We start from the raw sequence: 44614 nt of genomic DNA, 5'->3' as shown, positions 1-44614 counted from the left end.
GGAGGGGCCCGCCGAACCGGCGGGCCCCTCCTCCGTGGGCGGCGACGGGATCAGACCTGGCCGGCCTTCTCCAGCGCGGTGCAGCAGGTGTCGACGATCAGCCGTGTGACGACGTACGGGTCGACGTTGGCGTTGGGGCGGCGGTCCTCGATGTAGCCCTTCCGGTCCTGCTCGACCTGCCACGGGATGCGGACCGAGGCGCCGCGGTCGGAGACGCCGTAGCTGTACTCGTTCCACGGGGCGGTCTCGTGCAGGCCGGTGAGCCGGTCGTCGATGCCCGCGCCGTAGTTCTTCACGTGGTCCATCGGCTTGGAGCCCTCGCCCAGCGACTCGCACGCGGTGATGATCGCGTCGTAGCCCTCGCGCATCGCCCCGGTGGAGAAGTTGGTGTGCGCGCCCGCGCCGTTCCAGTCGCCCTTGACCGGCTTCGGGTCCAGGGTGGCGGAGACGTTGAAGTCCTCGGCGGTGCGGTAGAGCAGCCAACGGGCCACCCACAGCTGGTCGGAGACCTCCAGCGGGGGCAGTGGACCCACCTGGAACTCCCACTGGCCGGGCATGACCTCGGCGTTGATGCCGGAGATGCCGAGCCCCGCCGCCAGGCAGTTGTCGAGGTGCTTCTCCACGATGTCGCGGCCGAAGATCTCGTCCGCGCCGACACCGCAGTAGTAGCCGCCCTGCGCGGCCGGGAAGCCGCCCTCGGGGAAGCCGAGCGGCCGGTGGCCGTCGAAGAAGGTGTACTCCTGCTCGATGCCGAAGATCGGGGCCTGGCCCGCGAACTGTTCGGCGAGCGGACGCAGTTCGGCACGGGTGTTGGACTCGTGCGGCGTCATGTCGATGGTGAGGACCTCGCACAGGACGAGGATGTCGTCCCCGCCGCGGATCGGGTCCGGACAGGTGAAGACGGGCTTCAGTACCCGGTCGGACGCGTGGCCCTCGGCCTGGTTGGTGCTGGAGCCGTCGAATCCCCAGAGGGGAAGATCCGCCAGGTCCCCCGACGGCGCGCCGTCCATGATCTTCGTCTTGGAACGAAGCTTGGCGGTCGGCTCGGTGCCGTCGATCCAGATGTACTCGGCCTTGAACGTCACGGACGCCATCCTTCGCGGGTGCAGCGGTCTTTGCGGCGCAGTCTGGCAAGCCGCGTTTTCCCGTCCGTTGCCCGGACGTGAACCCCGTGTTACCGGGGCTTGCCGCGTCGGGGGCGGCGGGGAAGCCGTCCTGCCGTGTGGTCCTCTCTGCCCGGTGTGCCCGGGTGCGGAACCTGGGGTGTGCAGGTCCCGCAGGTCCGGCAGGGTGACCGCCGTTCGATCGCGCGGATGCCTGCTGCCGGGGTACGGCCATGTCGTCGGCTCGGCGGGACTCGCCGAGACTCGGCGATGCATCGAAGTGTCAATGGGGAACGGCAAACTGCAAACGTTTCGGCAGGCCCCCGAGACGGGCGTGGTGGCTGATCGTGCGTGCGCCGCGTGACGAATCGGGCCGGGCGAGGTGGCGGGTGAGCCTGCCATCAAGGTCGCTGACGGGTACTCACGGCTGTGAGTGGGGCGCGGGGCAGGCGGGCCGCCCGCCCTTTCCGCCCCCCCCATATCCCCAGGTCAACACGGACACATGTCCATATGTGTCAGGAATCCGGGCTGTGCGTGTGATCTGGAGGACGCCTCATTTTGATCAAGTTCCTGTTACGAAACGATCATTGAGTGAGTCGGAACGGCCTCGGCATACTTGGGGAATCCGGGGCGTACACGTATCTGAATACGCCCCCGCACGGGCCGGGCCCCCGCCCGCCCGATTCACTCCTGAGCAGGGGGAGTTTTGCGCAAACCAGTAAAGAAGGCGTACGCGGCCGCTGTCGCCGCCGCCGCAGCCGTAGCCCTGACGGCGGGCATGACCAGCCCGGTGTCGGCACAGGGCGCAGGCCGGGACACGGCGTCCCCGACCGGCGTCAAGAACGCCGGGACGAGTGGCAAGGCCGTCCACACCGTCGTCCTGATCACCGGCGACCGGGTCCTCGTGGACTCCAAGGGCCGGGTCGCCGGCATCGAACGGGCCAAGGGCCGGGAGGACATCGCCTTCTTCACCCAGGTCCACGAAGGACGTACCTATGTGATGCCGCGTGACGCCCGGCGGCTGGTCGCCGACGGCACGCTCGACCGGCGGCTGTTCGACGTCACCGGACTCGCCGAGCCGGAGAGCCGCAAGGCCTACCGGGACGGGCTCAAGGTGATCGTCGGCTACAAGGGGGCGGCGGCCGAGTCCGTCCGTAGCAAGGTGCGGGCCTCCGACGGCACCACCGTCAGCCGGACCCTGTCGTCCCTCGGCGCCGATGCCCTCACCAGCGCCACCGACAGCACGGACGCGCTGTGGGACGCCCTGACCCGCCCCCAGGGTGACGGCTCGGCGGCCAGGACCTCCGGCATCGCGAAGATCTGGCTGGACGGTGTGCGGAAGGCCTCGCTCGACCGCTCCACCGGTCAGATAGGCGCCCCGGCGGCCTGGGGCCGCTCGCTCGACGGCACCGGTACCAAGATCGCGGTCCTGGACACCGGTATCGACGACACCCACCCGGACCTGACCGGCCGGGTGACGGCGGCACGTAACTTCAGCCGCTCCCCGGACACCGTGGACCGAGTCGGGCACGGTACGCACGTCGCCTCCATCGCGGCCGGTACGGGAGCGAAGGACAGCCGCTTCAAAGGTGTGGCCCCCGGGGCGCAGCTGATCAGCGCCAAGGTGCTGGACGACAGGGGCTTCGGCAGCGACTCCGAGTCCATCGCCGGGATCGACTGGGCCGTGGCCCAGGGCGCCGATGTCGTCAACATGAGCCTCGGTAGCCCCGACCGCCCCGGGATCGACCCGCTGGAAGCCCACGTCAACAAGGTTTCCACGGAGAAGGGCGTCCTGTTCGCCATCGCCGCGGGCAACCTCAGGGATCAGCGCCCGGGCACACTCAACTCGCCGGGCACCGCCGTCGCGGCCCTGACCGTCGGTGCCGTCGACGACAACGACCAGCTCGCCCCCTTCTCCGCGCTCGGCCCCCGCAAGGAGGACCACGCGGTCAAGCCCGACATCAGCGCTCCCGGAGTGGGGATCGCCGCCGCCGCCGCGGCCGGCACCCCGGAGCAGAACCCGCCGGGATACGTCGGCCTGGACGGCACGTCGATGGCGACCCCGCATGCCGCGGGCGCCGCGGCGATCCTCAAGCAGAAGAACCCCACCTGGACGGGCGCACAGCTCAAGGCGGCCCTGACCGGCTCGGCCAAGGGGGGCACCCACTCGGTCTTCGAGCAGGGCGCGGGGCGGCTCTCCGTCGACCGGGCGATCGAGCAGACGGTCTTCTCCGAAGACGGCCCGGTCCACCTGGGCCGCCAGCAGTGGCCCCACAACGACGACACACCGACCACCAAGAAGGTCACCTACCGGAACAGCGGCACCGCCGATGTGACGCTCGACCTGTCACTGGCGGCACCCACGGGCGGCGACGGGCAGCCCGCGCCCGCCGACTTCTTCACCCTCGGGGCGCAGCGGATCACGGTCCCGGCGGGCGGCACCACCTCGGTGGACCTGACGGCCGACACGCGTATCGGCGGCACGGTCAACGGCGCCTACTCGGCCACGATCGTCGCGTCCGGGAGCGGTCAGACCGTGCGCACCCCGGCCACGGTGGACCGTGAGGTCGAGTCGTACGACGTCACCTTCAACACCGTGGGACGGGCCGACGCGCCCGGCGCCGCCTGGGGGGCCGAACTGTTCGGCCACCAGGGTCCCGCCGACGGTCTGCAGTTCCTCCCGGACCTGTCGTCCGGTTCCGCCACGGTCCGGCTGCCGAGCGGTACCTACAACCTCCAGGCCGATATGCAGGTCGACCCGGCGAACCCGCAGAAGGGCCTGGATCTGATCCACAACCCGCGGTTCTCGGTGACCGGCCCCACCACCGTCACCCTCGACGCCCGGACCACCCGGCCGGTGACGGTCAAGGTGCCGGACGCGGCGGCCAAGCAGACGCGCGCGGGTATGCACTACTCGTTGACCGACTCGGGGTTCGCGGTTGGCTTGGAGGTGAAGAGCTTCGACAACGTCCGTGTCGCGCGGCACGGCTCGGGGACGGACGCTTCCCTCACCCAGCAGTGGTCGGCCCGCTGGGAGCGGGGCACCAGCGTGTACCAGACCCTCGCGGGTGGTGCGGTCCAGGAGCTGGCCACCGGCTACAACAAGGTCTACACGGCCAAGGACCTGGCCGTGGTCAAGGTGGGCTTCGGGGCGTCCGCGCCCGGTCTCGCCGGAGGTATCTACGCGGATGGCTCGCTGCCGGACGCGGGCGGCTTCCTGGACCGCTACCCCGCCCACCCGGCACCGGGCACCCAGAAGCTGTACGTGAGCACGGGCGACGGGGTCAGCTGGTTCTTCACCGGGAACGCGCTGGGCGAGGCGGACGCCGACGGCGGCCGGTCCGTCGAGGTGGAGTACCGCCTCGGCATCGAGCCGCAGCTGAAGCCGGGGACGACGTACAGCAGGAACGTCAACGTCGGTGTGCTGGGGCCGCGGATGGAGGCGGGCGAGGGTATCGTCCGCGACGGCGACGACATCCACGGTGCGTTCACGATGGTCAGTGACGGGGCGGGCCACTACGGGACCGCCCGGTACGCCAGTGCGACCACCACCGTCCACCGCAACGGTGTGCTGTACGCGCAGAAAGACGGCGCCGCCGACCGGGAGAGCTTCACGCTGACGCCGGATTCAGCGAAGTACACGGTGGCGACCACGGTCAACCGCAACCCGAAGCACAGCCGCACCGGGACGCGGATCGACGCCTCGTGGACCTTCACCTCGGCCCGTGGTACCACCGGCCCGGTGGAGCTGCCGGTCTCGACGGTCCGCTTCCAGCCGAACCTCGCGCTGGACTCCAGCGCTCCGGAGGGCGTCAAGCAGACCTTCCCCGTCGTGGTGCAGGGCGCGGCTGCCGGCGCCAACCTGAAGACGCTGCGGGTCCAGGTCTCGTACGACGGCCAGAACTGGCAGTCCGTCCCGGTCAGCGCGGGCAAGATCACCGTACGCGCGCCGGAGAAGGACAAGGCGCTCTCCCTGAAGGCCGTCGTCACCGACAAGCAGGACAACCAGTCGATGGTCACGGTCCACAACGCCTTCCTCGGCAGGTGAGACACCACTGAGCCGGACCGGCTGACGGCCCGTGACCGGGCAGGACACGATCAGGCGCGTCATGGCTCGGGCGGCCCGCCGGAACCTCGGTTCCGGCGGGCCTTCCGTGCTCTGCCGGGGCGGGTGCGCGGCATCGATGTGAACGCCCCACGTCCAGGAGAGACGGATACCCCGCGGTGGCACCCGCGCCTCACGCCCCCCGGAAGGCGGGGGCCACTACCTCCCTCAGGCGCCGCTTCAGCCCCTCCGCGTGCGGCGGGTGTACGGGGGCGGGGGCGGCGTCGATCCGGACGCCGGTGTCGGCGAGGAGGTACAGACTCCTGAGCGTGCGCATGGCGTTGGAGGTGTGCGCGGCCACGGTGGGGACGCCGCGCAGGCCGGCGGCGAAGTCCGTCTCGATCGCGTCCAGCCAGCCGACTGCCTCGGCCTCGGAGAGTTCCGGCCGGGTCAGTGTGCGGGCGATGCCCTGGGCGAGGCGGTCGTCTTCCTTCTGGGCGAAGAGCTCGTCGGTCGGGGCCACGAGCCGTTCCGCCGCCAGGTCGAGCATCTCCTTCGGATCGACCTCTGGATGGAGTCCGAAGGTGCCCAGAAGATCGGCGCCGTGCGCGACGGCGTGGAGCCAGCCGAGTTCGGGGTCGTAACCGCGCAGGTCCGTCTCGGCCGGGAACCAGCGTCGGAAGGCTGTGAGCCACATCGGGTCGAAGTCGCCGCGGGTGACGATCATGTCGAGCACGAGCGGGGCGAAGGTACGCGCCTGGACCTCGGGGTCGTCGAACCGGTCGGCCATCACAGCGCCCAGCCGGCTGCGCATCGGCCTGTCGATGACGTCCCGCTGGATCCAGGTGCGGAGCACCACGTAGGGGGCGCCGTCGCGGATGTTCGGGTCCGGGTGGCGGAGGGCCTCGGTCAGTTCGGCGGCGAGGGCCGGCAGTTCGGCCGCCACCGGGGCGGGGCAGTCGTTCTCGCAGAGATACATCCAGCGGGCCGCGTCGATGGGCGGCCGGTCATCGGTCTTGGTCACTGCCTCACCTTTGGGGAGCGTCTGTGACAAGGCAACTGATTATCGGACGGATGCGGGCCTCCGTTTGAGTCCGCTGCTCGTTTCCGGTGGCCGGGATGGCGCGGCCCGGCGGCCGGGGTCCACCCCACTGGTTGATCGCCACGATGTGCCGGTGGTTCGTTCTGCCCGGCGCCGTCGCGGCGGGCGCCGGCCGCGTGCTGATGGGTCCGGCAGGCGGTGGAGTCGACGTCGACCTCCCCGTCGATCAGCCCGGCCGCATCCGCCCTCGCCTACAACAACGTCAGCAGCCGGGCCCACACGCCCTGGCACCGCCACCTGCGGAACAGCCCGTAAACGGTTCCCGCATCAGCCGCACTCCGCCACCGCATACGGGCCCTGCCCGCGCACCGGGCACACTGGCCACCATGACAACAGCCACCACCGCCCCCCTGCGCATCGGCCTCTTCGGCACCGGCCCCTGGGCACGCCACACCCAGGCCCCCGCCCTGGCCGCCCATCCCGGCGTCGAACTGAGCGGGGTGTGGGGGCGCGGGGCCGAGGCGGCGGACGCTCTCGCCGCAGCCCACGGGAGCCGCGCGTACACCGGCGACGAGGGCATCGAGGCGCTCCTGGAGAGAAGCGACGCGGTGGCCTTCGCCCTGCCGCCGGACGTCCAGGCCCCGCTCGCGGTCCGCGCCGCGGAGGCGGGCTGCCACCTCCTGATGGACAAGCCGGTCGCCACGACGGTGGAGGGGGCCCGTGCGGTCGCCGGGGCCGCGGCGAAGGCGGGGGTGGCCTCCATCGTCTTCTGCACGCTCCGGTTCGCGCCCGAGACCTCCGCGTGGATCGCCGAACAGACTGCGGTGGGCGGCTGGTTCACGGCTCGTGCCCAGTGGCTGGGATCGCTCTACGCGGCGGGTTCGACCAGCGAGTTCGCGGACTCCCCGTGGCGGCGCGAGAAGGGCGGCCTGTGGGACGTCGGCCCGCACGCGCTCTCCGTGCTGATCCCGGTCCTGGGCGACGTGGAGCACCTGACCGCCGCCCGTGGGCCCGCCGACACCACACACCTGATCCTGCGCCACACGTCCGGCGCGTCCAGCACGGTGACCCTCGGGCTGAGCGCGCCGCCCGGCGCGGCGGGCGTCGAGATCGAGTTCCGGGGTGAGCGGGGCACGGCGTCGGCCCCCGACTGGGACGGCGCGGAGACCGCGTTCCGGGGCGCGGTGGACGCCCTGGCCGAAGCGGTACGCACGGGGGTGCCGCACGCCTGCGACGCGCGCTTCGGCCTCCGCCTCACGGAGCTGCTGGTGGCTGCGCAGACGCAGGCGCAGGCGGGCTGACCGGCGGGAGCGAGCGGCACAGGGCGTCCAGCGCGTCCGAGGCGTCCAGCGTGTCCGACGTCTCCAAGGCCTCCAAGGCCTCCAAGGCCTCCAAGGCCTCCGGGCAGGAGAGCCGGCGGGCCCCGCGCCTCCCCCCGCCCGCTCACCCCGGCGGCAGGGCCCGGCACAGGGCCTCCAGCGCCTCCGCATAGGCGGGCTCGGCGGGCGTCGCGTACCCGACGACGAGACCGTCCCGGGCACAGTCGCCGGGGGCGGTGTCGGGGACGGCGGGGCCACCCCGGGCGCCGCCCTCCGCCCCCGGGTGCAGGTAGTCGGCGAGGCCCTCGACCGCCAGCCCCTGCCAGGCCGCCGCCCGCACCGCCGAACGCTCGGTGCCGGGCGGCAGTTCCAGCACCGCGTGCAGGCCGGCCGCGATCCCGGTGACCCGGATGTGCGGGGCCCGCCGCTCCAGGGCCGCCACCAGCTGGCCCCGGCGGCGGCGGTGGCGCTGCCGCATCCGGCGGACCTGCCGGTCGTACGCGCCCGACTCGACGAAGTCCGCGAGCGTCAGCTGCTCGGTGGCGCTGGAGAACTGCTCCCGCTCGCCCTTCGCCGTGACGACGGGGCCCACGAGCCGCTGGGGCAGCACCATCCACCCGATCCGCAGGGTGGGGGAGAGACTCTTGCTCACCGACCCCAGCAGCACCACATGCTCGGGATCGAGCCCTTGAACGGCACCCACGGGCTGCCGGTCGTAGCGGAACTCCCCGTCGTAGTCGTCCTCGACGACGAGCCCGCCGGTGGCCCGGGCCCAGTCGACGACGGCCGCCCGCCGCGCTGGGTGCAGCGGCCCGCCGGTGGGGAACTGGTGGGCGGGCGTGAGGAGTACGGCACGGTCGCGGCGGGTGAGCTCGTCGACCCGGGCGCCGTCCGCGTCCACGCCGAGCGGCCGGGTGCCGACCCCGTGGGAGGCGAGGAGCGTGCGGTGGAAGGGCAGGCCGTACTCCTCCGCCGCCCAAGGGCCGCCCACCACCTCCGCCAACAGCCGCAGCCCGTGCGCGGCCCCCGAGCACAGCACGATCCGCTCCGGCGCGGCCCGCACCCCGCGCACCCGGGCCAGATAGCCGGCCAGGGCCCGCCGCAGCTCGGGCCGCCCGTGCGGATCGCCGGGCCCGAACGCGTCGTCGGGGGCGGTGGCGAGCGCACGCCGCGCCGAGGCCAGCCAGGCGGTGCGCGGGAAGACCGAGGGGTCCGGCTGCCCCTGGACCAGGTCATGGACCGGGCGAGCGGCGCGCTCGGGGGTGCGCGGCCGGTGAACGGGGGTGACCGGGAGCGCCCGCTCGGCGACTCGCGTCCCCGAACCCTGCCGGGCGGCCAGCCACCCCTCCGCGACCAGCTCGGCGTACGCGTCGGCGACGGTGTTACGGGCGAGGCCGAGATCGGCGGCGAGGGAACGGTAGGGCGGCAGCCGGGTACCGGGGGCGAGCCGCCCGCTGCGCACGGCCTCGCGCAGCGCGTCCATCAACAGGGCCCGGCGGTTGCCGGTGCCGACAAGCTCCAGGGGCAGGTCGCTGCCCAGGATCTCCGCCGAATTGACCCATGAATCCATCATAGAAATGCACCCCACACCCAGTCGCCCGTCGCCCTAGATTCGTACCCATGACAACGACGGAGATCAACACGAACGACCGCATCACCACCCCCGCCACCACCGTCCGGAGCAACAAGGACACGGTCCGGCTCGACTTCGCGAAGAGCGCCCCGAAGGTCTTCCGGGCCGTGATCGGCCTGGACGCGGCGGCCCGCGCCGGCCTGGACCCGACGCTGGTCGAACTGGTCCAGATCCGCGCCTCGCACCTGAACCGCTGCGCGTACTGCCTGCACATGCACACCACGGACGCGCGGAAGGCGGGCGAGAGCGAGGGGCGCCTGCACATGATCGCGGTGTGGCAGGAGGCGGAAGACTTCTTCACCGAGCGGGAACAGGCCGCCCTGGCCCTCACGGACGCGGTCACCCGGATCGGGGACGCCGGGGTGCCGGACACGGTCTACGACCGGGCGGCGGCCCACTTCGACGAGGAGGAGCTGGCCCATCTGCTGGCCCTGATCCTCACGATCAACACCTGGAACCGCATAGCCCTGTCCACCGCCAAGCGCGCGGGCACGGATGAACGCTGACCGCCCTGGCCCGGTCCTGCCGGACCCGCCCCGGCCCGCTGAACCACAGGGTCAGGCACGGCGCCCCAACGCGTCCCGTACCGCTTCCTCGCTACGGGCCACCACGGCCGTACCGTCCTCGGCGGTGATGATGGGCCGCTGGATCAGCTTCGGGTGCTCGGACAGCGCGGCGATCCACCGTTCCCGCGAACCGGCCTCCCGGGGCCACTCCTTCAGCCCCAGCTCCTTCGCCGCCGCCTCCTGCGTCCGCGTGATGTCCCACGGCTCCAGACCGAGCCTGTCCAGCACGGCCCGGATCTCCTCGGGCGAGGGCACGTCCTCCAGGTAGCGGCGGACGGTGTAGTCGGCCCCTTCGGCGTCCAGCAGCGTCACCGCGCCACGGCACTTGGAACAGGCGGGATTGATCCAGATCTCCATGGGGCCAAGGTTACGCGAGGGGCAGCCGAAATAGGCTCTGGCCAGGGGCGATTGTCAGTGGGGGGCAGTAAAATGGAGGGAGTTCGTGAGGGTTCCACCACGCTGCCAGGAGGATGCCGAATGGCTGTTGCCACAGTCACCACCGAGCCGCTCGACCGACAGCTCCCGATGCCCTTCCACCCGCCGCTTCCCACCCCGCCGCCGAAGAAGCGACTGCCCGCGGGCCGCCCCCGCGAGTGGTACGTCTCCCACAACCGCCGACTGAAGGCCATGCGCCTGGCCATCGCCCTGCTCGACAGCGGGGTCTACCAGCCCTCCAGTGCCGGCAACCACCGGATACGGATCACCGCCGAGCGCCTGGGCATCCACCCGCCGTCCGACACCACCTGCCGCATGGTCCGCGCCCTGATCCGCTACGGACGCTGACCAGGCCCCACCCGCCGACCACCGGTGCCCCCGGCCGGGGGGCACCGGTGTACCGGTACGCCCCCGGCCGCCCGGCGCCGAGGGCCGGCGCATTCCCCGTGACCGCCCCCGGACCTGGTCCGGGGGCGGTCACAGCCGCTTGAGCCCGACGTACTGGAGGGCTGCGAAGCCGCCGACCGTCAGGCTCTGCAGCACGATCCAGACCGTGCCGACGCCGGTCGGAGACAGCGCACCGGAGATCACCACCACCAGGCTGAGAGCAACCCACAAAAGGTTCGCCACGATGACCGCCGTCAGCCCCGCGCGGTTGATCTCCTTCCGCGTCCCGACGGCGAGCACCCCCAGGGAGTAGAGGAGCAGGAACGCCCCGACCGGGTACTGGACTGCCGTCGTGACGCCGAAGAAGGAGTCGAGGACCGTGGCGAGTGCCAGGTACGCGATGCCGTTGAGGCCGGTGACCACCGCGTCCAGCTTCAGCGCCAGCCTCGCGAAACCGTCGGATCCCGTCGCCCTCGCGTATGAGGTAACCCCGTCGTACTGCGTCGAAGCCATGGTCGTCTTCCTCTCGTGCACCAGGGAGTTACCCGGATACGGAGGCGGCCCCTCCGCGGGGTCGCCGAACAACGCTGAAGGTAGGCGGCCCCGAGGAAGGGCATCAATTACCTCCGAAGTAATCAGCCCGTCGCATGTGGCGGACCGCGCTCGGAGTGAAGCTCCCCCGAAGTTCCCTCTTCGGCCACCCGGCCCCAGCCGGGCGGCCACGCCGGAAAACGCGTCGATCGCCGTACGGGAGACCTCTACGGTGACCGGGTGACAACCCAGGTGATCGTGCTGAACGGCGGGTCCAGCTCCGGCAAGTCCGGCATCGTCCGCTGCCTCCAGGCGGAGCTGCCACACCCGTGGCTCGCCGCCGCGATCGACGCCTTCGTCGACGCGCTGCCCGCGTCCCTGCGCACGTCGGACGCGGGCATCGAGTTCGCCGAGGACGGCGGCGTGACCGTCGGCCCGGAGTTCCGGAAGCTGGAGGCCGCCTGGCGTGAGGGCGTCGCCGCGATGGTCCGGGCCGGCGCCCGGGTCATCGTCGACGATGTGTTCCTCGGCGGACCGGCCTCCCAGGAGCCGTGGCGGAAGGCGCTGGCCGGACTGGACGTGCTGTGGGTCGGCGTCCGGTGCGAGAGCGCGGTCGCCGAGGCCCGCGAGATCGCCCGGGGGGACCGCCCGAGAGGCATGGCCGCCGCACAGGCGGAGGCCGTCCACCGGGGCGTGGTGTACGACCTGGAGGTGGACACCACACACGAGGAGTCCCTGTCCTGCGCCAGGACGATCACGTCCCAGGTAGCCTGACCGACCCGACCCGACCTGCCCCCTGCACACCTGGCTGGAGCGAGATGACCGACCTGTGGACCGGTGAGAGGATACGCCTGCGGGGCATCGAACCGCAGGACTGGGAGGGCTTCCGGGCCCTGGCCCTGCACACCGTGGACGCCCGGAACGCCGACGTGGTCGACCCCCCGCGCTCGGACGAGAGCTTCCGAGCCTGGGCCACCGAACGCGCCGGCCGCACCCCGAACCCGGCCTCGTACCAACTGGTCGTCGAGACCCGCTTCGAGCACGCCTTCGTCGGCGCGGTGTCGGTGGGCGAGACGGACGCCCGGGCGGGCCGCTTCCGCACCGGCATCGAGGTCACCCGGGAACACCGCCGCCAGGGCTACGCGGCCGAGGCCACCGAACTGGTCCTCACCTACATGTTCGCCGAACAGCGCTGCCACAAGTGCGAGGTGGAGGTCTACGCCTTCAACGACGCCTCCCTGGCGCTCTACCGCAAGCTCGGCTTCGTGGAGGAGGGCCGCCTGCGCCAGCACGAGTTCTTCGCGGGCACCTACCACGACGTGGTCCTGCTGGGCATGACGGCGGACGAGTACTGGGCGGGCCGGGCGCGGCCCTCGCTGCGGTGAGCTGAGCTTCTCGCGCGACACGGTGCCGAACCGTTCGGAAGCGCTGTGGACGACGATCACCGGTCCGGCCGCCGGGCGCAAGACGCTGCCCGAGTGTCGCCCTGGTGGGGAGGACCGGAGGACGGCACGGCTCCGAACGACGGTGCGACGCCGCGGCCCTCGTTCTCCGGCGTGGCCTGCGGGGCAGTGACGAGCGGACCCGCCACACCCGAGTGCGGGCCATTGATGTGTCGGGCCTTCTGGGCATGCTGATACTCGCTCCACCCCGGCCGGCCCTTCAGGTCACCTACCGAGTGAGCCCACGCATGATGGCGACGGAGCTGGGCGAACCACGCCCACGTTGCCGCCCCGACGTGCCCGGGCGGCGACCGGGTGGTGGTACCCCGGCCGCCGCCGCTGTCAGCCGCGTCGCCGACAGGCGACGATCGGGCTCAGAAGGAGAGCTTCCAGCTGTTGATGTAACCGAAGTCGCCTTCGTAACGGTCCTGTGCCCTCAGCTTCCAGGTGCCGTTGGCCGCCTCCGCGGAGGCGTCCACCATGAGCTTCAACGGCCTCACGGGACTGCGGTTGCCCCGGAGAGGGTACGCGGTGCCGTCCGGCGCGACCAGTTCGAGGGTCAGCTCGGGGATATCGAAGTGCTGTATGTCGAACTCCACCTGGAGCAGAGCGGGAGCGTTGCCGGCGACGCCGGTGACCGTGATGGGGGAGGAGACCACGGCCCCGTGGCTTCCGTCGGGTTTGCCGTCCGGGATCGGGACGTCGGTGGTGTTCTCGAACGCGGGGCCGGGGGTGGTCGGCGGGTTCGGACTGCCCGAGCGGGTACCGACGTTGACGGCCCCCCAGGCCTCCCTGACGTTCTTGTAGGTGGCCGAGCCCGCGCCGTAGAGGTCGGCGGCCGCGGAGAGAGTGGCCGTACGGGCTCCGGCGTAACCGGTGGCGGAGGTCATGTAGAGGGTGAGCGCGCGGTACCAGATCTGTGCGGCGGCATCCCGGCCGATCGGGGTGACCGGCAGCCCGTCGACGGTGGGACTGTCGTAGCTCACGCCGTTGACCGTCTTGGGGCCGCTGCCCTCGGAGAGCAGGTAGAACCAGTGGTTGGCCGGACCGGAGGAGTAGTGCCCGTCGAACTCGCTGATGCCCTGGAACCAGTAGTTGACCTGGGCCCCGACCTTGGCGGGCCGGTCCATGACCCGCAGCGGTTTGCCGTCACCCAGGAGGTTCACTTTCTCGGCGAACAGGTAGTCACCCGGGTCGGCGGTGTTCCCGGCGCGGAACTCGGCCGCCGCGGCGAAGATGTCACTGGTCGCCTCGGAGAGGCCGCCCGCCTCACCGACGTAGATCAGTTTGGCCGTGTTGGAGGTGAGGCCGTGCGTCAGTTCGTGGACCGTCATGTCGAGCGAGGTGAGCGGCGTCTGGGTGGCGGATCCGGCGCCGAAGGTGGCACAGAAACAGTCGTCCGACCAGTCCGCCCGGCGGTCGGTGTAGGTCGTCGGGGCGATGACGCGGGCCTTCGCGCCGTCGCCGTCGTTGCGGACACCGTAACGCTGGTGCACCTCGGCGAAGTAGTCCCAGGCGACCCGGGCCCCGTAGGCGACATCGGCGGCGGTGGTCTGGGCGTCGCCGACGATCCCGTTGCCCCAGACGTCGTCGTCGTCGGTGGCGAGCGAGCCGTGGGCGTACTGGTCCCGGGCGATGTAGGTCTTGTGGCTGCCGCGCGCGGTGTCGGTGAGGGTGTAGCGGCCGCCGACCGGCGTGGAGCCGAGGGCGACCTGTCCGCTGTAGTGCGTGTTGCCGGTGCCCCTCTTGACCGTGTCGTAGTGGTGGAGCTCCTTGCCCGTGGCGGCGTCGGAGATCACATGGAGTGAGCTGGGGGTACGGTCGGGCTGAACACCCTTGATCACGGATTCCCAGGCGAGAACAGGTCGACCGGTCGCGGCCCAGACCACTGCGCGCGGTGGATCGGCCGCCCTGCCTCCGCTCGTCCCGGCCTTTGCGGCCCTCGCGAGCGCGGCCGACTCGGCCACGGCTGCGCCGCGGGCCGGGGTGGTGGTGGGTAACGAGATCGTGGCGCGGGTCGCGCGGGTGACGCGCTTCGCGGCCCCGTCGGGCGGGGTATGGACGACCAGGTCTCCGCCGAGCACCGGCAGCCCCCGGTAGGTGCGCTCGTAGCGGATGTGCACCGTCCCGTCAGCATCCTTGAGGACACTGTCCGGCACCAGCTTCTCCTCGGCGCCCAGACCGATGGCCTTGGCGGTCGCCGCTCGGTCCTCGGCGGCGTCGGCGAGCAGTCGCGTCTGCTGGGCGGGGCTGAGTGCGACGGGCAGCGCTCCGGCCCGGGGCGCCGGGGGCACGGACCCGGTTCCGGTGCCCTGGGCCGATGGCGTGGCGGCGGTCAGGGCGAGGGCGGCGGCGAGCGCGCCGATGACTGACGTCTTGACGGTTGGTCTTCTCACGAAGGACTCCTTCTACGGCGGCCGTGGATGACGGCCGGAACAGGACCTCGGTGTGCGAGGGCCGGACGGACCGGGACCCTTGCTTTCGCGTGCGGATGCGGACGGGTGTCCGCCGGGGCGGACGGGATGCCCACGGTGTGGGTGTTGGGTGTTGCTCCACCGCGGCCGACGGTCCGGTGGAGGCGCGAAGAGCGTGGCACCGAACGGCAGGGGGACAAAGAGTGATCGCGACGGGCTGGCCGTAAAAGACAGTCGGTGGTCGGTGCCGCCCGGCCGGTGAACCTCACGGTCCAGGAGGCGGCTCCAGGTGGGTGACATGACGCCCGACCACGTCGAACGGGGCCCGGCGGTAGCTCGGCGCGGCTCCGGGGCGGAGAGGACGCCGGGCGTGGGCGGTTGCGGGTCTGTCCCACATGAGCGGACCGCCGGAGCCGGTCTCGGCTCGTTTCCGCTGCCCGTCAGCGGAGGCCGGAGCGAGAGGCGTCCGACGGCGCGGACGCGCAGCCGTTCGTCAAGGTGGGCCACCGATGCGCCGAATCCCGGCCGCACCGGCCCACCTCGCCCTGACGGGAAAGCCGGCGGGCGCTTGTCAGCAGCCCTCGGGAGCCCTCCGGCGTCTTTCCTTCTCGGGACTTCCGGGTGTTCCGGACGGTGTGTGGGAGATCGCGGAGCCGCTGATCCCCACCGTCCGGGGTGCGGTCGCGGAGTGGGGGGGGGCAGGACACGTCTGATGAGACGCTGTTCGCAGCGATCATCCGCCCACACAGCCTACGACGTTTCCCACCTGCGTAAATGGCTGTGGAGCAAGCACATCGGCGTGCGTATCGCCCGCAAGGGAGCCGAGTCCAGCGAGCGATTGGGCGCAGTGAGTTGGAGCCCGGAGCGGCAGCGGTGGACGTCTTGGCCGACATGACGGGAGTGGCAGGGAGAGGGTGTCTGCGCCGTCGTCCGGGTGATCGTGGGCCCCGGGGTCTTCTGTCGCGGGGCCTTCGTGCGACGGCCTGAGCGGAAACGAGTGTTGGCTCCCCCGCGCGGGAGAGCCAACACTCAGTACCTGCTGTATTCGAGCTTGACCTTTTAGATGTCGAAGTACAGCTCGAACTCGTGCGGGTGCGGCCGCAGCTGGATCGGGGCGATCTCGTGCGTGCGCTTGTAGTCGATCCACGTCTCGATCAGGTCGGACGTGAAGACGCCGCCCGCCTGGAGGTACTCGTTGTCCGCCTCCAGGGCGTCGAGCACGGCCGGGAGGGACGTCGGGACCTGCTGGACGTTGGCGTGCTCCTCGGGAGCCAGCTCGTAGAGGTCCTTGTCGATCGGCTCGGCCGGCTCGATCTTGTTCTTCACGCCGTCCAGGCCCGCCATCAGCAGTGCCGAGAACGCGAGGTACGGGTTCGACGACGGGTCCGGGGCACGGAACTCGACGCGCTTGGCCTTCGGGTTCGAGCCGGTGATCGGGATGCGCATCGCGGCGGAGCGGTTGCGCTGCGAGTACACCATGTTGACCGGGGCCTCGAAGCCGGGGACCAGGCGGTGGTAGGAGTTCACCGTCGGGTTGGTGAAGGCAAGCAGCGACGGGGCGTGCTTCAGGATGCCGCCGATGTAGTAGCGGGCCATGTCCGAGAGGCCGGCGTAACCCTGCTCGTCGTAGAAGAGCGGGATGCCGTTCTGCCACAGCGACTGGTGCACGTGCATGCCCGAGCCGTTGTCGCCGAAGATCGGCTTCGGCATGAAGGTCGCGGTCTTGCCGTTGCGCCAGGCGACGTTCTTCACGATGTACTTGAAGAGCATCAGGTCGTCGGCCGCGGCGAGCAGCGTGTTGAACTTGTAGTTGATCTCGGCCTGGCCGGCCGTGCCGACCTCGTGGTGCTGGCGCTCGACCTGGAGGCCGTTCTTGTCCAGCTCCAGGGAGATCTCGGCACGCAGGTCGGCGAAGTGGTCGACCGGCGGGGTCGGGAAGTAGCCGCCCTTGTAGCGGACCTTGTAGCCGCGGTTGTTCTCCTCCGACCCGGTGTTCCAGGCGCCGGCCTCGGAGTCGATGTGGTAGAAGCTCTCGTTCGCCGACGTCTGGAAGCGGACGTTGTCGAAGACGTAGAACTCGGCCTCGGGGCCGAAGTACGCGGTGTCCGCGAAGCCGGTCGAGGTGAGGTAGGCCTCGGCCTTCTTGGCGATGTTGCGCGGGTCACGGCTGTACTGCTCGCCCGTGATCGGGTCGTGGATGAAGAAGTTGATGTTGACGGTCTTGTCGCGGCGGAAGGGGTCCACCCGAGCCGTCGACAGGTCCGCGCGCAGCGCCATGTCCGACTCGTGGATGGCCTGGAAGCCGCGGATCGAGGAACCGTCGAAGGCCAGTTCCTCGGCCGGGTCGAAGGTCGCTGCCGGGATCGTGAAGTGCTGCATCACCCCGGGCAGGTCGCAGAACCGGACATCGATGAACTTGACGTCGTTGTCCGCTACGTACTTCTGCACTTCGTCGGCGTTCTGGAACATCCAACTCCTCCTACTCCCGGCCCGGGTGGGACGGGGTTGTAGCTCGTGGTGCGGCCAGTGCGGTGGCACACGCTGGACCCGACCATAGGCAGGCGTGATTTCTCAAGCGTGACCCATTTGTTTCGCCCAAGTTAACCGGGGCGGTGGCGGGCGGCATCTCCGCGACTGTTTCCGGTGCCCCGCCCGGCCGGGGGCAAACACGGGCGCAGTACCGTGGACGGGTGGACAACAGGCAAGCAATCGGATCGTGGCTCTCGGGACCCCGCGCGGCCGCCGAGGAGATGGGCGCCGACTTCGGCTACCGGGGCAAGGGACTCGGGCTGCCCGAGGAGGGGCCCGGCTCGGTCGCTCCGCTCGGCCGGCGCTTCGGAGCCCTCTTCATCGACTGGACGCTCTGCATGCTGATCGCCTACGGGCTGCTCGCCCGCGGCGACCAGCAGGCGGCGGGGAACTGGGCGCTCGGGGTCTTCCTCGTGATGAGCCTGCTGACCGTCGGCACCATCGGCTGCACGCCCGGGAAGCGCCTGCTGGGCGTGCGGGTGGCCGCCGAGGGCGGCGGGCGGCTCGGGTTCGTGCGGGTCGCCGTGCGGACCGTCCTGCTCCTCCTCGTCATCCCCGCGCTGGTCTGGGACCGCGACGGGCGCGGACTGCACGACCGGCTGTCCCGCGCCGTGCAGGTCCGGATGTGACTTCCCCGGTACGGGTCCGGACGTGACGCCCCCGCCACCCGCACCGGTACCGGCGCGGATGTGACCTTCCCGCCACCGGCAGGCGAACGGGGCGGCCCCGGGACCGTTCACCGGTCCGGGGCCGCCCCGTCGTGTCGCCTGTGTCCGCCTCGCGTCAGCCGCGTACGCCCGTCCTGGCGGTCAGCCCGTCTTCCCGCCGCGCGGCATCCGCATGCCCTTGGGCATCGGACCCTTCGGCAGTGGCATGTTGCTCATCAGGTCGCCCATCGCGCGCAGCCGGTCGTTGGTGGAGGTCACCTGCGGGCCGGTCAGGACGCGGGGGAGCTTCAGCATCTTGGTGCGGACCTTCTTCAGGGACACCTGACCCTCGCCGTTGCCGACGATGATGTCGTGCACCGGCACGTCCACCACGATGCGGGCCATCTTCTTCTTCTCGGCCGCCAGCAGGCTCTTCACCCGGTTCGGGTTGCCCTCGGCCACCAGGACGATGCCGGCCTTGCCGACCGCCCGGTGGACGACGTCCTGGCTGCGGTTCATCGCCACCGCGGGGGTGGTGGTCCAGCCGCGTCCGATCCGGTCCAGGACGGCGGCCGCCGCTCCGGGCTGGCCCTCCATCTGTCCGAAGGCCGCCCGCTCGGCGCGCCGGCCGAAGATGATCGCCATCGCGAGGACGGCCAGGACGAAGCCCAGGATGCCCAGATAGACCGGGTGTCCGATCGCGAAGCCGATGCCGAGGAGGACACCGAACGTGAGGATTCCGACACCCGCGACGACAAGACCGATCTTGCTGTCGGTCCGCCTGGTCATCTTGTAGGTCAGGGCGATCTGCTTGAGCCGCCCTGCGTTCTCGGCGCTGTCCGCGCCTTCAGTTTTTGCCTTCCTCGCCATGTACCGAAGTTTACGTGGCGTGGGGGCGGCCTAGGAACGGTGGTCGGCCACGGCTTCCAGCACGTGCTGGGCCTCCACCCGGTCCTTGGCGCGGCGGCGGTCCTCCAGGACGGCCGTCCAGGCGTTGCGACGGGCGGTGCGCTGGCCGCTGCTCAGCAGCAGCGATTCGACAGCGCGCAGGGCGGTGGTGACGGACGGAAGGGCGTGGGCGCGGACCGGTGCGGCCTGCATCGTGGTGTTCCCCTCGGAATGGATGCGCCGGTGGGGCGCGGATGAGTGTGGGAAGCAGTGACGGCGGAGGCTGCTGGAGTCGCTGCCGCACGTGTACCCAGGGTCACTGGTCGGTGTTACCAGCGCATGACCGGGCGGTCAAACACCAATGAAGCCTTGATTCCGCTGCCGCGCACGCCGAAGCGGTCCGTACGCGTCCCCGACCTGCGGGGAGCGTCCGGACCGCTTCGGCATCGCGGTTACTGCTCGGTACTCGCTCGTGAGCGGACTCACACGGCCTGTGCGGCCCGGGTGCTCCCGGCGGCGGCGACGTCGCGCGCCTCCATCGCCTGCTGGAAGAGACGCCCCGCGCGGTACGAGGACCGCACCAGCGGGCCCGACATCACGCCGGAGTAGCCGATCGCGTCGGCCTCGTCCTTCAGCTCGACGAACTCGTGCGGCTTCACCCAGCGCTCGACCGGGTGGTGCCGTACGGAGGGGCGCAGATACTGCGTAATCGTGATGAGCTCGCAACCCGCGTCGTACAGGTCCTGGAGCGCCTCGCTGACTTCCTCGCGGGTCTCGCCCATGCCGAGGATCAGGTTCGACTTGGTGATCAGACCGGCCTCGCGGGCCCGGGTGATGACCTCCAGGGATCGCTCGTAACGGAAGCCGGGGCGGATCCGCTTGAAGATCCGCGGCACCGTCTCCACGTTGTGCGCGAGCACCTCGGGGCGCGAGGAGAAGACCTCGGCGAGCTGCTCGGGCTCGGCGTTGAAGTCGGGGATCAGCAGCTCGACCTTGGTCGCGCCCGCCTCCCGCTCCGCGGTGAGCGTGTGGATCTGGCGAACGGTCTCGGCGTACAGCCAGGCGCCGCCGTCGTCCAGGTCGTCGCGGGCGACGCCGGTGATGGTGGCGTAGTTCAGGTCCATCGTGACGACCGACTCACCGACACGGCGGGGCTCGTCACGGTCCAGCGCCTGCGGCTTGCCCGTGTCGATCTGGCAGAAGTCGCAGCGCCGGGTGCACTGGTCGCCGCCGATGAGGAAGGTGGCCTCGCGGTCCTCCCAGCACTCGAAGATGTTGGGGCAGCCCGCCTCCTGGCAGACCGTGTGCAGCCCTTCGCCCTTCACGAGCTGCTGGAGCTGCTTGTACTCGGGGCCCATCTTCGCCCGCGTTTTGATCCACTCGGGCTTGCGCTCGATGGGGGTCTGGCTGTTCCGGACCTCCAGGCGCAGCATCTTGCGCCCGTCGGGTGCGACAGCGGACACTCCGGCTCCCCTTTGCTCTCTGCTGCGTTGGATTCGCGTCGGGTTCGCGTGGGATGCGCGAGCGATGCGCGAGGGACTCGCTTTGGATTCTTTGGCGAACACCAGGGTACGCCCGTGCATCGAACGGCCTTACGCCTGCCCAACCTGCGGCCGACGGGGCCTATTCCCCGGCCGGTGGCGGCGGTCGGGGCTACTGGCCGGTACTGCTGGTACGGCCGCTCGGTCCGGCCTATGCGGGGGCGGGAGCCGGGGCGGGGGACGGGGCCTTCGGCTGCTGGACCACGCGCGGCGTGAGCTCCGCGTGCTCCAGGATGTCCCGCAGATGCTTCTCGGCGACCGGCAGCACCTCCTCGATGGTGATCTCCCGGCCCAGCTCGCCCGAGAGGGACGTGACCCCCGCGTCGCGGATGCCGCACGGCACGATCCGGTCGAACCAGGTGTTGTCCGGGTTCACGTTGAGGGCGAAGCCGTGCATCGTGACGCCCTTGGCGACCCGGATCCCGATCGCGGCCAGCTTGCGGTCCTCGCGGCGCTGGCCGGCGTTGGACGGGGCGTACTCGGGGCCGTTCAGCCGCGGGTCGAACTCCTCGTCCTGGAGCCTCGGGTCGAAGTCCAGCGAGAGGCCGCCCAGCGCCTGGCGCTGCTCGACCGGGTCGCCGAGCACCCAGACCCCGCTGCGGCCCTCGACCCGGGAGGTCTCCACGCCGAAGTCGGCGGCCGTGCGGATCAGCGCGTCCTCCAGCCGGCGGACGTGCGCGACGACGTCGACCGGGCGCGGCAGCTTCTGGATCGGGTAGCCGACGAGCTGCCCGGGGCCGTGCCAGGTGATCTTCCCGCCGCGGTCCACATCGATGACCGGGGTGCCGTCCAGCGGACGCTCGCTCACCGCTGTGCGACGCCCCGCCGTGTAGACGGGCGGGTGCTCCAGGAGCAGACAGGTGTCCGGCACCCGGTCCTCGAACCGGTCCGCGTGCACCTCGCGCTGCTTCTGCCACGCCTCCGTGTACTCGACGGCCTGTTCGCCGAAGCCCAGACGGACGAACCGCAGTTCGCTCACCGATGCCTCCCTACGTGGGCCCCGGGTGCCCGGAGCGTGTCCCCGGGGTGACGGAACCCTGCACTGATCGCGCCCGCATCCACTGTACGACCGTTGCCCGAACAGCCCCCCGGCAGGTTCGGCGGCAGGTGCGGAGGGCCTGCCGCAGGACTGTCCGCGACCCGGGACCGGACTGTCCACAGGTCGGACGTTTCCGTCAGCTCCGCCCGGAATCCTCACACGATCGGATGAACGTGGAGCAAAGGGTGGCTGTGACCGCTCCCGTGGCCGCTAAATTCGCGCCGTTCCCATGAGGGCTGCCCGTCCGGCCCCGAAGGCAGGAGACCGTACAGCTGATGTCGGAACGACCCCCGCAGCGCACGCCCAACCGCCGACTCGCCTCGCTCATCGCGGAAGCCGGGTTCTCGCACGCCGGCCTGGCCCGCCGGGTCGATCAGCTCGGCCTCGAACACGGCCTCGACCTGCGGTACGACAAGACCTCGGTCACCCGCTGGCTGCGGGGGCAGCAGCCGCGCGGTACCACGCCCGCGCTGATCGCCGAGGTGTTCACCCGGCGGCTCGGGCGGCGGCTCTCCGCACAGGACCTCGGGCTCGACGCCTGCGCACCCGTCTACGCGGGTCTCGAGTTCGCGGCCACCCCCGCCGAGGCGGTCGACATCGTCAGCGGTCTCTGGCGCAAGGACTCCGGCACCCACATCGAGCTGCGCAAGATCGCCTTCACCCCGGCCGGACTCGTCGTCCCCAGCCGTGACTGGCTGATCGGCCGGGCCGACGAGTGGGTGGCCCGGGACGGTGCCGTCGCCCGCCGGACCGGGGGAGAGGCCGGGACCCCCTCGCCCGGCCGCCCGGACGGGGTGCCTCGCACCGAGACCCGGGGACTGCCGCGCCCGGCCGCCGGACCGCCGCGGTCCACGCCCCCGGGCCCCGCCGCCACGCACCCGCCCGCCACGGCGCAGGCCGGGGCGCTGCCCGTGGTCCCGCGGCAGCGTCAGACGGAGCGCGGCCCCGGCCAGCGGGTCGGCGGCGGGGACGTCGCCGCCCTGCGTTCGGTCGGCGAGCTGTTCCGCACCCTCGACCACGCCTACGGCGGTGGCCACGCCCGGCAGGCCCTCGTGCGGTATCTGGAGCACGAGGCCGAACCGATGCTCCGGGGCACGTACGGCGAGGCCACCGGACGGCGGCTGTTCGCCGGGGTCGCCGACCTGACCCGGCTGGCCGGCTGGACCTCGTACGACATCGCCGCCCATGGCCTGGCCCAGCGGTATTTCGTCCAGGCGTTGCGGCTCGCCCAGGCCGCCGGGGACCGCGGGTACGGCGCCTACGTGCTGATCACGATGAGCCGTCAGGCGGTCTACCTCGGGCACGGCAGGGAGGCCGTCCAGCTCGCCCGCGTGGCCCAGCAGGGCGTCGGCTCGGCCGCGCCGCCCCTCGTCCAGGCGCTGCTGCACTCGGTCGAGGCGCGCGGGCACGGCGTGCTCGGTGAGGCGCGCTCCTGCACCGCCGCCCTGACCCGGGCCGAACACGCCCTGGATACCGCACGCCCCGGGGACGAGGTGCCGCACTGGGCCCGCACCTTCGACGAGGCGCAGCTCGCCGACGAGCTGGGCCACTGCCACCGCGACCTCCAGCAGTACCGTGCCGCCGCCCAGCACGCCGAGCGGTCGCTCCAGCTGCGAGCGCCGGCGTACGCCCGCAGCAGGCTGTTCTGCCGGGTCGTCCTCGCCTCGGCCCGGCTGGGCCTGGGCGAGCTGGACCAGGCCTGCCAGCTGGGTGCGGAGGCGGCCCAGCAGGCGGCCGAGATGCGCTCGGTGCGCGCCACGGAGTACGTACGCGCCTTCGAGCGCAGCCTGGAGCCCTACCGGGACGCGGTCGCCGTCCGCGGCTACCGCGACCGGGTCGCCGCCCTCGGCTGAACCGCCTCTCGGCTGAACCGCCTCTCGGCTGAACCGCCTCTCAGCTGAAGCCTTCGGCCGAACCGCCTTCGGCCGAACCGGTCGGGGGTCCTCACGCCGCCTCCGGCAGTCGCGGGCTCCCCTCGTGCGTGCCCGGGACGGCCAGGTCGGTGAGGATCGCCTCGGCCGCCCGGCGGCCCGAGTACAGCGCGCCCTGGACCGTGCTCGTGTCGCGGTGGTCGCCGCACACGTACAGCCCGGCCAGCACCCGCACCGGGCGGCGCGGATCGTGCGGGGCCTCCATCGTGGGCACCGCCTCCGGGTCGTGATGGGCCGCCAGCAGTTCCCAGCCGTCCGTCGGCACGCCGTACAGCGCCGCTAGGTGCGCCCGCACCGAGCGGTCCAGGTCCGGCGGCGGGGCCCCGAGCACCGTCGAGGTGATCAGCGTCCGGCCCTCCGGCGCCCGTGAGGGGTCGACCTCGCTCATCACCGCGGTGTACGCCACCGGGCCCGACCGGTCGCCGTCCAGCACCAGCGACCTGCCCGTGGACGGCGGTGCGGGCGCGGTGTGGTGAAGGACCGTCACCGGATGGAAGGACGGCACCCGCAGACCGGGCAGCAGTCCGGCCGCGGCCCCCGCGCCGGTCGCCAGCAGCAGGGAGCGGCACCCCAGTTCACCGTGCTCCTCGGTGCGTACGGAGGTGATGTCGGCGGCCGTCACATGCACCCCGGTCCGGACCGTGCCCGGGGGCAGCGCGGCGGCCAGCAGCTCCGGCAGCGCGGACGATCCGCCCGCCGGTACGCACAGGCCGCCGCGCGCGTAGTCCCGCAGGGCGAGATCGGCGCACCGGCTCGACGTGGTGAGGGCGGGGTCGCTGAGCAGGGCCGTGAGCAGGGGGCGCAGGACACCGTCCACCGTGCGGGCGGGCAGGCCGACGCCGGGCAGGGCGCCGACGACGGTCCGCTCCGGGCGGGCCAGAAGCCGGGCCTGCGGGGTGGCCGCCAACCGGGACAGTGCCGCGCCCAGCCGGGCCCGGTCGATCGCGCCGGTCACCACGGCGCCCCGGCCGCCCCCGCGCGCCGGGGCGGTGTGCTCGTGCCCGTACGCGCTCTGCGCCGCCCAAGGTGCGCGGGGGGCACGGGCGGCTCGGGGGACGCTCGATCGGGTGCGCACCGCCTTGAGTGCGCCCCTCGCGCTCCGTATGTCGCCGGTGAGGTGGCGGCGGCCCTCGTTGTGGACCAGGACACCCGGTGCGAACTCCCGCAGCTCCGGAGCGCCGAGCCCCGGAGGTCCGGTCAGCTCGGGCCAGGACGTGCAGAGGAGCGGGCCGAGCCGGTCGAGCCGGAAACCGTCCACCTCGTCGGTGGCGAGCCGGCCGCCCACCCGGTGCTCGGCCTCCAGGACACTGACGCCGAGCCCCGCCCGGATGAGCAGGTGGGCCGCTGACAGGCCGGCGATTCCGGCCCCGATGATGACCACGTCTGCGTGGTGTGCCGTGCTGCGCACGTGCCCCTCCCCGAGTCGGTCCGAATGGTGGGGGGCTCTTGCCCCCAACAGGCCCCGGAAATGCCGGAGTTCGCATCGAGGCCAGGAGGATGGCTGATACTGGGTCAGGCGCGTGCGGCGGGGAGCACCGGGGCACGGGGTCGCACACGCCCCGCCCGGCGTGACCGGTGGGCTCGCGAGAGGCCGGTAGACCCCGCGCGGCCGGCTCAGCGCAGCGCCGCGCGGATCGCCCCGTCGATGCCGGGGAAGGCGAACGAGAAGCCGGAGTCCAGCAGCTTCGCCGGGATCACCCGCTGGCTGCCCAGCACGTCCTGCGCGAACTCCCCGAGGGCCAGCCGCAGTGCGGGCGCCGGTGCGGGCAGCAGCGTCGGGCGGCGCAGCACCCGGCCCATCGCGGCGGTCACCTCGGCGTTGGTGACCGGCTTCGGTCCGGTCAGGTTCACCGGGCCGGTCAGTGACTCGGTGTCCAGGATGTGGCGCAGCGCGGCGACGTGGTCGTGCAGCGCGATGAAGCTCCAGTACTGGCGGCCGTTGCCCAGCTTCCCGCCCAGCCCCGCCTTGAACAGCGGGAACAGCCGCCCCCAGGCTCCGCCCTCGCGGCCGACGACCAGCCCGGTCCGCGCGTGCACCGTGCGGATGTCCGCTTCCTCGGCGGCTGCGGTGGCCGCCTCCCACTCCTCGCAGACCGAGGGCAGGAACCCGCCCCCGGGCGGCGCGCTCTCGTCCACCGGGCGGTCCCCGGTGTCGCCGTAGAAGCCGATGGCGGACCCGGAGAGCAGGACGCGCGGCGGGGTGTCCAGCGAGGCGACGGCGTCGGCGACGGCGGCGGTGCCCAGCACCCGGCTGTCCCGGATCTCCCGCTTGTAGGCGTCGGTCCAGCGGTGGTCGCCCACCCCGGCCCCGGCCAGGTGCACGACCGCGTCGCAGCCGACCAGCCCGGCCACGTCCACGTAACTCCGCTTCGGGTCCCACTCGACCTCGTCGCCGGTTCTGGCCGGGCGGCGCACCAGGCGGGCCACCTCGTGGCCGTCGGCGCGCAGCGAGCGCACCAGCGCCGCTCCGATGAGTCCGGACGATCCGCTGACAGCGATACGGGAGCTCGGCATGGGCTCATCCTGCCCCATCAAACGTCTCGAACACCGGGAACACCGCGTGGCACAGTGACCCCATGGCCGCACTCGTAATCAGCCCCGTCCGCACCGCCGTCCCCGCCGACGACGACGAGCTCGCCGAGCTCGACCGGTCCACCTGGTCGACGCTGCACGCGGTCCTGCCGAGGCCGGTGCCCCCCTACGACCCCTTCTTCGGCGAGCGGTACCCGCCGGAGGACTTCCTCGTGGTGGAGGCGGAGACGGAGCCCGGCACGGCCCGGATCGCCGGGTACATACGTCTCATCCCGCCCACCCCCCTCGCCTCCAACGCCCATGTCCGCCAGATACGGGGCCTCGCCGTGGCGAACTGGGCGCGCGGGGCGGGCGTGGGGCGGACCCTGGTGCGGGCCGCGTTCGCCGAGGCCCGCCGCCAAGGCGCCAACCGGATCACGCTGCGGGTGCTCGCGCACAACGATTCCGCCCGCGCCCTGTACGTCTCCGAGGGCTTCGCCGTCGAAGGGGTGCTGCCCGGGGAGTTCTTCCTGAACGGGCGTTACGTCGACGACGTCTGCATGGGACGCTCGCTCGGCCCCGCCTGACCGGCGCGGGGCCGACGAGGACTACCGGGGCCCGAAGCGGTCCCACAGCTCGGGGAAGCGGGCGGCGAGCACCTCCTCGTGCTCGAAGTCGACCGGGGAACCCAGTGGCTCCGCGGCCTGCGGCGGCAGCCCCAGGTCCGGCGCGACCACGCCGGTGAGCTGCTCATACGCCTCGTCGGCCGCGTAGCCCAGCTCCTCGCCGTCCCCGTCGATCTCCTCGTCGAAGTCCTCCAGCAGCTCCGCCAGAGCGTCCGGATCGTGCAGCGCCCCCTCGAAGACCTCCCGGCCCTGGCCGATCAGCCAGCAGCGGAAGTAGTCGAACGCGTCGTCGCCGGCCCCTCCCAGCAGCACGGCCGCCGCGCCCCACAGATCCCAGTGGTAGGCGCGGTTGTAGCGGGCCTCGAAGTGCCGGGCGAAGTCCAGCACGGAATCGGGATCGAGCTGCACCAGCCGTTCCACCAGCAGGTCGGCGTGGTCCTCGGGGTCGCCCTCGGCGGCCTCGCGGGTGCTGTCGATGATCTCCCAGAATTCCGTTTCGTCCATCACGGGTCCAGCATCCAGCCTGCCGGGGGCTCCCGCACGCGCAGACACCGAATTGAAGCCTTTCAGCGATACAGCTCGTGCAGGCGTTCGGCCGCGTCGGCGAAGCGTACCCGCAGCTCCTCCGGCGCCAGAACCTCCAACTCGGGTCCCAGCGCCAGCAGCTGGCCGTAGGCCACGTCCAGCGATTCCACCGGCAGCGTGAGCGTGCGCCGACCGTCCGGACCCGGCTCGGATGCCTCCGCGAGCGCGGCGGCGGCCGCCGCCCGGTCACCGGTGTACGCCAGCATCCGCGCCCCGTGCCCGGACACCCGGACGGTCACCTCGGTACGGAGCAGGGACCGGGCGAACCCGGCGGCCCGCTCCTCCCAGAACCCGGGCAGATCGAAGGTCTCGTCCCGGTCGAAGCGTTCCTCGGCCGGCTCCACGGCGGTGAAGCGGTCGATCCGGTAGACCCGGAAGTCCTCGCCCGCCCTGGCGCAGAGGTACCAGACCCCGGCCTTGAGGACGAGACCGTACGGAGCCAGCTCCCGCGCCACCTCCGTCCCCTCCTGCTCGCGGCCCCCGCCCCTGCGGTAGCGGGCCCGCAGCAGCCGGTCGTCCCAGACCGCGTCGGCGATCGCGGGCAGCAGCGCGGGGGGCTCCGGCTCGTGGTACCAGGAGGGCGCGTCCAGGTGGAAGCGCCGGGCGGCGGAGGAGGAGGCGTCGCGGAGGGAGGGCCCCAGCGCCGCCGACACCTTGAGGCGGGCGGCCGACGCCGCGTCCTGAAGGCCCATCTCGCGCAGCGCGGCGGGCAGCCCGGAGAGGAACAGCGCCTCCGCCTCGTCCCGGGCCAGGCCGGTCAGCCGGGTGCGGTAGCCGCCGACGAGCCGGTAGCCGCCGGCCCGGCCGCGCTCCGCGTACACCGGGACGCCGGCGTCGGAGAGCGCCTGCGCGTCCCGGGTGACCGTACGCTCCGACACCTCCAGCTCGGCCGCCAGCTCGGCGGCGGTCATCGCGGGGCGGGCCTGCAGGAGCAGCACCATCTTGATCAGCCGGGCAGCGCGCATGGGCCCATTGTGGCGGCACCGGCACGGTGGACCACGCGGGAACCCCCGGCCGCCGACCACCTGCGCCACGCGGGAACCCCCGGCCGCCGGGGCGGGCGCGTTGTCGGACGCGTCCGCTCCGGTGACCGGGGGTTTCGGCTCGGTGGGGGAGTGGGCTCAGAGCCCGTAGCGCTCCCGGGCCTCCTTGATCGCGGAGGCCGGGACCTCCCCGCGCTTGGCGAGCTGGGCCAGCGAGGCCACCACGATCGACTGGGCGTCGACGCCGAAGTGGCGGCGGGCCGCGGCGCGGGTGTCGGAGAGGCCGAAGCCGTCCGTGCCGAGCGAGGACCAGTCCTGCTCCACCCACTGGCTGATCTGGTCCGGGACCTGGCGCATCCAGTCGCTGACCGCGAGCGCCGGGCCCGGCGCACCGGAGAGCGCCTGTGTCACGTACGGGACCCGCTGCTCACCGCGGAGGAGCGCCTCGTCGGCCTCCAGCGCGTCGCGGCGCAGCTCGCCCCACGAGGTGGCGGACCAGACGTCGGCCGTGACACCCCAGTCGGCGGACAGCAGCTCCTGGGCCTCCAGGGCCCAGTGGATCGCCGTACCGGAGGCCAGCAGCTGGATGCGCGGCGCGTCCGCCTTGACGGGCGTGCCCTCCTTGAAGCGGTACAGGCCCTTGACGATCCCCTCCTCGACGCCCTCGGGCATCGCGGGCTGGGGCTTCGGCTCGTTGTAGACCGTCAGGTAGTAGAAGACGTCCTCGGCCTCGGGGCCGTACATCCGGCGCAGACCGTCCTTGACGATCACCGCGACCTCGTAACCGAACGCCGGGTCGTAGTTGAGCGAGGCCGGGTTGGTGGCCGCGATCAGGTGCGAGTGGCCGTCCGCATGCTGGAGGCCCTCACCCGTCAGGGTCGTACGGCCCGCCGTCGCGCCGACGATGAAGCCCTTGCCGAGCTGGTCGGCGAGCTGCCACATCTGGTCGCCGGTCCGCTGCCAGCCGAACATCGAGTAGAAGATGTAGAACGGGATCATCGTCTCGCCGTGCGTCGCGTACGACGTGGCGGCGGCGATGAAGTCGGCCATGGCCCCGGCCTCGGTGATCCCCTCGTTGAGGATCTGGCCGTCCTTGGCTTCCTTGTAGTACATCAGCTGGTCGCGGTCGACCGGATCGTACGTCTGGCCCAGCGGCGAGTAGATGCCGGCGGACGGGAAGAGGGACTCCATACCGAAGGTACGGGCCTCGTCCGGGACGATCGGCACCCAGCGTTTGCCGGTCTCCTTGTCCCGCATCAGGTCCTTCACCAGGCGGACGAACGCCATGGTGGTGGCCATCTCCTGCTTGCCGGACCCCTTGTAGAGGGCCTGGAACGCGCGCTCCCCGGGCTGCGGCAGCGGGGCCGCGGCGTGCATCCGACGGGCCGGGGCGGGGCCGCCGAGGGCGGCACGGCGCTCCTGGAGGTAGCGGACCTCGGGGGAGTCGGCGCCGGGGTGGCCGTAGGGGACGAGACCGCCCTCGAAGGCGCTGTCGGGGATCGGGAGACCGAGCAGCTCGCGCATGCTCTTGAACTCGTCGATCGACAGCTTCTTCATCTGGTGGTTGGCGTTCTTGGACTCGAAGCCCTTGCCGAGCGTGTGGCCCTTGACCGTCTGGGCCAGGATCACGGTCGGCGCGCCCTTGTGCTCGATCGCCGCCTTGTACGCCGCGTACACCTTGCGGGCCTCGTGGCCGCCGCGCGAGGTGCAGAAACACTCGGCGATCTTCGCGTCGGTGAGCAGTTTCGCCAGCTCGGCGAGCGCGGGCTCGGCGCCGAAGAAGTGCTCGCGGATGTAGGCGACGTCGCGGGTGGCGTACGTCTGGAACTGTGCGTCCGGGACCTCGCGCAGGCGGCGCAGCAGCGCGCCCGTGGTGTCCAGCTGGAACAGCTCGTCCCAGGCGTTGCCCCAGAGCGTCTTGACGACGTTCCAGCCGGCCCCGCGGAACTGCGCCTCCAGCTCCTGGACCACGCGGAAGTTGGCGCGGACCGGGCCGTCGAGACGCTGCAGGTTGCAGTTGATGACGAAAGTCAGGTTGTCGAGCTGCTCACGGGAGGCCAGCGCGAGGGCCGCGGTCGACTCGGGCTCGTCCATCTCGCCGTCGCCCAGGAAGGCCCAGACGTGCGAGTTGGCGGTGTCCTTGATGTTGCGGTTGGCCAGATAGCGGTTGAAGCGCGCCTGGTAGATGGCCGAGAGCGGGCCGAGGCCCATCGACACGGTGGGGAACTCCCACAGCCAGGGCAGCCGCCGGGGGTGCGGGTAGGAGGGCAGACCCTCGCCGCCCGCCTCCTGGCGGAAGTTGTCGAGCTGCTGCTCGCTGATCCGGCCGTCGAGGAAGGCGCGGGCGTAGATACCGGGGGAGGCGTGGCCCTGGATGTAGAGCTGGTCGCCGGAGCCGTCCCCCTCCTTGCCGCGGAAGAAGTGGTTGAAGCCGGTCTCGTAGAGCCAGGCCGCCGAGGCGAAGGTGGCGATGTGGCCGCCGACCCCGTACCGGGCGCCACGGGTCACCATCGCGGCCGCGTTCCAGCGGTTCCACGCGGTGATCCTCGACTCCATCTCCAGGTCGCCGTCGAACGCGGGCTCGGCGGCGGTCGGGATGGTGTTGACGTAATCGGTCTCCAGCAGCTTGGGCAGCGCGAGACCGGCGCCCTCGGCGTGCTGCAGCGAGCGGCGCATCAGGTACGCGGCGCGGTGCGGGCCGGCGGCCTGGGTGACGGCGTCCAGGGAGGCCGCCCATTCGGCGGTCTCCTCGGGGTCACGGTCCGGGAGCTGGTCGAGCTCGCTCGGAAGCTTTCCTACGGGGTCGGTCATGATCGCCGCCTTCCGGAGAGGAGGGGGGTGGAGAAGGCCCTGGCTGGCAGGACAGGGCGATGGGGCCGGTGGGCCCGCGGATGAACTCTAAGGTGCTGATCGATGATCGATCAAAGGATTGAAGGAAAAACTTCTCGATACGAGGAAAAGTGGCATGGGGTGCCTCGAATGGGGGCACGGAGTGACGCGAAATAATGCACAAATGGGGCACTGACCTGCACAGAAGAGCAGGTGGGGCGCCAGATGACCGGAGCCCCGCGGAAGAGCTCAGGCGCGGGGCGCGCAGCCCAGCACGTGCGCCTTCACCAGGGCGCCGATCCCCGGGTCCTCGGCGAGGAACGCGTCGATGAGCGCCTGGTGCTCCTCCGCGTACGACTTCTGCACCGTGCCCAGCCAGCGGATCGACAGGGCCGTGAACACCTCGATACCCAGCCCCTCCCAGGTGTGCAGCAGCACCGCGTTCCCGGCCGCACGCACCAGCTCCCGGTGGAAGCCGACCGTGTGCCGCACCTGCGCCTCGCCGTCGGCCAGCCGGTCCGCCTCGTACAGTGCCGCCACGTGCGGGGCCAGCGCCGAGCAGTCCAGGCCGAGCCGGGGGGCCGCCAGCTCCGCCGCGATCTGCTCCAGGCCGGCCCGGACCGGGTAGCTCTCCTCCAGATCGGCCGCGGTGAGGTTGCGGACGCGGACCCCCTTGTTGGGGGCCGACTCGATCAGCCGGAGCGTCTCCAACTCGCGCAGCGCCTCGCGCACGGGCGTCTGGCTGACCTCCAGCTCGGTGGCGATACGGCGCTCCACGATCCGCTCACCCGGCTTCCAGCGCCCGCTGACGATCCCCTCCACGATGTGCTCGCGGATCTGTTCGCGCAGCGAGTGGACGACGGGCGGGGTCATGGAGGGCTCCTTCAGGGCAGACCGGTGCTGCCTGCGATCATCACGACCGCACGGGCGGCCGGTGGTGCTTAGACAATACGGCGGCGCCCCCGCCCGGATGAGTTCCGGACAGGGGCGCCGCTGGTGAGGCTGGTTACAGCAGGGGTGCTCAGAGGCCGAGCTCGACCTCGAACTCACCGGCCTCCAGGATCGCCTTGACCGACGTCAGGTAGCGGGCGGCGTCCGCGCCGTCCACCAGACGGTGGTCGTAGGAGAGCGAGAGGTACGTCATGTCGCGCACCGCGATGGTCTCGCCGAGGTCCGGGTGGTCGATGACCACCGGGCGGCGGACCGTGGCGCCGATGCCCAGGATGGCGGCCTGGTTCGGCGGCACGATGACCGTGTCGAACAGGGCGCCGCGCGAACCGGTGTTGCTGATGGTGAAGGTGGCGCCGGACATGTCGTCCGGCGTCAGGCCGCCACCGCGCGCCTTGCCCGCGAGCTCCGCGGTCTTCTTGGAGATACCGGCGATGTTCAGGTCGCCCGCACCCTTGATGACCGGGGTCATCAGACCCTTCTCGGCGTCCACGGCGATGCCGATGTTCTCCGAGTCGAAGTACGTGATGGTGCCCTCGTCCTCGTTGATCCGGGCGTTGACGACCGGGTGGGCCTTCAGCGCCTGGGCCGCCGCCTTCACGAAGAACGGCATCGGGGACAGCTTGACGCCCTCACGGGCGGCGAAGGAGGCCTTCGCCTGGTTGCGCAGCTTCATCAGCTTGGTGATGTCGACCTCGAGGACCGAGGTCAGCTGGGCCTGCGAGTGCAGCGCCTTCATCATGTTCTCGCCGATGACCTTGCGCATGCGGGTCATCTTGACCGTCTGACCGCGCAGCGGGGACGCCTCCAGCTTCGGCGCCTTGACGGCGGCCGGAGCGGCGGCGGGTGCCGGGGCAGCGGCGGCGGCCCTGGCGGCCTCCGCGGCGGCGGCGACATCCTGCTTGCGGATACGGCCGCCGACGCCGGTGCCCTTGACCGCGCTCAGGTCCACGTTGTTCTCGGACGCGAGCTTGCGGACCAGCGGCGTGACGTACGCGCCGTCGTCACCGGAGGGCGCGGCCGGGGCGGCCGGTGCCGGGGCGACGGGGGCGGGCTGCGCCGGAGCCGGGGCCGGAGCGGCGGGAGCCGCCGGGGCCTGGACCGGAGCGGCCGGCGCCGGAGCGGCGGGGGCGGCCGGAGCGGCGGGGGCCGGGGCGGGAGCCGCGGGGGCCTCCTGCTTCGGGGCCGGGGCCTCCTGTGCCGGGGCGGCGGGCTGCGCCGGAGCGGCGGCCGGGGCCGCGCCCGGAGCGCCGATGACGGCGAGCTTCGCGCCGACCTCGGCGGTCTCGTCCTCGCCGACCACGATCTCCAGCAGCACACCGGCGACCGGGGCGGGGATCTCGGTGTCGACCTTGTCCGTAGAGACCTCCAGCAGCGGCTCGTCCTCGGCCACCTCCTCGCCGACCTCCTTGAGCCAGCGGGTGACGGTGCCCTCGGTGACGCTCTCGCCGAGCGCCGGAAGGGTGACGTCGGTGCCGGACGCGCCACCGGCCGGGGCCGCGGCCGGAGCCGCTGCCTCGGGAGCCGGAGCGGCGGCGGGTGCCTCGGCGGCGGGTGCCGGGGCCTCGGCCGGGGCGGCGGGTGCCTCGGCGGCGGGTGCCGGGGCCTCGGCCGGAGCGCCCGAGCCGTCGTCGATGACGGCCAGCTCGGCGCCGACCTCGACGGTCTCGTCCTCGGCGACCTTGATGGACGCCAGCACACCGGACACGGGGGCGGGGATCTCGGTGTCGACCTTGTCGGTCGAGACCTCGAGCAACGGCTCGTCGGCCTCGACGCGCTCGCCCTCGGCCTTCAGCCAACGGGTGACAGTGCCCTCGGTGACGCTCTCGCCGAGCGCCGGAAGGGTTACGGAAACCGACATGGTTTCAGTTGCTCCTTACGAAATTGCGGAAGTGGTCGGTCGTCGCGCCCGGGACCGGGGGATCAGTCGTGGGCGTGGAGAGGCTTGCCGGCCAGCGCCAGGTGAGCCTCGCCCATCGCCTCGTTCTGCGTCGGGTGTGCGTGGATGAGCTGGGCGACCTCGGAGGGCAGCGCCTCCCAGTTGTAGATCAGCTGGGCTTCGCCGACCTGCTCGCCCATGCGGTCGCCCACCATGTGGACGCCGACCACGGCACCGTCCTTGACCTGGACGAGCTTGATCTCGCCCGCGGTCTTCAGGATCTTGCTCTTGCCGTTGCCCGCGAGGTTGTACTTGAGGGCGACGACCTTGTCCGCGCCGTAGATCTCCTTGGCCTTGGCCTCGGTGATGCCGACGGAGGCGACCTCGGGGTGGCAGTACGTCACCTTGGGCACACCGTCGTAGTCGATCGGGACGGTCTTGAGACCGGCGAGACGCTCCGCCACCAGGATGCCCTCGGCGAAGCCGACGTGGGCGAGCTGGAGGGTCGGGACGAGGTCGCCCACGGCCGAGATCGTCGGGACGTTGGTCCGCATGTACTCGTCGACCAGGACATAGCCGCGGTCCATCGCGACGCCCTGCTCCTCGTAGCCCAGGCCCTGCGAGACCGGGCCGCGGCCGATGGCGACGAGCAGCAGCTCCGCCTCGAAGGTCTTGCCGTCGGCGAGCGTCACGCGGACGCCGTCCTGCGTGTACTCGGCCTTGTCGAAGAAGGTGCCGAGGTTGAACTTGATGCCGCGCTTGCGGAACGCGCGCTCAAGAAGCTTGGAGCTGTTCTCGTCCTCGACCGGGACGAGGTGCTTGAGGCCCTCGACGATGGTGATCTCGGTGCCGAAGGACTTCCACGCCGAGGCGAACTCGACGCCGATGACGCCGCCGCCCAGCACGATCGCGGACTTCGGGACGCGGTCCATCTTCAGCGCGTGGTCGGAGGAGATGATCCGGTTGCCGTCGATCTCCAGGCCGGGCAGCGACTTCGGCACGGAGCCGGTCGCCAGCAGCACGTGACGGCCCTGGACACGCTGGCCGTTCACGTCCACGGAGGTGGGGGAGGAGAGCTTGCCCTCACCCTCGATGTAGTGGACCTTGCGCGAGGCGATGAGTCCCTGGAGACCCTTGTACAGGCCCGAGATCACCTCGTCCTTGTACTTGTTGACGGCCTCCATGTCGATGCCCTCGAAGGTCGCCTTCACGCCGAACTGGGCCGACTCGCGGGCCTGGTCCGCGATCTCGCCCGCGTGCAGCAGTGCCTTCGTGGGAATGCAGCCGTTGTGCAGGCAGGTGCCGCCGACCTTGCCCTTCTCGATCAGGGCGACGTCCAGGCCCAGCTGCGCTCCGCGCAGGGCCGCGGCGTAACCGCCACTGCCACCGCCGAGGATCACTAGGTCGAAAACGGTGCTGGCGTCGTTCGCCACGTCACGTCCTCCATGCATGTGCGCCGTATGCCGGGCCCCGTCGCTGGGGTGTGACCGGCCGGTCGGCTGGTGTGCGGCCGCTTCTGTCTTCGGCCCTGTGGTGGGGGCCCTGTCCTGCCGAGAACCCATCTTCGCACTTGTCGACGGTGGGCGGGACGCGGGGCCCGGGTCCGGGACGGATGATCGCCCGTTCCGGAGGGTTGCTGCTGCGTGGATACCTACGGATTCGGCCGGTGTTCGTCGAGAGCGAAACCCGCTCGCCCTCGTCGCTCGTCCGTCCTGTGCCGCTCATCCTCGCCGATTCCACTCCGTGCACACGTACGGCCCCGGACCTGTGCCCGGGGCCGTACGCGACGGAAGGCGGGGACTCAGCCGAGGTCGCCGTCGGCGGTGCGCTCGGCGAGCCGGACCAGGGTGCGGACCGCGGAGCCGGTGCCGCCCTTGGGCGTGTAGCCGTACGGCGCGCCCTCGTGGAAGGCCGGGCCCGCGATGTCCAGGTGCGCCCAGGCGATGCCCTCGCCCACGAACTCCTGCAGGAACAGGCCGGCGACCAGGCCGCCGCCCATCCGCTCGCCCATGTTGGCGATGTCGGCGGTGGGGGAGTCCATGCCCTTGCGCAGGTCGGCGGGGAGCGGCATCGGCCAGGAGGGCTCGCCGACCTCCTCGGCGATCTCGTGGATCGAGGTGCGGAAGGCGTCGTCGTTGGCCATCACACCGAAGGTGCGGTTGCCGAGCGCCAGCACCATCGCGCCGGTCAGGGTCGCCACGTCGACGATCGCGTCCGGCTTCTCCTCCGAGGCGCGGGTCAGCGCGTCGGCCAGGACGAGCCGGCCCTCGGCGTCGGTGTTGAGGACCTCGACGGTCTTGCCGCTGTACATGCGCAGCACGTCACCGGGGCGGGTGGCGTTGCCGGAGGGCATGTTCTCGGCCAGCGCCAGCCAGCCGGTGACGTTGACCTTCAGGCCCAGTCGGGCGGCCGTGACGACGGCGGCGAACACGGCGGCGGCGCCGGCCATGTCGCACTTCATCGTCTCGTTGTGGCCGGCCGGCTTGAGCGAGATGCCGCCCGAGTCATAGGTGATGCCCTTGCCGACCAGGGCCAGGGTCTTCTCCGCCTTCGGGTGCGTGTAGGCGAGCTTCACCAGGCGCGGGCCGCGCACGGCGCCCTGGCCGACGCCGAGGAGGCCGCCGAAGCCGCCCTTGACGAGGGCCTTCTCGTCGAGGACCTGGACCTTGATGCCGTGCTCCTTGCCCGCGGCGGTGGCCACGGCGGCGAAGGACTCCGGGTAGAGGTCGTTCGGCGGGGTGTTGACCAGGTCGCGGGCCCGGTTGATCTCCTCGACCAGGGCCAGGGCGCGCTCCACGGCCGCCTTGTAGGCCTTGTCGCGCGGCTTGGCGCCGAGCAGGGCCACCTCGGCGAGCGGCAGTTTCGGGCCACTTTCCTTGGACTTCGCGTCCTTGGGGGCGAGCTTGTTCTCGCCGCCCTGGTAGGCGGTGAAGGCGTACGCGCCCAGGAGCGCGCCCTCGGCGACGGCGGCGGCGTCCTCGACGGAGGCGGCGGGCAGGGCGAAGCCGGCCTTCTTGGAGCCGTTCAGCGCACGGGCGGCGGTACCCGCCGCGCGGCGCAGCGCCTCGGCGTCGTAGCCGTCCTCCTTGTCCGGGACCGGACCGAGACCGACCGCGACGACGACCGGGGCCTTGAGGCCGGACGCGGCGGGCAGCTTGGTCAGTTCGCCCTCGGCACCGGTGGCACCCAGGGTCGCGAGGACGGCGGCGAGCTTTCCGTCGAACGCCTTGTCCACGGCCTCGGAGCCCGGTGCCAGGACCAGACCCGACTTGGGCCCGGTGCCCTTGGCGACGCCGACGACGAGTGCGTCGGCGCGCAGCGTCGCCGCACCGGCAGTGCTGAGAGTGAGAGCAGTCACGGTGGTGAAATCTCGCTTCCGTTGAGTTCGAGTTCGGTCGAGGGGTGGGCCGACCCTGCCCGGCGCATCGTAGACGCCCCGACGATGTGCCGGGAATGAGCCTACGCGCGCGGTTCCTGCCCCGTGACGGCGGCGGGCCGTTCCGGACCGCTGAGGGGGTCGGTTCCGCGCGGTACGACGGCGCCCCCGGCGCCTCCCGGCGCCTCCCGGGCCGTCAGGTGCCGAGCGCCAGTGCCACCAGCGCCGCCGTCGCCGCGCTCTCCTCGACGCCCCCGAAGACGTCCCCGGTGACCCCGCCGAACCGCCGTACGCAGTGCCGCAGCAGCAGTTCGCCGGCGGCCAGCGCCCCGAGCACCGCGAGCGCGTGGTGCAGCGCCCCGTACGGGCCCAGCAGTGCGCCCGCCGCCGCGCACAGCGCCACCGTCACCACCGTCGCGAGCAGCGCCCGCCCGGCCGGGACCGTGGACGCCACCACCGCCCCGAGCCCCTCCGGCCGTGCCGCAGGAACGCCCTGACGGGACGCCAGGGTCAGGGCGAGACGGGCGGCGACGCCCGCGACGACAGTTCCGAGAGCCCCGTGCGCCCAGCCCTCCCCGTACAGCTCGAAGAGGACGGCGACCTGGGCCAGCAGGACCAGGAGCAGCGTGATGACACCGAACGGCCCAATGTCGGACTGCTTCATGATCCGCAGCGCGTCCTCGGCCGGCTTCCCGCTGCCGAGGCCGTCCGCCGTGTCCGCCAGGCCGTCCAGGTGCAGCCCCCGGGTGAGGACGGCGGGCACCGCGACGGAGGCCACCGCCGCGAGCAGTGGCCCCGAACCGGCCAGCAGCGACAGTGAGCCGAGGGCCCCGGCGAGCAGCCCGACGACGAGTCCGGCGAACGGGGCGCAGAGCATTCCGGCGCGGGCGCTCGCGCGATCCCAGCGGGTCACGCGGACGGGGAGCGCGGTCAGGGTGCCGAAGGCGAAACGCAGCCCGTGGCTGTTCAGGGAGGTCACGGCGCGCAGGCTAGCCGCCCACGCCCACCGATAGATTGGCCGAAACGCGGCAAACCATGACTAACGGGATACGTCGGGAGCGGGTGGCATGGGTCACTGGTGGCACGACAACATCGCGGAGCCGGGCAAGATGCCGCTGCTCCTCGCGCTGGCCGCCTTCGTCCTGACCTTCGCGATCACCCGCACCGTCACCCGCATGATCCGTGCCGGGAAGGGCCCGTTCCGTGACATCACCCCGGGCGGGATGCACATCCACCACGTGGTGCCCGGGGTCGTGCTCTGCGTGATCGGCGGGTTCGGCGCGGTGGCCGGCGGGCAGCACGGGGTGGCCGCCGGGATCTGCGCTGTGATCTTCGGAGTGGGGGCGGGCCTGGTGCTGGACGAGTTCGCCCTGATCCTGCATCTGGACGATGTGTACTGGACCGAGGAGGGCCGCCAGAGCGTGGAGGTGGTCGTGCTGACCGTCTCCCTGGTGCTGCTGGTCCTGGCGGGATTCTCCCCGCTGGGCGTCAACGACGTCACCGACGAGGAACAGCAGGGCAGGCTCGGCCTCATCACGACGTACGTGATCAACTTCTGCTTCGTCCTGATCTCCCTGTTCAAGGGCAAGACGCGGATGGCGCTGCTCGGCACCCTCGTCCCGTTCGTCGCCCTGGTCGGCGCGGTCCGGCTGGCCCGGCCCACCTCGCCCTGGGCCAGGCGCTTCTACCGCCACCGCCACCGGGCCCGCTCCGGGGCGCTGCTGCGCGCCTACCACCACGACGTGCGCTGGGCCGGGCCGCGCCGGAGGTTTCAGGACCTCATCGGCGGCGCCCCGGACCGGGGCCCGCTACCGCCCGCACCCAGGTCCTGAGCACCGCGCCGCCCGCGCCACTCCCGGACGCCGCACACCACCAGGACGGCGGCGATGGCGGCCAGATGCTCGCGGCCCGCCATGTTGTCCTTGACGAGGACCTCCACGACCACCGCGAGGACCACCAGAGCCCCGGTGAACCAGGCGCGCAGCTGATGGCAGACGTACACCGTGAGCCCCACGACCGCCGCCGAAGGGCCGGTGTCCATCACCTGCGCGTCGGAGGCGGGCAGCCCGAGGAACGTCTCCGGCCCGAGCATGATGCCGAGCCGCGCGTACAGGGTCCCGGCCAGCGTCGCGGTGTACGCGACCGCGAGCGTGCGCCACCGCCCCAGGCACACCTCCGCGACGCCGAACACCAGCAGGATCTGGGCCAGCGCCCCCCACACCGGCAGATCGGGCGCGGGCACGAACAGCGACAGCGGGGTACGCGGGAGGACGAGCCAGAGCGGGTCCTCGGCCCGTACGGACCCGAGGACGGCCACCGGCCGGTGGCCCCACGCCTGGTTCTGCACCACCTGGACGAGTGCCGTCAGCGCCACCGCGGTCAGCGTCAGCGCGAGCGCCCGCGGCCCGCGTCCGGCGAGCCCCCGCCGTACGGTCGTGAACAGCGGACCCCACTCGCGTACCGCCGCCCGGCGCAGCGCCGAGGGGCCGTTCACCTACCGGAGTCCGGCCGCGGGCGCCGTAGCCGCTTCGGCAGTCCCGGCAGCTCCAGGAACCCCTCGGCGCGACCCGCCGCGACGGAGATGCGCGCCAGGTCGGCGCTCTTCTCGAACAGCATGAAGCGGGGCTCCCAGATCGGTCGGTACTTGGCGTTGGCGCGGTACAGCGACTCGATCTGCCACCAGCGCGAGAAGAAGATCAGCAGCGAACGCCACAGCCTCAGCACCGGTCCCGCGCCGAGCCGCGACCCCCGGTCGAAGACGGACCGGAACATCGCGAAGTTCAGTGACACCTGCGTGATGCCGATCCGGTCCGCGCGCTGGAGGAGCTGGATCACCATGAACTCCATCAGCCCGTTCTCCGCGTCCCGGTCACGGCGCATCAGGTCCAGCGAGAGGCCGTGCGGTCCCCACGGCACGAAGCTGAGGATCGCGCGCAGTTCTCCCGGGGCCCCGCCCTCCCCGGCGTCGCGGCACTCCAGCATCACGCACTGCCCGTCCGCCGGGTCGCCGAGCCGTCCGAGCGCCATGGAGAAGCCCCGTTCCGTCTCTCCGTCGCGCCAGACGTCGGCGAGGCGCACCAAGGCGGCCATCTCGTCCTCGGGGATGTCCGCGTGCCGGCGGATCGCCACCTCGTACCCCGCGCGCGCCACGCGGTTGTGGGCCTGGCGGACCGTGCGCATCGCCCGCCCCTCGAGTGTGAACTCCGCGGTCTCCACGATCGCCTCGTCGCCCAGCTCCAGCGCGTCCAGGCCGTACCGGGCGTACACCGTGCCGGCCTCCTCGCTCGCGCCCGTCACGGCCGGGATCCAGCCGTGCTCCCGGGCCTGGGCCAGCCACGGGGCGATCGCGCCCGGCCAGGCCTCCGGATCGCCGATCGGGTCGCCGGAGGCCAGGGAGACCCCGCCGACCACCCGGTGGACGACGGCGGCCTTGCGGGTCGGCGACCACACGGCGCTCTTCTCCCGGCGCAGCGCGAAGTAGCCGAGCGAGTCCCGGTCGCCGTGCCTGTCGAGCAGGAGGCGCAGCTGTGCCTCGTCCTCGGGGGAGAGCGGGTCGACCGCCCGGCGGGCACGGAACGCGGCGTACACGACGGCGATCAGCAGCAGCGTGGACAGGACGTTGATGACCACGTCGACCCAGCCGGGCGTGGCGATCCCGGGGTAGGGGGAGTCGTTGTCGGCCACGGAGATCAGCCGGAACGCTCCGTAGCGCCAGCGGTCGAGGAACGTGGAGCGGTAGCCGTCGTGAGCGGTGTTGGTGACGGTGACCAGGGCTGTCGCGACCAGCGAGGTGACCAACAGCCCCACCACGGCCACCAGGGTCGCCAGCTTCGGGTTGGAGCGGTCGCCCTTCGCGTAGAACTCCCGCCGGCCGAGCAGCAGCGCCGCGACGAACGCGGCCGTCAGCCCGAGCGAGACCCAGTTCTGCGCGTGCCGGCGAATCTCCTCGAGGAAGAAGGCGGCGACGAGGGCCAGTAGCACGAGGCCGCTGAGGACCAGGTTGACGATCCAGGCGGCCCGCTTGCGCCGCCGCATGGTGACCGCCAGGAACAGCGCGACCACCCCGGAGGAGAACCCCGCGGTGAGCAGGTAGGGCGTGAAGTAGTTCTCGGTGTTGTGCCGGCGCAGGTCCTGACCGAGGCTGACCCAGACGGCGCTGAGCAAATTGATGGCCGATACGGCGCGCAGGTACCAGATGGCGAACGTCGCGCTCCGCCGGGACCGGGCGGTGCTCTGCCCGGTCACCCCGTCAGTCGATCGAGCCTCTTCCATAAGAGGCGATCATATGGCGCAAGACGGACATTCGGGCGGTGGCGGTGGCGGTGGCGGTGGCGGTGGCGGTGGCGGTGGTGGCGGGTGGCGGGTGGTGGCGGCACCACCCGGGCCCACCGCCCCGCCGCTCAGGTCGCGTCGAGCGCCTTCGCCCCGCCCTCGGTGGATCCGGAGGTCCCGTCGGCCCGCTCCTCCTCCGGCTCCTCCGCGTCCACGGCCTTCTCCGTTTCCCGCTCCGGCAGTTCGGCGGCCAGCGCCGCCGCCGCCCGCACCAGCGGCAGGGCCAGCAGCGCGCCGCTGCCCTCGCCCACCGTCACGCCGTGGTCCAGCAGCGGGGTCAGCGCCATCCGGTCCAGCGCCTTCGTCTGCGCGGGCTCCCCGCTGACCTGGCCGGCCAGCCACCAGTCCGGCGCCCGGAACGCCGCCCGCTGCGCCACCAGCGCGCAGGCCGCCGAGACGACCCCGTCCAGGATCACCGGCATCCGGCGCACCGCGCTCTGCAACAGGAAGCCCGTCATCGCCGCCAGATCCGCCCCGCCCGATGTCGCCAGCAGCTCCAGCTGGTCGCCGAGCACCGGCCGGGCCCGGCGCAGCGCGTCCCTGATCGCCGCACACTTGACCATCCACGCCAGGTCGTCGATGCCCGCACCGCCGCGACCGGTCACCACCGAGGCGTCCGTTCCGCAGAGCGCCGCGACGAGGGTGGCGGCGGCCGTGGTCCCGCCCACGCTGAGATCGCCGAGCACCACCAGATCGGTGCCGGAATCCGCCTCCTCGTCGGCGATCGCCATACCCAGGCGGACCGCCCGCTCGGCCTCCTCCGCGCTGATCGCGTCCTCGATATCGATCCGCCCCGAACCCCGCCGCACCCGGTGCCGCACCACGGACTCGGGCAGCAGCTCCGGATCGCAGTCCAGGCAGACGTCCACGATCCGCATCGGCACCGAGAAGCTCCGCGCCAGCACCGAGACCGGGCTCGCCCCGTCGAGGGCGGACCGCACCAGCTCGTACGCGGTTCCCGCGGGCCGGCCCGAGACGCCCAGTTCCGCCACCCCGTGGTCACCGGCGAAGAGCACCAGACGCGGCTGCTCGACGGCTCTGACCGGCACGGACTGCTGCGCGGCGCTGAGCCACTCGCCCAGCTCGTCGAGCCGTCCGAGCGCCCCCGGGGGTACGGTCAGCCGCTCGCGCCGCTCCTCGGCATCGCGCCGCACACCCCCGTCGGGGCGTTGGATCAGGTCGGAGAAGTCGTCCAGGTTCACGGAGGTCTGCCTCGCGGGTCGTCACGTCGGGTCCGGTCCGGGAACCCGGCGGCGGGCCCCCGCCGGAACAGTACCGGTCGGCCCACCCCGAGAACCGCGCCGTGAACCGGGAGTGGGAGCGAGTGCGAGAGAGGGGGCGGGAGGCCCAGCGGCCCACGGAGCCTCCCGGCAGACGCTCCTCACCCGCGCAGTACCAGCACCTGCCCCGCCACCACCAGCAGCACCTGCTCGCACTCGGCCGCCACCGCCGCGTTCAGCCGCCCCAGCTCGTCCCGGAACCGCCGCCCCGCCGATGTCGCCGGCACCACCCCGGACCCCACCTCGTTGGTCACCAGCACCACCGGCCGCCGGGTCCCGCGCACCGCGGCGACCAGCTCCACGACCCGCTCCCGCAGCGCCGCCCCGCCGCCGTCGTGCCACCGCTCGTCGTCCCAGGCCTCCACCCGGTCCATCGCGTCGGTCAGCCACAGCGACAGGCAGTCGATCAGCAGCGGCGGCCCGTCCGCCCCCAGCAGCTCCGCGACCTCGCAGGTCTCCTCGGTCCGCCAGGCGCCGGGCCTGCGCTCCCGGTGCAGTCCGATCCGGGCCGCCCACTCCGGGTCCCCTTCGCGACGGCCGCCGGTCGCCACGTACACCACCTCCGGGAACGTCTCCAGGCGCTGCTCCGCCTCCAGCGACTTCCCCGACCGCGCGCCCCCCGTCACGAGCACCCGGCGCGGCACATCCGGTACCGCGTGGTACTCGCCCACCACCAGCGTCGTCCCGTCCGGCACCGTCCGCGCACCGGCCGCCGCCAGCCGCCGCTCCAGCGCCGGGCCCGGCGGGGCGTCGTGGTCCAGATGGACCGCGATCACCTCCGTGGTCGGCCCGACCGCACCGGCCGCCCGCAGCCGGGCCACCGCGTCGGGCCGCCCGATCACATCGAGGACGACCATGTCCAGGGGCCGGTCCAGCCGTTCGGGCAGGCCGGAGGGGGCGGCCCCCGGCGGCAGATACAGCAGCCGCTCACCCTCCGGGGCGGTCACCTCGTACCCGGTCCCCGGGGCGTCCATCGGCATCGCCCGGACCCGGTGCCCGCTGATCAGCGTCAGGACCTGGCCGTCCGGCACCCGGCCGGCCGGCGGGAGCAGGGCGGGCAGGTCGACGGCGGGCCCGTCGTGCGGGTGCGTCAGCAGCACCTGCCGGACCGCGCCCAGCGAATGCCCCGCACGGGCGGCGGCGAACACCGCCCCGGGGGTGAGGTCCAGCAGGAGCGCGTCGTCGACCAGCAGCGCCGTCGCGGCCCGCGCCCACGGGCCGCGGGCAGAGGCGCAGGCCGCGCAGGGGCAGGAGGGGCGCGGCAGCCCGTCGGGGGCTCCGGTGCCGAGCAGAGTCAGTTCCACACCTTGATCCTCCCGCGTCCCCGCGCGAGGTGCGCGTCCGGACGGCGTGAGCGGCAAGATCACGTCATGTGGTGTGCGGCCTTCCCTCCGTGGTGCGTCCGGCTACGCTTCGGGAAGCAATGTGACCCGGGAGGCTGGCATGGTGTGGACGTGGCGGTTCGAGAAGTCCGACGGTACGGAGACGGAGCCGGCGCTACAGCCGGAGGAGTTCACCACCCAGGGTGACGCGGAGTCCTGGATCGGTGAGTTCTGGAAGGAGCTCCTGGAGGGTGGTGCCGCGCAGGTGACGCTCTTCGAGGACACCACCAAGATCTACGGCCCGATGAGCCTGCGGGCCGACAGCGCCTGACCCCGGGCCGAAACAGGCAGCGGACGGGCGGGCGGTACGGGGACCTCCCGTACCGCCCGCCCTCCTGGCGTCTGCGTTCAGCTTTCTTTGAGAGCCCAGCTCTCCCCGAGGGCTCAGATC

At 72.1% G+C, this 44614-nt stretch carries 37 protein-coding genes (1 of these 37 cut by a window edge); 11 read left to right on the top strand and 26 right to left on the bottom strand.

The features are described 5' to 3' along the window. Positions 1–50: 50 nt before the first annotated feature. A complete protein-coding gene (gene glnII / locus ACZ60Q_RS01485; RefSeq protein WP_469626713.1) occupies positions 51–1085 on the bottom strand; it encodes a glutamine synthetase in 1035 nt (344 codons plus the stop codon). A 724-nt stretch (positions 1086–1809) separates the two neighbouring features. Here glnII and ACZ60Q_RS01480 point away from each other — a divergent pair. Next, complete coding sequence (locus ACZ60Q_RS01480) at positions 1810–5151, top strand: S8 family peptidase (RefSeq protein ID WP_469626709.1); 3342 nt, start codon at positions 1810–1812, stop codon at positions 5149–5151. Between the two features lie 190 nt (positions 5152–5341). Here the strand turns inward: ACZ60Q_RS01480 and ACZ60Q_RS01475 are convergent, their stop codons facing one another. Next, positions 5342–6172, bottom strand: coding sequence for a DUF2785 domain-containing protein (locus tag ACZ60Q_RS01475; RefSeq protein WP_469626706.1), 831 nt, complete (start codon positions 6170–6172; stop codon positions 5342–5344). Between the two features lie 404 nt (positions 6173–6576). Here ACZ60Q_RS01475 and ACZ60Q_RS01470 point away from each other — a divergent pair, with 404 nt between their 5' ends. Continuing rightward, positions 6577–7491 (top strand): Gfo/Idh/MocA family protein, encoded by a 915-nt coding sequence (locus tag ACZ60Q_RS01470; RefSeq protein WP_469626704.1) that lies wholly within the window; start codon positions 6577–6579, stop codon positions 7489–7491. A gap of 142 nt (positions 7492–7633) precedes the next feature. On the opposite strand, the gene pdxR is transcribed toward ACZ60Q_RS01470, so the two are convergent. Continuing rightward, complete coding sequence (gene pdxR, locus ACZ60Q_RS01465) at positions 7634–9082, bottom strand: MocR-like pyridoxine biosynthesis transcription factor PdxR (RefSeq protein WP_469626701.1); 1449 nt, start codon at positions 9080–9082, stop codon at positions 7634–7636. A 47-nt stretch (positions 9083–9129) separates the two neighbouring features. Between pdxR and ACZ60Q_RS01460 the strand changes: the two genes are divergently transcribed. Continuing rightward, positions 9130–9648: a carboxymuconolactone decarboxylase family protein gene (locus tag ACZ60Q_RS01460; protein WP_469626698.1), complete on the top strand. Its 519-nt coding sequence runs from the start codon at positions 9130–9132 to the stop codon at positions 9646–9648. Positions 9649–9699: 51 nt separating this feature from the next. Here the strand turns inward: ACZ60Q_RS01460 and ACZ60Q_RS01455 are convergent, their stop codons facing one another. Next, positions 9700–10065 (bottom strand): ArsC/Spx/MgsR family protein, encoded by a 366-nt coding sequence (locus ACZ60Q_RS01455; RefSeq protein WP_469626695.1) that lies wholly within the window; start codon positions 10063–10065, stop codon positions 9700–9702. A gap of 120 nt (positions 10066–10185) precedes the next feature. Here ACZ60Q_RS01455 and ACZ60Q_RS01450 point away from each other — a divergent pair, with 120 nt between their 5' ends. After that, positions 10186–10491 carry a hypothetical protein gene (locus ACZ60Q_RS01450; RefSeq protein ID WP_371623074.1) on the top strand — a complete coding sequence of 102 codons (306 nt, stop codon included), beginning with the start codon at positions 10186–10188 and terminating at the stop codon, positions 10489–10491. Positions 10492–10620: 129 nt separating this feature from the next. On the opposite strand, the gene ACZ60Q_RS01445 is transcribed toward ACZ60Q_RS01450, so the two are convergent. Next, positions 10621–11043: a hypothetical protein gene (locus ACZ60Q_RS01445; RefSeq protein ID WP_469626692.1), complete on the bottom strand. Its 423-nt coding sequence runs from the start codon at positions 11041–11043 to the stop codon at positions 10621–10623. Between the two features lie 258 nt (positions 11044–11301). Here ACZ60Q_RS01445 and cpt point away from each other — a divergent pair, with 258 nt between their 5' ends. Both cpt and ACZ60Q_RS01435 read left to right on the top strand, forming a co-directional pair. Continuing rightward, complete coding sequence (gene cpt / locus ACZ60Q_RS01440; protein WP_469626689.1) at positions 11302–11835, top strand: chloramphenicol phosphotransferase CPT; 534 nt, start codon at positions 11302–11304, stop codon at positions 11833–11835. A gap of 44 nt (positions 11836–11879) precedes the next feature. Continuing rightward, positions 11880–12446 (top strand): GNAT family N-acetyltransferase, encoded by a 567-nt coding sequence (locus ACZ60Q_RS01435; RefSeq protein WP_469626687.1) that lies wholly within the window; start codon positions 11880–11882, stop codon positions 12444–12446. A gap of 431 nt (positions 12447–12877) precedes the next feature. On the opposite strand, the gene ACZ60Q_RS01430 is transcribed toward ACZ60Q_RS01435, so the two are convergent. After that, the gene (locus ACZ60Q_RS01430; RefSeq protein ID WP_469626684.1) at positions 12878–14899 is read right to left on the bottom strand and encodes a M4 family metallopeptidase; all 2022 of its coding nucleotides are present in this window, start codon (positions 14897–14899) and stop codon (positions 12878–12880) included. A gap of 1077 nt (positions 14900–15976) precedes the next feature. Further along, complete coding sequence (gene glnA, locus ACZ60Q_RS01425; protein ID WP_469626681.1) at positions 15977–17386, bottom strand: type I glutamate--ammonia ligase; 1410 nt, start codon at positions 17384–17386, stop codon at positions 15977–15979. Positions 17387–17667: 281 nt separating this feature from the next. Here glnA and ACZ60Q_RS01420 point away from each other — a divergent pair, with 281 nt between their 5' ends. Beyond that, complete coding sequence (locus tag ACZ60Q_RS01420; RefSeq protein WP_469627961.1) at positions 17668–18075, top strand: RDD family protein; 408 nt, start codon at positions 17668–17670, stop codon at positions 18073–18075. Between the two features lie 180 nt (positions 18076–18255). On the opposite strand, the gene ACZ60Q_RS01415 is transcribed toward ACZ60Q_RS01420, so the two are convergent. From ACZ60Q_RS01415 to lipB, 4 genes are all read right to left on the bottom strand, one after another. Beyond that, the gene (locus tag ACZ60Q_RS01415; RefSeq protein WP_469626679.1) at positions 18256–18963 is read right to left on the bottom strand and encodes a DUF4191 domain-containing protein; all 708 of its coding nucleotides are present in this window, start codon (positions 18961–18963) and stop codon (positions 18256–18258) included. A gap of 30 nt (positions 18964–18993) precedes the next feature. Beyond that, positions 18994–19194, bottom strand: coding sequence for an SCO2195 family GlnR-regulated protein (locus ACZ60Q_RS01410; protein WP_003969591.1), 201 nt, complete (start codon positions 19192–19194; stop codon positions 18994–18996). 269 nt (positions 19195–19463) lie between these two features. Then, positions 19464–20444: a lipoyl synthase gene (lipA, locus tag ACZ60Q_RS01405; RefSeq protein WP_469626675.1), complete on the bottom strand. Its 981-nt coding sequence runs from the start codon at positions 20442–20444 to the stop codon at positions 19464–19466. A gap of 229 nt (positions 20445–20673) precedes the next feature. Next, a complete protein-coding gene (gene lipB, locus ACZ60Q_RS01400) occupies positions 20674–21501 on the bottom strand; it encodes a lipoyl(octanoyl) transferase LipB (protein ID WP_469626672.1) in 828 nt (275 codons plus the stop codon). A 335-nt stretch (positions 21502–21836) separates the two neighbouring features. Between lipB and ACZ60Q_RS01395 the strand changes: the two genes are divergently transcribed. Further along, positions 21837–23414 (top strand): regulator, encoded by a 1578-nt coding sequence (locus ACZ60Q_RS01395; protein ID WP_469626669.1) that lies wholly within the window; start codon positions 21837–21839, stop codon positions 23412–23414. Positions 23415–23505: 91 nt separating this feature from the next. Here the strand turns inward: ACZ60Q_RS01395 and ACZ60Q_RS01390 are convergent, their stop codons facing one another. Beyond that, positions 23506–24900: an FAD-dependent oxidoreductase gene (locus ACZ60Q_RS01390; protein WP_469626666.1), complete on the bottom strand. Its 1395-nt coding sequence runs from the start codon at positions 24898–24900 to the stop codon at positions 23506–23508. Between the two features lie 206 nt (positions 24901–25106). Further along, positions 25107–26006 carry a TIGR01777 family oxidoreductase gene (locus ACZ60Q_RS01385; RefSeq protein ID WP_469626663.1) on the bottom strand — a complete coding sequence of 300 codons (900 nt, stop codon included), beginning with the start codon at positions 26004–26006 and terminating at the stop codon, positions 25107–25109. A gap of 62 nt (positions 26007–26068) precedes the next feature. On the opposite strand from ACZ60Q_RS01385, the gene ACZ60Q_RS01380 reads away from it, so the two are divergent. After that, positions 26069–26590 (top strand): GNAT family N-acetyltransferase, encoded by a 522-nt coding sequence (locus ACZ60Q_RS01380; RefSeq protein ID WP_469626661.1) that lies wholly within the window; start codon positions 26069–26071, stop codon positions 26588–26590. 21 nt (positions 26591–26611) lie between these two features. On the opposite strand, the gene ACZ60Q_RS01375 is transcribed toward ACZ60Q_RS01380, so the two are convergent. The 8 genes from ACZ60Q_RS01375 to ACZ60Q_RS01340 all read right to left on the bottom strand — a co-directional run bounded on the left by ACZ60Q_RS01375 (position 26612) and on the right by ACZ60Q_RS01340 (position 38208). After that, positions 26612–27133: a DUF4240 domain-containing protein gene (locus ACZ60Q_RS01375; RefSeq protein ID WP_469627956.1), complete on the bottom strand. Its 522-nt coding sequence runs from the start codon at positions 27131–27133 to the stop codon at positions 26612–26614. 62 nt (positions 27134–27195) lie between these two features. Continuing rightward, positions 27196–28179 (bottom strand): helix-turn-helix transcriptional regulator, encoded by a 984-nt coding sequence (locus ACZ60Q_RS01370; RefSeq protein ID WP_469626658.1) that lies wholly within the window; start codon positions 28177–28179, stop codon positions 27196–27198. Positions 28180–28335: 156 nt separating this feature from the next. After that, positions 28336–31008 carry a pyruvate dehydrogenase (acetyl-transferring), homodimeric type gene (aceE, locus tag ACZ60Q_RS01365; RefSeq protein WP_469626655.1) on the bottom strand — a complete coding sequence of 891 codons (2673 nt, stop codon included), beginning with the start codon at positions 31006–31008 and terminating at the stop codon, positions 28336–28338. A gap of 267 nt (positions 31009–31275) precedes the next feature. After that, positions 31276–31899, bottom strand: a complete 624-nt coding sequence (locus ACZ60Q_RS01360) for a GntR family transcriptional regulator (protein ID WP_469626652.1) — start codon at positions 31897–31899, stop codon at positions 31276–31278. Positions 31900–32047: 148 nt separating this feature from the next. Next, positions 32048–33835, bottom strand: a complete 1788-nt coding sequence (gene sucB, locus ACZ60Q_RS01355) for a 2-oxoglutarate dehydrogenase, E2 component, dihydrolipoamide succinyltransferase (RefSeq protein WP_469626649.1) — start codon at positions 33833–33835, stop codon at positions 32048–32050. Positions 33836–33897: 62 nt separating this feature from the next. After that, a complete protein-coding gene (gene lpdA, locus ACZ60Q_RS01350) occupies positions 33898–35286 on the bottom strand; it encodes a dihydrolipoyl dehydrogenase (protein ID WP_469626647.1) in 1389 nt (462 codons plus the stop codon). A gap of 368 nt (positions 35287–35654) precedes the next feature. Continuing rightward, on the bottom strand, positions 35655–37211 hold the full coding sequence (locus tag ACZ60Q_RS01345; RefSeq protein ID WP_469626644.1) for a leucyl aminopeptidase: 1557 nt from the start codon (positions 37209–37211) through the stop codon (positions 35655–35657). Positions 37212–37425: 214 nt separating this feature from the next. Further along, positions 37426–38208: an adenosylcobinamide-GDP ribazoletransferase gene (locus tag ACZ60Q_RS01340; protein ID WP_469626643.1), complete on the bottom strand. Its 783-nt coding sequence runs from the start codon at positions 38206–38208 to the stop codon at positions 37426–37428. Between the two features lie 88 nt (positions 38209–38296). Here ACZ60Q_RS01340 and ACZ60Q_RS01335 point away from each other — a divergent pair, with 88 nt between their 5' ends. Further along, complete coding sequence (locus ACZ60Q_RS01335) at positions 38297–39061, top strand: hypothetical protein (protein WP_469626641.1); 765 nt, start codon at positions 38297–38299, stop codon at positions 39059–39061. Here the strand turns inward: ACZ60Q_RS01335 and ACZ60Q_RS01330 are convergent. From ACZ60Q_RS01330 to ACZ60Q_RS01315, 4 genes are all read right to left on the bottom strand, one after another. Beyond that, positions 39001–39723, bottom strand: coding sequence for a hypothetical protein (locus ACZ60Q_RS01330; protein ID WP_469626639.1), 723 nt, complete (start codon positions 39721–39723; stop codon positions 39001–39003). The two genes, ACZ60Q_RS01335 and ACZ60Q_RS01330, sit on opposite strands and share 61 nt — an antisense overlap. Beyond that, the gene (locus ACZ60Q_RS01325; protein WP_469626637.1) at positions 39720–41501 is read right to left on the bottom strand and encodes a phosphatidylglycerol lysyltransferase domain-containing protein; all 1782 of its coding nucleotides are present in this window, start codon (positions 41499–41501) and stop codon (positions 39720–39722) included. The genes ACZ60Q_RS01330 and ACZ60Q_RS01325 overlap by 4 nt, the downstream gene beginning before the upstream one ends. 128 nt (positions 41502–41629) lie before the next feature. Then, on the bottom strand, positions 41630–42763 hold the full coding sequence (gene cobT / locus ACZ60Q_RS01320) for a nicotinate-nucleotide--dimethylbenzimidazole phosphoribosyltransferase (RefSeq protein ID WP_469626634.1): 1134 nt from the start codon (positions 42761–42763) through the stop codon (positions 41630–41632). A 179-nt stretch (positions 42764–42942) separates the two neighbouring features. Next, the gene (locus tag ACZ60Q_RS01315; RefSeq protein WP_469626631.1) at positions 42943–44145 is read right to left on the bottom strand and encodes a bifunctional adenosylcobinamide kinase/adenosylcobinamide-phosphate guanylyltransferase; all 1203 of its coding nucleotides are present in this window, start codon (positions 44143–44145) and stop codon (positions 42943–42945) included. Between the two features lie 139 nt (positions 44146–44284). Between ACZ60Q_RS01315 and ACZ60Q_RS01310 the strand changes: the two genes are divergently transcribed. Next, positions 44285–44494, top strand: coding sequence for a hypothetical protein (locus ACZ60Q_RS01310; RefSeq protein WP_469627953.1), 210 nt, complete (start codon positions 44285–44287; stop codon positions 44492–44494). 113 nt (positions 44495–44607) lie between these two features. Here ACZ60Q_RS01310 and ACZ60Q_RS01305 read toward each other — a convergent pair whose 3' ends face one another. Next, positions 44608–44614, bottom strand: the end of a protein-coding gene (locus ACZ60Q_RS01305) for a S1C family serine protease (protein WP_469626629.1). It continues 1082 nt past the right edge of the window; only the last 7 of its 1089 coding nucleotides appear in the window; its start codon lies beyond the right edge, outside the window — the gene reads right to left on this strand; its stop codon occupies positions 44608–44610.

The organism is Streptomyces sp. NPDC104313 (assembly GCF_055583985.1).
This window is presented reverse-complemented; position numbering and strand designations above follow the sequence as displayed.

What these genes read in the sequence shown, in the direction of transcription:
- ACZ60Q_RS01470 (WP_469626704.1), top strand. Translation starts at nt 6,577, where the DNA reads ATGACAACAGCCACCACCGCCCCCCTGCGCATCGGCCTCTTCGGCACC.
- pdxR (WP_469626701.1), bottom strand. Translation starts at nt 9,082, where the DNA reads ATGATGGATTCATGGGTCAATTCGGCGGAGATCCTGGGCAGCGACCTG.
- ACZ60Q_RS01460 (WP_469626698.1), top strand. Translation starts at nt 9,130, where the DNA reads ATGACAACGACGGAGATCAACACGAACGACCGCATCACCACCCCCGCC.
- ACZ60Q_RS01455 (WP_469626695.1), bottom strand. Translation starts at nt 10,065, where the DNA reads ATGGAGATCTGGATCAATCCCGCCTGTTCCAAGTGCCGTGGCGCGGTG.
- ACZ60Q_RS01450 (WP_371623074.1), top strand. Translation starts at nt 10,186, where the DNA reads ATGGCTGTTGCCACAGTCACCACCGAGCCGCTCGACCGACAGCTCCCG.
- ACZ60Q_RS01445 (WP_469626692.1), bottom strand. Translation starts at nt 11,043, where the DNA reads ATGGCTTCGACGCAGTACGACGGGGTTACCTCATACGCGAGGGCGACG.
- ACZ60Q_RS01435 (WP_469626687.1), top strand. Translation starts at nt 11,880, where the DNA reads ATGACCGACCTGTGGACCGGTGAGAGGATACGCCTGCGGGGCATCGAA.
- glnA (WP_469626681.1), bottom strand. Translation starts at nt 17,386, where the DNA reads ATGTTCCAGAACGCCGACGAAGTGCAGAAGTACGTAGCGGACAACGAC.
- ACZ60Q_RS01420 (WP_469627961.1), top strand. Translation starts at nt 17,668, where the DNA reads ATGGGCGCCGACTTCGGCTACCGGGGCAAGGGACTCGGGCTGCCCGAG.
- ACZ60Q_RS01415 (WP_469626679.1), bottom strand. Translation starts at nt 18,963, where the DNA reads ATGGCGAGGAAGGCAAAAACTGAAGGCGCGGACAGCGCCGAGAACGCA.
- ACZ60Q_RS01410 (WP_003969591.1), bottom strand. Translation starts at nt 19,194, where the DNA reads ATGCAGGCCGCACCGGTCCGCGCCCACGCCCTTCCGTCCGTCACCACC.
- ACZ60Q_RS01395 (WP_469626669.1), top strand. Translation starts at nt 21,837, where the DNA reads ATGTCGGAACGACCCCCGCAGCGCACGCCCAACCGCCGACTCGCCTCG.
- ACZ60Q_RS01385 (WP_469626663.1), bottom strand. Translation starts at nt 26,006, where the DNA reads ATGCCGAGCTCCCGTATCGCTGTCAGCGGATCGTCCGGACTCATCGGA.
- ACZ60Q_RS01380 (WP_469626661.1), top strand. Translation starts at nt 26,069, where the DNA reads ATGGCCGCACTCGTAATCAGCCCCGTCCGCACCGCCGTCCCCGCCGAC.
- ACZ60Q_RS01375 (WP_469627956.1), bottom strand. Translation starts at nt 27,133, where the DNA reads ATGGACGAAACGGAATTCTGGGAGATCATCGACAGCACCCGCGAGGCC.
- ACZ60Q_RS01370 (WP_469626658.1), bottom strand. Translation starts at nt 28,179, where the DNA reads ATGCGCGCTGCCCGGCTGATCAAGATGGTGCTGCTCCTGCAGGCCCGC.
- aceE (WP_469626655.1), bottom strand. Translation starts at nt 31,008, where the DNA reads ATGACCGACCCCGTAGGAAAGCTTCCGAGCGAGCTCGACCAGCTCCCG.
- ACZ60Q_RS01360 (WP_469626652.1), bottom strand. Translation starts at nt 31,899, where the DNA reads ATGACCCCGCCCGTCGTCCACTCGCTGCGCGAACAGATCCGCGAGCAC.
- sucB (WP_469626649.1), bottom strand. Translation starts at nt 33,835, where the DNA reads ATGTCGGTTTCCGTAACCCTTCCGGCGCTCGGCGAGAGCGTCACCGAG.
- ACZ60Q_RS01335 (WP_469626641.1), top strand. Translation starts at nt 38,297, where the DNA reads ATGGGTCACTGGTGGCACGACAACATCGCGGAGCCGGGCAAGATGCCG.
- ACZ60Q_RS01325 (WP_469626637.1), bottom strand. Translation starts at nt 41,501, where the DNA reads ATGGAAGAGGCTCGATCGACTGACGGGGTGACCGGGCAGAGCACCGCC.
- ACZ60Q_RS01310 (WP_469627953.1), top strand. Translation starts at nt 44,285, where the DNA reads ATGGTGTGGACGTGGCGGTTCGAGAAGTCCGACGGTACGGAGACGGAG.